The sequence below is a fragment of the Leifsonia virtsii genome (genome assembly GCF_030433675.1).
In the GTDB taxonomy this organism is placed as follows: domain Bacteria; phylum Actinomycetota; class Actinomycetes; order Actinomycetales; family Microbacteriaceae; genus Leifsonia; species Leifsonia virtsii.
The window spans coordinates 1-56,763 of record NZ_JAROCB010000007.1; the positions used below are offsets into that span (position 1 = coordinate 1).

At 71.2% G+C, this 56,763-nt stretch carries 54 protein-coding genes (1 of these 54 only partly in view); 31 read left to right on the top strand and 23 right to left on the bottom strand.

Annotated features, from left to right (window positions below; all coding sequences use genetic code 11):
• The first annotated feature begins 187 nt into the window (after positions 1–187).
• From P5G59_RS19835 to P5G59_RS19845, 3 genes are read left to right on the top strand one after another with little or no spacing between them, the layout of a single operon-like run.
• Positions 188–2,077 carry an ABC transporter ATP-binding protein gene (locus P5G59_RS19835; protein ID WP_301220752.1) on the top strand — a complete coding sequence of 630 codons (1,890 nt, stop codon included), beginning with the start codon at positions 188–190 and terminating at the stop codon, positions 2,075–2,077.
• A 29-nt stretch (positions 2,078–2,106) separates the two neighbouring features.
• Entirely contained in the window at positions 2,107–2,457 is a 351-nt protein-coding gene (locus P5G59_RS19840; protein WP_301220753.1) for a nuclear transport factor 2 family protein, read from the top strand.
• Positions 2,458–2,511: 54 nt separating this feature from the next.
• A complete protein-coding gene (locus tag P5G59_RS19845; protein WP_301220754.1) occupies positions 2,512–3,753 on the top strand; it encodes an Nramp family divalent metal transporter in 1,242 nt (413 codons plus the stop codon).
• An 84-nt stretch (positions 3,754–3,837) separates the two neighbouring features.
• On the opposite strand, the gene P5G59_RS19850 is transcribed toward P5G59_RS19845, so the two are convergent.
• Positions 3,838–4,509, bottom strand: a complete 672-nt coding sequence (locus tag P5G59_RS19850; RefSeq protein WP_301220755.1) for a metal-dependent transcriptional regulator — start codon at positions 4,507–4,509, stop codon at positions 3,838–3,840.
• A gap of 65 nt (positions 4,510–4,574) precedes the next feature.
• Here P5G59_RS19850 and P5G59_RS19855 point away from each other — a divergent pair, with 65 nt between their 5' ends.
• Genes P5G59_RS19855 through P5G59_RS19865 form a run of 3 tightly spaced genes read left to right on the top strand, consistent with a single transcriptional unit; the run spans position 4,575 to position 7,551 of the window.
• The gene (locus tag P5G59_RS19855; RefSeq protein WP_301220756.1) at positions 4,575–5,939 is read left to right on the top strand and encodes a cystathionine beta-synthase; all 1,365 of its coding nucleotides are present in this window, start codon (positions 4,575–4,577) and stop codon (positions 5,937–5,939) included.
• Positions 5,936–7,111, top strand: coding sequence for a cystathionine gamma-synthase (locus P5G59_RS19860; protein ID WP_301220842.1), 1,176 nt, complete (start codon positions 5,936–5,938; stop codon positions 7,109–7,111). Before P5G59_RS19855 ends, P5G59_RS19860 begins: the two co-directional genes overlap by 4 nt.
• Before the next feature lie 20 nt (positions 7,112–7,131).
• A complete protein-coding gene (locus P5G59_RS19865) occupies positions 7,132–7,551 on the top strand; it encodes a VOC family protein (protein WP_301220757.1) in 420 nt (139 codons plus the stop codon).
• Here P5G59_RS19865 and P5G59_RS19870 read toward each other — a convergent pair.
• Positions 7,538–8,362 (bottom strand): hypothetical protein, encoded by an 825-nt coding sequence (locus P5G59_RS19870; protein WP_301220758.1) that lies wholly within the window; start codon positions 8,360–8,362, stop codon positions 7,538–7,540. The genes P5G59_RS19865 and P5G59_RS19870 overlap by 14 nt on opposite strands.
• Positions 8,363–8,382: 20 nt before the next feature.
• Positions 8,383–8,652, bottom strand: coding sequence for a hypothetical protein (locus P5G59_RS19875; RefSeq protein WP_301220759.1), 270 nt, complete (start codon positions 8,650–8,652; stop codon positions 8,383–8,385).
• Between the two features lie 237 nt (positions 8,653–8,889).
• Between P5G59_RS19875 and P5G59_RS19880 the strand changes: the two genes are divergently transcribed.
• On the top strand, positions 8,890–10,002 hold the full coding sequence (locus P5G59_RS19880) for a glutamate--cysteine ligase (protein WP_301220760.1): 1,113 nt from the start codon (positions 8,890–8,892) through the stop codon (positions 10,000–10,002).
• A gap of 63 nt (positions 10,003–10,065) precedes the next feature.
• Positions 10,066–10,335 (top strand): hypothetical protein, encoded by a 270-nt coding sequence (locus tag P5G59_RS19885; protein WP_301220761.1) that lies wholly within the window; start codon positions 10,066–10,068, stop codon positions 10,333–10,335.
• Positions 10,336–10,358: 23 nt separating this feature from the next.
• On the opposite strand, the gene P5G59_RS19890 is transcribed toward P5G59_RS19885, so the two are convergent.
• From P5G59_RS19890 to P5G59_RS19905, 4 genes are all read right to left on the bottom strand, one after another.
• The gene (locus tag P5G59_RS19890; RefSeq protein WP_301220762.1) at positions 10,359–11,309 is read right to left on the bottom strand and encodes a helix-turn-helix transcriptional regulator; all 951 of its coding nucleotides are present in this window, start codon (positions 11,307–11,309) and stop codon (positions 10,359–10,361) included.
• A gap of 73 nt (positions 11,310–11,382) precedes the next feature.
• On the bottom strand, positions 11,383–11,589 hold the full coding sequence (locus P5G59_RS19895; protein ID WP_301220763.1) for a hypothetical protein: 207 nt from the start codon (positions 11,587–11,589) through the stop codon (positions 11,383–11,385).
• 79 nt (positions 11,590–11,668) lie between these two features.
• Positions 11,669–11,833 carry a hypothetical protein gene (locus P5G59_RS19900; RefSeq protein ID WP_301220764.1) on the bottom strand — a complete coding sequence of 55 codons (165 nt, stop codon included), beginning with the start codon at positions 11,831–11,833 and terminating at the stop codon, positions 11,669–11,671.
• Positions 11,834–11,912: 79 nt separating this feature from the next.
• Positions 11,913–13,499 (bottom strand): Na+/H+ antiporter, encoded by a 1,587-nt coding sequence (locus P5G59_RS19905; RefSeq protein WP_301220765.1) that lies wholly within the window; start codon positions 13,497–13,499, stop codon positions 11,913–11,915.
• Positions 13,500–13,592: 93 nt separating this feature from the next.
• Here P5G59_RS19905 and P5G59_RS19910 point away from each other — a divergent pair, with 93 nt between their 5' ends.
• The 3 genes from P5G59_RS19910 (at position 13,593) to P5G59_RS19920 (ending at position 17,499) form a co-directional block, all read left to right on the top strand.
• A complete protein-coding gene (locus P5G59_RS19910; protein ID WP_301220766.1) occupies positions 13,593–14,909 on the top strand; it encodes an APC family permease in 1,317 nt (438 codons plus the stop codon).
• Between the two features lie 148 nt (positions 14,910–15,057).
• On the top strand, positions 15,058–16,074 hold the full coding sequence (locus P5G59_RS19915) for a LacI family DNA-binding transcriptional regulator (RefSeq protein WP_301220767.1): 1,017 nt from the start codon (positions 15,058–15,060) through the stop codon (positions 16,072–16,074).
• Positions 16,075–16,107: 33 nt separating this feature from the next.
• On the top strand, positions 16,108–17,499 hold the full coding sequence (locus P5G59_RS19920) for an MFS transporter (RefSeq protein WP_301220768.1): 1,392 nt from the start codon (positions 16,108–16,110) through the stop codon (positions 17,497–17,499).
• Between the two features lie 4 nt (positions 17,500–17,503).
• Here the strand turns inward: P5G59_RS19920 and P5G59_RS19925 are convergent, their stop codons facing one another.
• The gene (locus P5G59_RS19925) at positions 17,504–18,199 is read right to left on the bottom strand and encodes a FadR/GntR family transcriptional regulator (protein ID WP_301220769.1); all 696 of its coding nucleotides are present in this window, start codon (positions 18,197–18,199) and stop codon (positions 17,504–17,506) included.
• 142 nt (positions 18,200–18,341) lie between these two features.
• Between P5G59_RS19925 and P5G59_RS19930 the strand changes: the two genes are divergently transcribed.
• Both P5G59_RS19930 and P5G59_RS19935 read left to right on the top strand, forming a co-directional pair.
• A complete protein-coding gene (locus P5G59_RS19930) occupies positions 18,342–19,757 on the top strand; it encodes a GntP family permease (protein ID WP_301220770.1) in 1,416 nt (471 codons plus the stop codon).
• Entirely contained in the window at positions 19,754–20,248 is a 495-nt protein-coding gene (locus P5G59_RS19935; protein ID WP_301220771.1) for a gluconokinase, read from the top strand. Before P5G59_RS19930 ends, P5G59_RS19935 begins: the two co-directional genes overlap by 4 nt.
• 100 nt (positions 20,249–20,348) lie before the next feature.
• Here P5G59_RS19935 and xylB read toward each other — a convergent pair whose 3' ends face one another.
• The 6 genes from xylB to P5G59_RS19965 form a co-directional block, all read right to left on the bottom strand.
• Positions 20,349–21,785 (bottom strand): xylulokinase, encoded by a 1,437-nt coding sequence (gene xylB / locus P5G59_RS19940; protein ID WP_301220772.1) that lies wholly within the window; start codon positions 21,783–21,785, stop codon positions 20,349–20,351.
• Between the two features lie 101 nt (positions 21,786–21,886).
• A complete protein-coding gene (gene xylA, locus P5G59_RS19945) occupies positions 21,887–23,077 on the bottom strand; it encodes a xylose isomerase (RefSeq protein ID WP_301220773.1) in 1,191 nt (396 codons plus the stop codon).
• Positions 23,078–23,156: 79 nt separating this feature from the next.
• A complete protein-coding gene (locus tag P5G59_RS19950) occupies positions 23,157–25,481 on the bottom strand; it encodes a beta-xylosidase/alpha-l-arabinosidase (protein WP_301220774.1) in 2,325 nt (774 codons plus the stop codon).
• A 29-nt stretch (positions 25,482–25,510) separates the two neighbouring features.
• A complete protein-coding gene (locus tag P5G59_RS19955) occupies positions 25,511–26,392 on the bottom strand; it encodes a carbohydrate ABC transporter permease (RefSeq protein ID WP_301220775.1) in 882 nt (293 codons plus the stop codon).
• A complete protein-coding gene (locus P5G59_RS19960; RefSeq protein WP_301220776.1) occupies positions 26,389–27,435 on the bottom strand; it encodes a carbohydrate ABC transporter permease in 1,047 nt (348 codons plus the stop codon). Before P5G59_RS19960 ends, P5G59_RS19955 begins: the two co-directional genes overlap by 4 nt.
• Before the next feature lie 11 nt (positions 27,436–27,446).
• A complete protein-coding gene (locus tag P5G59_RS19965; protein WP_301220777.1) occupies positions 27,447–28,736 on the bottom strand; it encodes an ABC transporter substrate-binding protein in 1,290 nt (429 codons plus the stop codon).
• 111 nt (positions 28,737–28,847) lie between these two features.
• Here P5G59_RS19965 and P5G59_RS19970 point away from each other — a divergent pair, with 111 nt between their 5' ends.
• A complete protein-coding gene (locus P5G59_RS19970; protein WP_301220778.1) occupies positions 28,848–29,846 on the top strand; it encodes a LacI family DNA-binding transcriptional regulator in 999 nt (332 codons plus the stop codon).
• Between the two features lie 77 nt (positions 29,847–29,923).
• On the opposite strand, the gene P5G59_RS19975 is transcribed toward P5G59_RS19970, so the two are convergent.
• Positions 29,924–30,901: an acetylxylan esterase gene (locus tag P5G59_RS19975; protein WP_301220779.1), complete on the bottom strand. Its 978-nt coding sequence runs from the start codon at positions 30,899–30,901 to the stop codon at positions 29,924–29,926.
• Between the two features lie 67 nt (positions 30,902–30,968).
• Here P5G59_RS19975 and P5G59_RS19980 point away from each other — a divergent pair, with 67 nt between their 5' ends.
• From P5G59_RS19980 to P5G59_RS20005, 6 genes are all read left to right on the top strand, one after another.
• The gene (locus tag P5G59_RS19980) at positions 30,969–31,973 is read left to right on the top strand and encodes a LacI family DNA-binding transcriptional regulator (protein ID WP_301220780.1); all 1,005 of its coding nucleotides are present in this window, start codon (positions 30,969–30,971) and stop codon (positions 31,971–31,973) included.
• 106 nt (positions 31,974–32,079) lie between these two features.
• Positions 32,080–33,267, top strand: coding sequence for a Gfo/Idh/MocA family protein (locus P5G59_RS19985; protein WP_301220781.1), 1,188 nt, complete (start codon positions 32,080–32,082; stop codon positions 33,265–33,267).
• Between the two features lie 121 nt (positions 33,268–33,388).
• Positions 33,389–34,081, top strand: coding sequence for a ThuA domain-containing protein (locus P5G59_RS19990; protein ID WP_301220782.1), 693 nt, complete (start codon positions 33,389–33,391; stop codon positions 34,079–34,081).
• Positions 34,066–35,163 (top strand): Gfo/Idh/MocA family protein, encoded by a 1,098-nt coding sequence (locus tag P5G59_RS19995; protein ID WP_301220783.1) that lies wholly within the window; start codon positions 34,066–34,068, stop codon positions 35,161–35,163. The genes P5G59_RS19990 and P5G59_RS19995 overlap by 16 nt, the downstream gene beginning before the upstream one ends.
• Positions 35,164–35,197: 34 nt before the next feature.
• Complete coding sequence (locus P5G59_RS20000; protein WP_301220784.1) at positions 35,198–36,400, top strand: ROK family transcriptional regulator; 1,203 nt, start codon at positions 35,198–35,200, stop codon at positions 36,398–36,400.
• Between the two features lie 843 nt (positions 36,401–37,243).
• Positions 37,244–37,450 carry a hypothetical protein gene (locus P5G59_RS20005; RefSeq protein ID WP_301220785.1) on the top strand — a complete coding sequence of 69 codons (207 nt, stop codon included), beginning with the start codon at positions 37,244–37,246 and terminating at the stop codon, positions 37,448–37,450.
• A gap of 50 nt (positions 37,451–37,500) precedes the next feature.
• Here the strand turns inward: P5G59_RS20005 and P5G59_RS20010 are convergent, their stop codons facing one another.
• Positions 37,501–38,235, bottom strand: a complete 735-nt coding sequence (locus P5G59_RS20010; RefSeq protein WP_301220786.1) for a hypothetical protein — start codon at positions 38,233–38,235, stop codon at positions 37,501–37,503.
• Between the two features lie 284 nt (positions 38,236–38,519).
• Here P5G59_RS20010 and P5G59_RS20015 point away from each other — a divergent pair, with 284 nt between their 5' ends.
• The 9 genes from P5G59_RS20015 to P5G59_RS20055 all read left to right on the top strand — a co-directional run bounded on the left by P5G59_RS20015 (position 38,520) and on the right by P5G59_RS20055 (position 50,185).
• Positions 38,520–38,762, top strand: coding sequence for a hypothetical protein (locus P5G59_RS20015; protein WP_301220787.1), 243 nt, complete (start codon positions 38,520–38,522; stop codon positions 38,760–38,762).
• A gap of 489 nt (positions 38,763–39,251) precedes the next feature.
• Positions 39,252–40,562 (top strand): ABC transporter substrate-binding protein, encoded by a 1,311-nt coding sequence (locus P5G59_RS20020; protein WP_301220788.1) that lies wholly within the window; start codon positions 39,252–39,254, stop codon positions 40,560–40,562.
• Between the two features lie 127 nt (positions 40,563–40,689).
• The gene (locus P5G59_RS20025; protein ID WP_301220789.1) at positions 40,690–41,658 is read left to right on the top strand and encodes a carbohydrate ABC transporter permease; all 969 of its coding nucleotides are present in this window, start codon (positions 40,690–40,692) and stop codon (positions 41,656–41,658) included.
• On the top strand, positions 41,658–42,554 hold the full coding sequence (locus P5G59_RS20030) for a carbohydrate ABC transporter permease (RefSeq protein WP_301220790.1): 897 nt from the start codon (positions 41,658–41,660) through the stop codon (positions 42,552–42,554). Before P5G59_RS20025 ends, P5G59_RS20030 begins: the two co-directional genes overlap by 1 nt.
• Positions 42,555–42,573: 19 nt before the next feature.
• On the top strand, positions 42,574–44,820 hold the full coding sequence (gene yicI / locus P5G59_RS20035; RefSeq protein ID WP_301220791.1) for an alpha-xylosidase: 2,247 nt from the start codon (positions 42,574–42,576) through the stop codon (positions 44,818–44,820).
• A gap of 97 nt (positions 44,821–44,917) precedes the next feature.
• Complete coding sequence (locus tag P5G59_RS20040) at positions 44,918–46,096, top strand: ROK family protein (protein WP_301220792.1); 1,179 nt, start codon at positions 44,918–44,920, stop codon at positions 46,094–46,096.
• 263 nt (positions 46,097–46,359) lie between these two features.
• Entirely contained in the window at positions 46,360–47,589 is a 1,230-nt protein-coding gene (locus tag P5G59_RS20045) for a multidrug effflux MFS transporter (RefSeq protein ID WP_301220793.1), read from the top strand.
• Between the two features lie 42 nt (positions 47,590–47,631).
• Positions 47,632–48,345 (top strand): phosphatase PAP2 family protein, encoded by a 714-nt coding sequence (locus P5G59_RS20050; protein ID WP_301220794.1) that lies wholly within the window; start codon positions 47,632–47,634, stop codon positions 48,343–48,345.
• Positions 48,346–48,355: 10 nt separating this feature from the next.
• Positions 48,356–50,185 (top strand): helicase HerA-like domain-containing protein, encoded by a 1,830-nt coding sequence (locus P5G59_RS20055; protein ID WP_301220795.1) that lies wholly within the window; start codon positions 48,356–48,358, stop codon positions 50,183–50,185.
• Here the strand turns inward: P5G59_RS20055 and P5G59_RS20060 are convergent.
• The 4 genes from P5G59_RS20060 to P5G59_RS20075 form a co-directional block, all read right to left on the bottom strand.
• Positions 50,182–51,027, bottom strand: a complete 846-nt coding sequence (locus tag P5G59_RS20060; RefSeq protein WP_301220796.1) for an aminoglycoside phosphotransferase family protein — start codon at positions 51,025–51,027, stop codon at positions 50,182–50,184. The genes P5G59_RS20055 and P5G59_RS20060 overlap by 4 nt on opposite strands.
• Positions 51,024–51,830, bottom strand: a complete 807-nt coding sequence (locus tag P5G59_RS20065; RefSeq protein ID WP_301220797.1) for an AraC family transcriptional regulator — start codon at positions 51,828–51,830, stop codon at positions 51,024–51,026. The genes P5G59_RS20060 and P5G59_RS20065 overlap by 4 nt, the downstream gene beginning before the upstream one ends.
• A 51-nt stretch (positions 51,831–51,881) precedes the next feature.
• Positions 51,882–52,448, bottom strand: coding sequence for a hypothetical protein (locus P5G59_RS20070; RefSeq protein WP_301220798.1), 567 nt, complete (start codon positions 52,446–52,448; stop codon positions 51,882–51,884).
• Positions 52,449–52,551: 103 nt separating this feature from the next.
• The gene (locus P5G59_RS20075; protein WP_301220799.1) at positions 52,552–53,001 is read right to left on the bottom strand and encodes an iron chaperone; all 450 of its coding nucleotides are present in this window, start codon (positions 52,999–53,001) and stop codon (positions 52,552–52,554) included.
• 102 nt (positions 53,002–53,103) lie between these two features.
• Between P5G59_RS20075 and P5G59_RS20080 the strand changes: the two genes are divergently transcribed.
• The gene (locus tag P5G59_RS20080) at positions 53,104–53,469 is read left to right on the top strand and encodes an META domain-containing protein (protein WP_301220800.1); all 366 of its coding nucleotides are present in this window, start codon (positions 53,104–53,106) and stop codon (positions 53,467–53,469) included.
• Between the two features lie 328 nt (positions 53,470–53,797).
• Here the strand turns inward: P5G59_RS20080 and P5G59_RS20085 are convergent, their stop codons facing one another.
• The 3 genes from P5G59_RS20085 to P5G59_RS20095 all read right to left on the bottom strand — a co-directional run bounded on the left by P5G59_RS20085 (position 53,798) and on the right by P5G59_RS20095 (position 56,610).
• On the bottom strand, positions 53,798–54,688 hold the full coding sequence (locus tag P5G59_RS20085; protein WP_301220801.1) for a ParA family protein: 891 nt from the start codon (positions 54,686–54,688) through the stop codon (positions 53,798–53,800).
• Between the two features lie 129 nt (positions 54,689–54,817).
• On the bottom strand, positions 54,818–55,510 hold the full coding sequence (locus P5G59_RS20090) for an ABC transporter ATP-binding protein (RefSeq protein WP_301220802.1): 693 nt from the start codon (positions 55,508–55,510) through the stop codon (positions 54,818–54,820).
• Positions 55,507–56,610 (bottom strand): FtsX-like permease family protein, encoded by a 1,104-nt coding sequence (locus P5G59_RS20095; RefSeq protein WP_301220843.1) that lies wholly within the window; start codon positions 56,608–56,610, stop codon positions 55,507–55,509. The genes P5G59_RS20090 and P5G59_RS20095 overlap by 4 nt, the downstream gene beginning before the upstream one ends.
• Before the next feature lie 148 nt (positions 56,611–56,758).
• On the opposite strand from P5G59_RS20095, the gene P5G59_RS20100 reads away from it, so the two are divergent.
• Positions 56,759–56,763, top strand: the 5' portion of a protein-coding gene (locus P5G59_RS20100) for a sensor histidine kinase (RefSeq protein WP_301220803.1). It continues 1,171 nt past the right edge of the window; the window shows 5 of its 1,176 coding nt (coding positions 1–5); it begins with the start codon at positions 56,759–56,761; its stop codon lies off the right edge, out of view.

A 56,763-nucleotide genomic window follows, 5' to 3' on the forward strand; every position in this document is an offset into this window, starting at 1 on the left:
CCGCCGCGATCGCGATGCACGCGTGGGTCACCCAGCACGTCCCCTTCCCGCCGCGCTAGCGATCGAGTTGCACGTCGGGGCCGCTATTCGGCCCGAATAGCGCCCACGACGTGCAACTCGGCGGGCGTTCTCCCAGCGCGTACGGGGACAGGAGGGGACGGTCGGTGGCGAGGCTTAGGCTGAAGCCATGAGCGGGATGCGTGGCATGGCGGCGGCCGGTGGTGGCGGCGGTCGCGGGCGCGTCAGCGGGGGCGATGCAGAGGCGCAGCGGGCGCTGAACGCGACCGCTCCGAAGATCCCGCACCTGTTCCGCCGCATCGTCGAGCTGTTCGCCTCCCACCGCGCCGCCATCGTCGTCACGATCGTGCTGGTGCTCGCGGGTGCGGCGCTCACGGTGATCCCGCCGCTGCTGACCGAGCGGGCGTTCGACCAGGGCCTGTTCCCGAAGAGCGGGTCGCCGAACCTGCCGGTGCTGGTGGAGATCGTCGTGCTCATGCTCGTCGTCTACGTCGTCTCCGCGCTGCTGGGCGTGTGGCAGACGTACCTCACCGCGTCGGTCGGCAACAAGGTCATGGGGGCGCTGCGCGTGCGGCTGTTCTCGCACCTGCAGTCGATGGAGCTGAGCTTCTTCACGCACACCAAGACGGGCATCATCCAGTCGCGCCTGCAGAACGACGTCGGCGGAGTCGCCAACGTCCTCACGAACACCATGTCGAGCATCCTCGGCAACACGGTCACGGTCATCGCCGCGCTCGTCGCCATGCTGCTGCTCAACTGGCAGCTGACGATCGTCGCGGTCGTGCTGATGCCCATCCTGGTGATCGCGCAGCGCCGCGTCGGCCAGGTCCGCGCCCGAATCGCCACCAAGACGCAGGAATCGCTGTCGGACATGACGGCGATCACGCAGGAGACGCTGAGCGTGTCCGGCATCCTGCTCTCGAAGAGCTTCAACCGGCAGGGCGCCGAGGTGGAGCGCTACTCGGACGAGAACGGCAACCAGATCCGGCTGCAGGTGTCGCAGGCGATGAGCGGCCAGTGGTTCTTCGCCATGGTGAACATCTTCCTGTCGTCCATCCCGGCGATCGTCTACCTGGTCTCCGGCTGGCTGATCGCGGGCGGGACGACGGACATCTCTGCCGGCACGATCGTCGCCTTCACCACCGTGCAGGCGAGGCTGCTCTTCCCCCTGCTCGCGCTGATGCGGGTCGCGCTCGACCTGCAGACCTCCGGCGCGCTGTTCGCCCGCATCTTCGAGTACCTCGACCTGAAGCCCGCGATCGCCGACCGGGCGGACGCCGTCCCGGTCGACCCGAGCCGCGAGCTCGGCCGGGTCGAGTTCGACCATGTCGTCTTCCGCTATCCGGACGCGCGCGATGGGGAGCGCAACACCCTCGACGACGTGTCGTTCGTCATCCGGCCCGGAGAGTTCGCGGCCTTCGTCGGGCCGAGCGGGGCGGGCAAGACGACCGTCTCCTACCTCATCCCACGGTTCTACGACGCGACGAGCGGCCACATCCGCTTCGGGGACACGGACGTGCGCGACCTGCAGCAGGAGTCGCTCGTGTCTCACATCGGCGTCGTCAGCCAGGAGACCTACCTGTTCCACGCGACCATCGCCGAGAACCTGCGCTACGCCCGACCGGACGCCACGGACGCGGAGGTCGAGGACGCGGCCAAGCGGGCGAACATCCATGAGACGATCGTCGGCTTCCCCGACGGGTACGCGACGGTGGTGGGGGAGCGCGGCTACCGGCTCTCGGGCGGCGAGAAGCAGCGCATCGCGATCGCGCGGGTGCTGCTGAAGGACCCGGAGGTGCTCATCCTCGACGAGGCCACGAGCGCGCTCGACACCATCTCGGAGCGGGTCGTGCAGCAGGCGCTCGACACCGCATCCAGCGGCCGCACGACCATCGCGATCGCCCACCGGCTGTCGACGATCGTCGCGGCCGACGTCATCTTCGTGATCGACCACGGCAAGGTGGTCGAGCGCGGAACGCACCGCGAGCTCCTTGAGCTCGGCGGTGTGTACTCGCGGCTGTACCGCGAGCAGACCGAGAGCGCAGTCGTCGAGGAGTGACGACCGCCCGAACATCAGAAGGAGACCCCGTGCCGACGATCACGGAACTGCTGTCCGCCAACCTGCACGAGGTCTTCGGCAACAGGGATGTCGCCTCCCGTCGCGCCGCGATCGAGCGCGTCTTCGCCGAGGACGTCGTGTTCGTCGATCCCGAGGGGGAGGTGCGGGGCTGGGACGGGCTCGAGGAGAAGGCCTCGAGCATCCTCGACGGAACACCGCCGTCGTTCGCCCTCGCCGAAGACGGACCCGCGTACCTCGGTCCGGACTCCGGCGCGCTGGCCTGGACCTTCGGCCCCGAGGGCGAGCCCGTGGCACGCGGCGTCGACCTCATCGAGGTGCGCGACGGCCGCATCCACACCCTCCGGACCTTCCTCGCCTGACGCCCTTCCCGACCGAGAGTTAGACTGGGCTAACTTTCGAGGTCGGAGGGGCTGATGAGCGTTGACGTGCGGGAGCGGGCACCGCGTGCGGCCCCTGCGCGGCTGCTCCTGCTGCTCGGTCCGGCGTTCGTCGCTGCGATCGCCTACGTCGACCCGGGCAACGTCGCCGCCAACCTGACCGCGGGCGCACGCTACGGCTACCTGCTGGTGTGGGTGCTGGTCGCGGCCAACGCGATCGCCGTCTTCGTGCAGTTCCAGTCCGCGAAGCTGGGCATCGTCACCGGCCGCAGCCTCCCCGAGCTGCTGGGCGAACGACTGGGGGCCACCAGCCGCCGCGCGTACTGGGTGCAGGCCGAGCTGGTCGCCGCAGCCACCGACATCGCCGAGGTCATCGGCGGCGCCATCGCGCTCAACCTGCTCTTCGGGCTCCCGCTGCCGCTCGGCGGCCTCATCGTCGGCGTGGTCGCGATCGGCATCCTCGCCATCCAGTCCCGGCGGGGGCAGCGTCCGTTCGAGGCGGTCATCCTGGGACTGCTCGCCGTGATCGCGGTCGGGTTCCTCGCCGGCCTCTTCGTCAGCCCGGTGAACTGGACCGAGGCCGCGGCCGGTCTGGTCCCGCGCTTCGACGGGGCCCCGACGGTGCTGCTGGCCGCGAGCATGCTCGGCGCCACGGTCATGCCGCACGCGATCTATCTGCACTCCGCTCTCGCGCGCGACCGCCACGGGGCGGGCGGGGGCCGCATCCGCATCCTGCTCAAGGCCACCCGGCTGGATGTGGTGCTCGCGCTCGTTCTCGCCGGCGCCGTCAACATCGCCATGCTCCTCGTGGCCGCCGCGTCGCTGCGCGGCGTGGCCGGGACGGACACGATCGCCGGCGCGCACGCCGCCATCTCGGCCGCGCTCGGCCCTGCCGTCGGCGTGATCTTCGCGATCGGGCTCCTGGCTTCGGGACTCGCCTCCACCTCGGTCGGAAGCTACGCCGGCGCGACCATCATGGGCGGCCTGCTGCGGCTGCGCGTGCCCCTGCTCACCCGCCGCATCGTCACGCTGGTGCCGGCCATCGTCATCCTCGCGCTCGGGGTCGACCCGACCTGGGCGCTGGTGCTGTCGCAGGTCTTCCTCAGCCTCGGCATCCCGTTCGCGATGATCCCGCTGCTGCGCCTCACCGGCTCCCGCGCTGTCATGGGCGAGCACGCCGACCGCGTCTGGGTGCGCATCGCCGGCGGCGCGGTCGCCGGTCTCGTTGTGCTGCTGAACCTGGCGCTGGTCGGCCTGACGGTCGCCGGCGCATCCTGATTCGCGAGTGCGGCCTCTCGTCACGATTGCGGGGCGGCGCGCAGGCGCAGTCGTGACAGGAGGCAGCAGTCACTTCGCGAGAGCTCAGCCGCTCGGGGCCACCCAGACGGCGGCGGCCGCCGTCGCGCCGAGGTCGACGGGATCGCCGTCCACCTCCACGGTGACGTCGCCCGCGAATGCGCGGTGCTCCTGAACGCGGATCGCCGTGTCGAGACCGATGCCGCGCTCGCCGAGGTAGCGCAGCACGGCGGGGTCGGCGTCCGAGATGCGCACCACCGTCACTTCGGCGCCCGGGGCGGCGTCGAGCAGCGGCACCGCCTCCGGCCGCCGGGGGGTGCCGTCGGCGGTGGGGATGGGGTCGCCGTGCGGGTCGCGCGAGGGGAAGCCGAGGCGGCGGTCGATGCGGGCGGCGAGCTCGTCCGAGACGGCATGCTCCAGCACCTCGGCCTCGTCGTGCACCTCGTCCCAGCCGTAGCCGAGCTCCTCCACCAGGAACGTCTCGATCAGCCGGTGGCGCCGCACCATGGCGACCGCGTGGCGGCGCCCCGCGTCGGTCAGCTCGACCCGGCCGTAGCGCTCGTGGGCGACCAGCCCCTGCTCGGCGAGGCGCCGGAGGCCGTCGGACACGGTGGCCGCGCGCACGCCCATCCGCTCCGACAGCTGCTTGACGGTCACGGGGACGTCCGACCATTCCTGCGCCGACCAGATGATCTTGAGGTAGTCCTGCGCGACGGGGGAGAGGTCGGACACCGGCATGAGGCGATTCTAGGCGTGACGTCACAGAGTCGTCCGGGCACGAACGCGCTGTTACGGTTGGTCGCGTGAAGTACGCAGAGACCATCATCGACTTGGTCGGCGACACCCCGCTCGTGAAGCTCAACAGGCTGACCGACGGGATCGCGGCGACGGTGCTCGTCAAACTCGAGTACCTGAACCCCGGAGGTTCGTCGAAGGACCGCATCGCCTCCCGCATCATCGACGCGGCGGAGAAGGAGGGGCTCCTGAAGCCCGGCGGCACCATCGTGGAACCGACGAGCGGCAACACCGGAGTCGGGCTCGCCCTGGTCGCGCAGCAGCGCGGCTACCGGTGCGTGTTCGTGCTCCCCGACAAGGTGGGGGAGGACAAGATCAACGTCCTCACCGCCTACGGGGCGGAGGTGGTGGTCACCCCGACCTCGGTGCCGCCCGAGCATCCCGACTCCTACTACTCGGTGTCGGACCGGCTCGCCGCCGAGATCCCCGGCGCCTTCAAGCCGAACCAGTACTTCAACCCGAACGGCCCGCGCAGCCACTACGAGACCACTGGTCCGGAGATCTGGCGCGACACCGACGGCCGCATCACCCACCTGGTCGCCGGCGTCGGCACCGGCGGCACCATCTCGGGCACCGGACGCTACCTCAAGGAGATCTCCGACGGCCGCGTCCGCATCGTCGGCGCCGACCCCGAGGGCTCCGTCTACTCCGGCGGCACCGGACGGCCGTACCTGGTCGAGGGCGTCGGCGAGGACTTCTGGCCGGGCGCCTACGACCCGAGCGTGGTCGACGAGGTGATCGCGGTGAGCGACGCCGAGGCGTTCCGGATGACGCGGCGCCTGGCGCGCGAGGAGGGCATCCTGGTCGGCGGGTCGAGCGGGATGGCCGTCGCGGCCGCCCTGCGCGCCGCGAAGGACCTGGGCCCGGACGACGTGGTGGTGGTGATCCTGCCGGACGGCGGTCGCGGCTACCTGGCGAAGATCTTCAACGACCGGTGGATGCAGTCCTACGGCTTCAGCGAGGTCCCCGACGAGTCCACGGTGCACGACATCGTGAAGACGAAGAGCGGCGCCCTCCCGGACCTGGTGCACACGCACCCGACCGAGACCGTGCGCGACGCCATCCAGACGATGAACCAGTACGGCGTCTCGCAGCTGGTCGTGCTGACGGCCGAGCCTCCGGTCGTCATGGGCGAGGTCGCCGGCGCGCTCGACGAGCGCTCGCTCGTGGACGCGGTGTTCAGCGGCCACGCCGAGATGAGCGACCCGGTCGGCAAGCACCTGGGCGAGCCGCTCGCCCTGATCGGCGTGAACGAGCCGGTGACGGCCGCCCGCGCCGCGCTCGCCACGACCAACGCGCTGCTGGTGACCGACGGCGGCAAGCCGGTCGCGGTGCTCACCCGGCAGGACCTCCTCAACTACTTCAGCGACTGAAACCCCGCGACACGAGAGAACGGCACATGACACACGGCTTCGCCACGCGCGCCATCCACGAGGGTCAGGAGTTCGACCCGACCACCGGCGCGATCATCCCGCCCATCTACCAGACGTCGACCTTCGTGCAGGACGGCATCGGGGGCTTGCGGAACGGTTACGAGTACGGCCGCTCGGGCAACCCGACGCGGGCCTCGCTCGAGACGCTGCTCGCCTCCCTCGAGGGCGGAGTGCGTGCGCTCTCCTTCGCCTCGGGACTGGCCGCCGAGGACGCGCTGTTGCGCGCAGCCCTGCGGCCGGGCGACCACATCGTGCTGGGCAACGACGCGTATGGCGGGACGCACCGGCTGATCGACCGCGTCCACAGCGAGTGGGGCATCCGGAACACGACCGTCGACCTGGCAGACCTGGACGCCGTGCGCGAGGCGCTCGCCGCCGACGGCACCCGGATGCTCTGGATCGAGACGCCGAGCAACCCGCTGATGAAGATCAGCGACATCGCCGCCCTGGTCGAGCTCGGCCACGCGGCAGGCGCGGTCGTCGTCGTGGACAACACGTTCGCGTCGCCCGCCCTGCAGCAGCCGCTGTCGTTCGGCGCCGACGTCGTGGTGCACTCGACCACGAAGTACCTCGGCGGACACTCCGACGTGATCGGCGGCGCCCTGGTGTTCGCCGACGAGGAGCTCGCCGCGAAGGCGCAGTTCCTGCAGTTCGCCGCGGGCGCCGTGTCGTCGCCGATGGACGCGTGGCTCACCGTGCGCGGCATCAAGACGCTGCAGGTGCGCCTCCGGCAGCACAGCGCCAATGCGCAGGCGATCGCGGAGGCCCTGGTCGGCCACGCCGGCGTCGAGCGCGTCTACTACCCGGGCCTGCCCGACCACCCCGGTCACGAGTTGGCCGCCCGGCAGATGAGCGGCTTCGGCGGCATGCTGTCGGTCGCGCTCGCCGGCGGAGCGGAGGCGGCTCGCCGGTTCGCGGAGTCGACCCGCGTCTTCCAGCTGGCCGAGTCGCTCGGCGGCGTGGAGTCGCTCATCGGCTACCCGAGCGAGATGACGCACGCGTCCGTCCGCGGGACCGCGCTGGAGGTCCCCGACAACATCGTGCGCCTCTCGGTCGGCATCGAGGACGTCGACGACCTGCTGGAGGACGTGGAGCAGGCGCTGCGTCGGTAGCCCGCGCTAGCGTCGGCTGCATGGACCAACGCATCAGCCTGATCACGCTCGGGGTCGCCGACCTGGCCCGCTCGCGCACGTTCTACGAGGAGGGGCTCGGCTGGCGGCCGGCGGACGCGCCGGAAGGCGTGGTCTTCTACCAGCTGCCCGGGATGGCGTTCGCGCTGTTCGGCCGCGACGACCTCGCGGAGGACGCGCGCACGCCGATCGACGGCACGTTCAGCGGTATCACGCTGGCGTGCAACCAGCGGTCGGAGGCCGACGTGGATGGCGTTCTCGCCGAGGCGGAGGTGGCGGGCGCGCGCATCCTGAAGCCCGCGGAGCGCGTGTTCTGGGGCGGCTACTCCGGCTACTTCGCCGACCCGGACGGGCACGTCTGGGAGGTCGCCTTCAACCCCGGCTGGCCGCTCGCCGACGACGGGACGCTCACGCTCGGCTGAGGGCGTCCCGCGCGACGGCGAGGCGGTCGGCGTAGGGGGCCAGCCGCGCCTTCTTCAGATTCTCGCGCGCGATCCAGCGCGCGTCGGGGTCGGTGGAGGTCGCCAGGCGTTCGAGCAGCGGCAGCCCTGCGGCCGGATCGGCTGCGGCGACGACGCTGACGGCGTAGCCGAGCGCCTGCCGCAGCACCCGCGGGTCGGCCGCCCTGCGTTCGCCTGAGGGCAGTGCGAGCAGGCGGTCGGCCGCCTGCTCGACGACCCGGACGGCCGCCTGGGCTGTGTCGCGATCGCGGAGCAGGGACGGCTCGGCGACGGCAGCGACGGCCGCACGGGCCGGGAGCATGCCGGAGACGAGCCAGAGGCGGACGAGGCGCATCCCGCGCTCGGGATCGGCGGCGAGCACACGCTGCAGGCCGGTTGCGGCGAGCTCCCGCACCCGCCAGCGCCGGTCGGAGGTCGCCGTGGTGAGGAGGGCCGCGGCGTCGTCGTCGGGGCGGACGGAGACGAGGGCGCCGACGCAGAGCGCCGCAACGGCCGCGAGGTACTCGCGGCGCGCCTCGGTCGCCGGCTCCGGCTCGCCCGGCTCCGCACCCCGGCCGGCCTGCAGCCACCGGTCGAGGAGGCGAAGGGCATCCCGGCGCCGGCCGTCGGGCGTGGCGGCCGCGCAGTCGGCGGTGCGGTGCGCCAGCTCAAGGTTGGCGCGCGGTCCGGGGAGGCGGCTGTCGCTCGCGAGGCGCTCCTCCAGGGCGGCGGGCCGGCCGTCGAGGGCGTCGAGCCAGAGGGACGCGAGCTCGCTGTCGGCGGTGCGGGCCATGCCGCGATGCTAGCCGCGGGTCACGCCCCGGCGGCACCTCCCTCTGCGGGGAAGACCCGCGTGCCGCGCTCGAAGAAGCGTGGAGGGGTCGTGTCCGTGCGGATGAGCCCGGCGCTGTGGAGGGCGCGCAGGCCCGCGAACAGGCCGGGCAGGCGCATCCCGTGCAGTTCGTCCATCGCGATGCCGGGCCGGGAGGTGATCAGCCGCAGCAGCTCGGCGCGGGCAGCGGCCCCGCCGCGCTCGGTCAGCAGCGCGGCGTCGAACGGGATGCGGGTGGTCGTGTCCCACATGTGGCCTCCTGGCGGTGCGGTCGCGGCGGCGGATCGTTGCGCAGCTGAGTCCGTTATATGCGGAGCCGGATCGCTGCACCAAGAGACCGAGCACGATACGACCGGAAATGTACCCCGACCTGCAAGAAATCACATCCGGGTGTACCCCGGACGGTCGCGGGCAGCGCGCCGGGTGCACGGGAGATTCACGGTGTACAGGGTATTTACGGCACGACGCCTGCCCCCGATAGTGGAAGGGTGAGGACTTTCGGGGTGGAGGAGGAGCTCCTCCTGGTCGACGCGCGGGGACTGGCGGCGCCGCTCGCCCCTGCGCTCCTCGCCGACGCCCCGCCGGTGGTCGACGGCCCCTCGGTGAGCGCCGAGTTCAACCAGGAGATGATCGAGACGCAGACGCGGCCGGTCCTCTCCACCAGCGAGCTGCTGCTCGACATCGTCGGCGGCCGCGAGCTCGCCGATTCCCTCGCGCAGAGGCACGGCGCCCGGGCGATCGCGGTCGCGATGTCGCCGATGCGTATGCGACCGCACGTCACCGACGATCCGCGTTACGCGAAGATGATCGAGCGGTACGGGCTGACGGCGCGCGGCACCCTCGTCTGCGGTTTCCACGTGCACGTCGGCATCGACTCGCGCGAGGAGGGCGTCGCCGTGCTCGACCGCATCCGCACGTGGCTGCCGACCCTGCTGGCCCTCAGCGCCAACTCGCCGTTCTTCGCCGGCGCCGACACCGGGCACGCAAGCTACCGCTTCGCGGCCTGGCACCAGTGGCAGAGCGCCGGCCCGACGGACGTCTTCGGCTCGGTGGAGGCCTACGACCGGTTCGAGCGCTTCCTCGTCGACACGGGCGTGATCCTCGATTCCGGGATGCTGTACCTCGATGCTCGCGTGTCGCACAAGGTCCCGACCGTGGAGATCCGCGTGGCCGACGTGTGCCTCGACGCCCGCGACGCCGCCGTCATCGCCGCTCTCGTCCGGGCGCTGGTCGATACCGCCGTCGCCGAGTGGCGCGCCGGCGTCCCTCCGGCGGCCGTCCCGTCGGCGGCCCTCCGCCTCGCCGAGTGGCAGGCGGCGCTCACCGGTGTGACCGGCTCGCTGCCGCATCCGGTGACCTGGCGCGAGGTCTCGGCGGTGGAGGCGGTGGAGGCGCTGCTCGACCATACGGCCGGAGCACTGGAGGCGAACGGCGACCTGGCCCTCGTCCGCCGGGGTGTCGCCCGCATCCACGCGGTCGGCGGTGGCGCGGGCCGGCAGCGCTCCGCGTTCGCGCGCCGCGGGCGCATGCGCGACGTCGTCGCGCTCGCCGTCGCGGCGACGCACGAGCAGTCGGAGGACGACGATCTGGTCGTCGCGTGACACACGGGTCGCCGTGGGTCATCCGGCCTTCCGCCCGACGGTGATCGCGCCTATTCTGCGGTCATGACGGACAGGGAGCTCGCCCACCAGCACGCCGTCTACACGTACGGCTCACTGCCGCTGACCCTGATGTACAGCCCCACCGCGACCGCGGCCTGGGAGGTGTACTACGGCGGCGAGTACCTCGGGCTGATCGAGGAGCTCCACAGCACGGGCGAGCTGTGGCCCGGGTTCGTCGCCCGGCTGCCGGGCGAGGAGGAGTCCGGCGAGGGCGTCACCGCGCAGGACTGGCGCGTCGCCGTCGAGCTGCTGGCCGCGCACGCGGGGCTCTGACCGGCGACGGCCCACGGGCGTGCTCAGCCGGCCAGGTCGAGTGTCCGCTGAGGAGCGTGCCCGAACCGCTCCACGTAGAGCCGGGCGAAAGTCGCCTCGTCCGGGAAGCCCCACCGCGAGGCCACGGAGGCGACGGTGGTGGTCGCGCCGTCACGCGGCTCCTGGAGGTCCCGGTGCGCGGCCGCGAGACGCACGCTGGCGAGGTACTGCAGCGGAGTGAACGGCAGGTGCATGTCGAAGGCGCGGACGAGCTCCGGCACCGAGGTCCCGACCGCGAGGGCGATGTCCTCCGGCGTGATGGGCAGCGAGGCGTGCTCGTCGATGAAGCTCAGCGCGTGCTTGAACGCCCGCCCGCGTGACGCGACGGTTGTCCGGCGCGCCTCGTGGTCGCCGGGCAGCGGGAAGGTCTCCAGCGTCGCGACCGCGAGCTGACGGTACAGCGAGGCACGCAGCAGCGGGCTGTCGAACGCGCCGACATCCACCTGCCGCCAGGCGTTGTCGTGCACCGCGCGCCAGTGACGTGCGGCGGCCGCCGACACCGGGACGGCGGAGAGGAACGACGCCTCCAGCCGGTCCTCGCCGAACAGGCCGCGGGCGGTCGTCGTCAGGGCCGCCGGGTCGAACGCGACGACCGTGACCGCGGCGTGGTCCATCGACCCCCGGGCCACCGCGGACGGCTGGAACAGCGCGGGCTCCGACGCGAGGTCGCCCTCCTCGTGCCCCGCCTGCCAGCGGTAGCGGCCTGAGGCCAGGCCCACGGCGAGGAACGGCAGCTCGAACGACAAGGAGAGGTCGCCGCCGAAGCGGTGCCGCCCCAGCAGAAGCCGCTCGTCGCCGCGCAGCTCCTCGCTGTAGCTGAGGCCGTCTTCGCGTACACCGGAGCCGAGGGAGACGTCGCCGTAGCTGCGGCGCAGGATCTCCTCCGCGGCATCCGGACCGGCGGCCTGGTCGCGGGTGTGGAAGGTGTCGGGCACAGCGCTCCTCGCCGGATGCGAGCTCACGGTGAAGCGCGGTCATCCCTGTCTGGAGTGTAAGCCACGCGCCCGGTCAGAACGCGAACTGCGACCACTCGGCTCGCTCGAGCGACACCTGCTCGCCGTGCTCGTCGACGATCCAGTGCTCGGGCGTGCAGGCCACGTAGGTGCACAACAGCGTCTGACTCGTCCAGCCGTCCGCCGAGTGGACCCACCGGACGAGATGCAGATCCTGGCCCGGCTTCGGGATGTTCCCGATCGATGCTTCGAATGTGGTCATGCTGCACCCTTCCCCCTTGTGCGGCCTTCCACGCCGACCTTATCGGGGTACAGCACCGGGGGACAAGGGTCCGGGGCGCTCAGTTCCCGTCGTCGTCCTCCAGCGGGTCGTACTCGTCGTGCTCGGGCTCGACGAAGCCGTCGGCGTCGTACGGCCCGACGTCGTCGCCTCCCTCGGCGATGGCGTCGACGTCGATCGGCTCGCCCGACGGCGTCTCCGGCCAGTTCTCCTTCGCGTCTGTCATGGCCGCTCCCTTCCTGGATGCCGGACTCCCGGATGCTCTGACGGCGATGGTAGACGGCCGCCCGCGCGCCGGATAGGGGTCACTCGCCGGGTTCGCGGCCGGTGAGCCGCACCTCCTCCACGTCGAGCCGGCGCTGCACATCCCGGAGCACGATGTCGTCGATCTCGCCCTCGTCGCGGAGCCGCACCACCTCTTCCCGCTTGCAGTGCAGGAGCGCGAGCCGCAGCTCGGTGTCCTGACGGCTGCGCTCGACGGCCTCCTCGCCGCCCTCGGACTCGTCCTCGGCCTCCAGCAGCTCCAGATGCTCCTCGAACTCGTTCTGGATGCGCTCGCTCACCTCCTCGTCCACGCCCAGCCGCCGGGCGAGCTCCGGCAGCTCGTCGAGCGCCGCCCGGGTCGCGCTGGTCTCGGCGAGCCGTCGCTCATGGCCGACCGCCTCGTCGGCCGGCAGCTTCGCCCAGCGCACCACCCCTGGCAGGATGAGCCCCTGCACGACGAGGGTCACGATGATGACGCCGGTCGTGACGAACACGATGAAGTCGCGATTCGGGAACGGGTGGCCGTTGTCGAGGGCCGCGGGCACCGCGAGTGCGGCTGCGAGCGAGACCGCGCCGCGGAAGCCGGAGAGGCTGCTGACCACCCTCCAGCGGCTGCTCATCCGTCTCGCCTTCTGCTGCGGGCGCCGGTCGAGCAGCCGGATCAGGAACACCGAGCCGAACTGGAAGGCGAACCGCACGGCCACGATCGTCACGGTGACCGCCACGATCGTGAGCAGGCCCATCCCGAGGTCGCGGGTTCCCGGCTCGGTGGTCGAGCGGGGGAGCTCGATGCCGACGAGCACGAACAGGCTGGCGTTGAGCAGGAAGGTCGAGAACGTCCAGAAGGCGTCGGACTGGCGCCGGCCCTCCGCGACGCCGATGCGCGGTCCGGCCTGGCTGATGATGAGGCCCGCGACGACGACCGCGAGCACTCCGGAGGCATGGATGAGCTCGGCTGCGAGGTAGGCGACGAACGGCGTCAGCAGCATGGCGATGTTCTGGGTGATCGCGTCGCGCAGCCGCCGCCGGGCGAGGATTGCGAGCCACGCGACGAGAGCGCCGACGGCCGCCGCGCCGAGGTACGCGATCAGGAACGTGACGGTGACGGCGCCGAGGCTGACGTCGGCGTCGCCGATCGTGAACCCGACCGCGAGCGACCAGAGCACGAGCGCCGTCCCGTCGTTCACCAGGCTCTCGGCGCGCAGGATCGTCACGTTGCGGCGCGGCAGCGAGTGCGTGAACGACACGACGGCGGTGGCGTCGGTCGGTGCGATCGCGGCTCCGAGCACCCACGCCGGTCCCCACGGCAGCCCCAGCGCGTGCGCCAGCACGGCGACGGCCGCGGCCGTCAGCACGACGAGGGCGGTGCTCATCAGGGCGATGCCGCGCAGGTTGCTCTTGATCTCGCGCAGGGAGGTGGTGAGGCTCTCCCAGTACAGGATCGCCGGAAGGAAGAGGAAGAGAACGACCTCCGGCGCGAGCTCGATGTCGCGGAACAGCGGCACGAGCCCCAGGAGCACGCCCATGCCGACGAGCAGCAGGGGTTGGGCGATCCCGGTCTTGCGGGCGATGACCTTGGTCAGCAGGGTGGTGACGCCGATGACGACGACGAGTTCGAGTCCGAGCAACAGACCTCCTTGCGGCCCATATTCCCGCGGCAGGGGGCGGCCGGGAACCCTCGGCGCGCATCCGGTGTCAGTGGTGTCCGCCACGATGGACCCATGACACAGCGCGGGCCATCGACCACGCACGCCCGCCTCCCGGAGCCCGAGCTCCCCGACCCGCGCGTGCCCGCGCAGCCGCACGGCCGGCTCGGCGTGGCGGGCGGCACGGCCCTCTACGTCGCGGCGGTGCTCGGCACGGGCATCCTCGTGCTCCCGGCACTCGCTGCAGCGGCCGCGGGTCCCGGTGCGATCGTGGCGGTCGCGGCGCTCGCGCTGATCTCGGTGCCGCTGGCGGCCACCTTCGCGGCCCTCGCCCGGCGGCATCCGGATGCGGGAGGCGTCGCGACGTTCGCACGCCGGGCGTTCGGGCCGGGAGCTGCGCGCGTGATCGGCTACTGGTTCTTCTTCGGCACACCGATCGGCGCCCCGATCGCGGCGCTGATGACCGCGCGCTATGTGGTCGCCGTGATCGGCGGCGACACTGCGACGACCGTCCTGATCGCGGTCGCCCTTATGGTCATCCCGGTGGTCGTGACGGCGTTCGGCGTGCGTTTCGCCGCGTCCGTGCAGCTCGTGCTCTCCGGCGCCCTCGTCGCGGTGCTGATCTTCGTCCTCGCGGCCGCCGCTCCGCACGCGCGGCCGGAGAATCTGCAGCCGCTGCTCCCGCACGGCTGGGCGGGCGTGGGGCTCGCGATGAGCCTGTACATCTGGGCGTTCGCCGGGTGGGAGGCCGTGGCCGGCATCGGGGGCGAGTTCCGCAACCCGCGGCGCGACATCCCGCGCGCCACCGCCCTGGCGCTCGTGATCGTGTCGGTCGCCTACCTGGCGATCCAGACGGTGACCGTCGTCGTGCTCGGAGAGGGCGCCGCATCGAGCGCCGTTCCGCTGCTCGACCTCGTGGAGGTGGCGACCGGCTCCGGGGGCGGGGTGGTCGTCGCCGTGATCGCGGCGATCGTGGTCACCGGCGTCTTCAACGCGTACCTCGCCGCCTTCAGCAAGCTCGGCGCCGCCATGGGACGCGACGGCGACCTCCCGGCATGGTTCGGCCGCGGCGTCGAGAACGGCGCGGTCGCGCGCCGCGGCCTGCTGCTCTCCGCCGTGGTCATGGCGCTCTACTCCGTCGTCGTGCTCGCGAGCGGCGACCTCCCGCCGTTCATCCTCGTGCACACCAGCATCGCCGCGGCGGTCTACGGCCTCGGCGTCGCGTCCGCTCTCCGGCTGCTGCCGCGCCGGTCGCTCGGCTGGTGGATGGCGCTGCTCTCGTGCGTGCTCGCCGCGGGTCTCCTCGTGCTGGCCGGCTGGCACCTGGTCTTCCCGGCCGGCGTCGCGCTCGTGGCGCTCGCCGTCGGCGCGCTGCAGCGCACGCGTCGCTGAGCGCTCCCTCCGCGACTGCTGCGCTTCGGAACGACTGCGGCCGCTCGCCGTGGCGCGCACGTTCCGAACCGCAGCAGTCGCGGTTGCGCGGGCGGGAGCGCGCATAATGGGGGCACCCGCGCGGGCCGCGGACGCAGGGAGGGGACGCGTGACCGAGCACCAGCGCGCCGCCAGCATGCGCGACGTCGCCGCCCTGGCGGGGGTGTCGCACCAGACGGTCTCGCGCGTCGTGAACGGGCATCCCAGCATCCGGGAGTCGACGCGGCAGCGGGTCCGCGCGGCGATGGACCAGCTGCACTACCGCCCCAACCGGGCCGCGCGAGCGCTCGTCACCGCCCGGTCGCGGACCATCGGAGTGCTCTCCACCTCGGCCGCCGCCCTCTACGGGCCCGTGTCGAGCATCAACGCGATCCAGGATGCCGGCCAGGCCGCCGGCTACTCGGTCGCGGTCGCCCAGCTGCCGGACCTGGGCGCCGACGCCATCTCCGCCGGGCTCGACCACCTGCTCGCGCAGTCGGTCGAGGGCATCGTGGTGATCGCGCCGCAGGAGGTGGTGCTCGACCGCCTGAGCAGCGCGCAGCTCGGCGTGCCCTACGTGACCCTGCTCGGCGGCCCCTCGGCCGTGCAGCGCGAGCTGACGGTGGACCAGGTGGCCGGCGCCCGCGCGGCCACGCGGCACCTCATCGGCCTGGGCCACACCAGGATCGTGCACCTCTCCGGGCCGCTCGAGTGGTTCGAGGCGGAGGCGCGCGTGCACGGCTACCGCGCCGAACTCGAGGAGGCCGGGCTGACGCCGGAGCCCGTCCTCGAGGGCGACTGGACCGCCGAGTCCGGCTACCGGCTCGGCCGGCGGGCGCTGGACCACGCGGGTGTGACCGCCGTCTTCGCCTCGAACGACCAGATGGCGCTCGGCCTCTACCACGCGGCCCGGGAGCGCGGCCTCGGCATCCCGGAGCAGCTGAGCGTCGTCGGCTTCGACGACATCCCGGAGGCCGCGCACTTCTGGCCTCCGCTGACGACCGTCCTGCAGGACTTCACCGACCTCGGCCGGCGCAGCGTCGAGAGCCTTGTCGCCGAGATCGAGGGGGGAGCGGAGGCGACGGCGGTGAGCCTCCAGCCGGAGCTCATCGTCCGCTCGTCCACTGCGCGTCCGCGCACGGCCTGACCGCCGTCGGCGGTCGGGCCTAGGCTGGCTGTCGTGAGCTCGCACGACCTGGACTCGGTGACCGCAGGCTCCGCACCCGGCGACGTCGCCCCTCCCGGCGGCGTGCTCGGTCCGCGCTTCCGCTGGACCAGCATCGGGATGTGCCTGCTGATCATGCTGGCCGCGTTCGAGGCGCTCGCGGTCACCACGATCATGCCCGAGGTGAGCCGGGAGCTCCACGGCGATGCGCTGTACGCGTTCGCCTTCGCGGGTCCGCTGGCCGTCAGCGTGGTCGGGATGGTGTCTGCGGGGGCATGGGCCGACCGCGGGAACCCGCGCAACCCTCTGATCACCTCCGTCGTGCTGTTCGCGGCCGGCCTCCTGATCGCCGGAACGGCCTCCACGATGCCGGTCTTCGTCGTCGGACGGCTGGTGCACGGCCTGGGCGGCGGCGCGCTGACCGTCGTGCTCTACGTGATCGTGGCGAGGGTCTACCCGCCGGTCCTGCACGCCCGGATCTTCGCCGGCTTCGCCGCGGCCTGGGTGATCCCGTCGCTGATCGGCCCCTTCATCGCCGGAGTGCTGGCCGAGACGGTCGGCTGGCGCTGGGTGTTCCTCGGCGTGGTCACGCTGGTCGCGCTGGCGATGCTCATGGTGGTCCCGGTGATGCGTGGAGCGCTCACGGCCCCGGAGGAGTCAACGCCCATCCGGGTCGGCCGCCTCCTCTGGGCGGTGCTTCTCGCGGTCGCGGTGCTCGCGCTGACGCTCGCCGCCGAGTCGTCGGGACCGGTGCAGTGGATCGTCCCGGTCGTGGCCGCCGTCGTCGCCGCGTTCGCGATCCGCCCGCTGATCCCGCGGGGCACGCTGCTGGCGCGGCCCGGCCTGCCCAGCGTCATCCTGATGCGCGCGCTCGTGGCGGGCACCTTCTTCGCGGCCGAGGTGTACGTGCCGCGCATCATGGTCACCGAGTACGGCTTGTCTGCGTCCATCGCGGGACTCGCGCTCACCGCCGCGGGTCTCACCTGGTCGGGGGCGTCGTGGTTGCAGGGGCGGTTCCCGTCGATCACCGACGTCGCCGCCGCCCGCTTCGGCGCACTGGGGCTGACCATCGCGCTCGCCTGCCTGATCTCGACCGCGGTGTGGCACCTCCATCCCGCGGTCGTCGTGGTCGGGTGGGCGTTCGCCGGCGGCGGGATGGGCATCCTGTACCCGCGCCTCGGCGTGCTCACGCTGAAGTACTCGACGCCCGAGAACCAGGGCTTCAACAGCTCCGCCCTCTCGATCTCGGACGCCACCGGCTCGGCGGTCGCGCTGGCGGCCAGCGCGATCGTGTTCTCGGCGCTGCGCCCGCTCGACGGCGGGTGGCCGTACGTCGGCGCCTTCGCCCTGACGGCGGTGCTGTGCGGGCTCGCCTGGGCGGTCGGCCCGCGGCTGGTGCGGCGGTAGAGCTCTACGCCCGTGCCACGCGCTGGACCGCGGCGTCAGCCTCCTCGACGATCGCGCGCATCGCCGCCTCGGCGGCCGCCGCGTCGCCTGCCCGCACCGCGGCGGCGACCTCCTCGTGCAGGCGGATCGCCTCCGGGTTGGCGTTGTGCGGCATGAGGTCGTGGGCGGTGCGGCCGTTGAGGGCCTCGGCCACCGCGCCGCTGAGGGCGGCGAACGTGGGATTGCCGGACGCCTCGAGCAGGATGCGGTGGAAGTCGCGGTCGTGCGCCAGATACTCGTCGTGGTCGGCGGAGCGCTGCGTCGCCGCCATGCCGACGATGGCGGCCGTGAGTTCGCCGCACTGCGCCGGCGTCGCGCGGGCGCTGGCGAGGCGGGCGGCGACCGGTTCGACCGCGAGGCGCAGCTCGCTGAGGTCGCCGAGCGCGGTCAGCCGGTCGGGACCGGCGAGCCGCCAGGCGAGCACGCGTGGGTCGAGAGCCTGCCAGGCGGTCGGCGGGGTGACGACCGTCCCGCGCCGGCGGCGCGCTTGCACGAGACCGAGCGACTCGAGTACGCGGATGCTCTCGCGCAGCACGGTGCGCGAGCTGCCGAGGCTCTCGGGCGTGAGCACCGTGCCGACCGGGATGTCGCCCGCGACGATCCGGGCCCCGAGCGACGCGATCGTCTGCTCGTGGCGGGAGCCGGGCGCTGGCTGGGTCACGCTTCATTATCCGCGGAGGGGACTCATCCGGTCAAAGCGGGCGATGTTCGGCGTAATGTCCGTATTGTCCGACATTGATTAGACACAAATCTGATTTATTCCTAGAGTGTTCGTGCCCCATCCGCACTGACCAAGGACGTTCATGCTCCACTCAACCCTCTCGCGCCTCGCGGCCGCCGCCGCTCCGGCACCCCACCCCACCGCCCCCGAGGGCCAGCTGATCATCGCCGCCGTCGCCGGCATCGCGGTGATCGTCGTCCTCATCACCTGGCTCAAGCTCCACCCGTTCCTCTCGCTGCTGCTCGGCTCGCTCGTCGCCGGGCTCGTCGGCGGCATGGCGGCGGACGCCGTGATCGCCAGCTTCATCACCGGCTTCGGCAACACCATGGGCAGCGTCGGTGTGCTCATCGGGCTCGGCGCGATGTACGGCAAGCTGCTGGCCGACTCCGGCGGCGCCGACCGCATCGTGGACACGCTCGTCTCGCGCACCAGCGCGCGGCTGCTGCCGTGGACGATGGGCGCGGTCGGCGCCATCATCGGCCTCCCGATGTTCTTCGAGGTGGGCCTCGTGCTGCTGATGCCGGTCATCATCCTGGTGACCCGCCGCTCCGGCCTGCCGCTGATGCGCATCGCGCTGCCCACCATCGCCGGCCTCTCGGCCATGCACGGTCTCGTCCCGCCGCACCCGGGTCCGCTGGTCGCCATCGGCGCCCTCGGTGCGAACCTGGGCCTGACGCTCGCGTTCGGCGTGCTGGTCGCCATCCCGACCATCGCGATCGCGGGTCCGCTGTTCAGCAAGCTCGCCGCGCGCTGGGTGCCGGTCGGCGTGCCCGACCTGTTCGTCGCCGACGAGAAGGAGATCGAGACCCGTCGCCGTCCGTCGTTCGCCGCGGCGCTCGTCAGCATCCTGCTGCCGGTCGTGCTCATGCTGGCCAAGGCTGTCGCCGACATCGTCTCGCCCAGCGCGGCGCCGGTGTGGAAGGTCGCACTCGACTTCCTCGGCACTCCCGTCATCGCTCTGACGATCGCGGTGCTGGCCGGGCTGTTCCTGCTCGGCGTCGGCGGCGGGATGGATCGCAAGGCCATCCAGAACAGCCTGAGCGCGTCCCTGCCGCCCATCGCGGGCATCATCTTCATCGTCGGCGCGGGCGGCGGCTTCAAGCAGGTGCTGGTGGACACCGGCATCGGCCAGGTCATCGCCGGCTGGGCGACCGGCGCCAGCGGCATCGTTGTGCTGCTGCTCGCCTGGACGGTGGCCGCGCTCATCCGCGTCGCCACCGGCTCAGCGACGGTCGCGACCGTGACCGCCGCCGGCATCCTGCTGCCGCTCACCGATCACCTGTCCACGCCGATGATCTCGCTGATGGTGCTGGCGATCGGCGCCGGCTCGGTGTTCCTCTCGCACGTCAACGACGCCGGGTTCTGGCTGGTGAAGGAGTATCTGGGGCTCGACATCCCGCAGACCCTCAAGAGCTGGACGGTGCTGGAGTGCCTGGTCTCGATCGTCGGGCTGGCGGGCGTGCTCGTCCTCAGCCTGTTCGTCGGCGGTCTCGGATGAGCGGCGGGCGCGCGGTCGTCGTGATGGGGGTGGCCGGCTGCGGCAAGTCGACCGTGGCGGCGCTGCTCGCCGAGCGGCTCGGCTGGGACCTCCTGGAGGGGGATGCGCTGCACCCCGTCGCGAACGTCGAACGGATGGGCGCGGGCATCCCGCTCACCGACGACGACCGTGCGCCCTGGCTCGCCGCCATCGCGGCCTGGATGGACGAGCGGCTGGCCGCCGGCCGGTCCGTCGTGGTGGCGTGCTCCGCGCTCGCCCGGCGGTACCGGGACGTGCTGCGGCGCGACGAGGTGACGTTCGTGCACCTGGACGGGACGCCGGAGCTGCTGGCCGAGCGTCTGGCCTCCCGAGAGCACCACTTCATGAAGGCGGGCATGCTGCAGAGCCAGCTCGCCACCCTGGAGCCCCTCACCCCCGACGAGCGCCACATCGTGCTAGACATCTCCGCCCCGCCCGCCACCCTGGCCGCCCAGGCCGCCGCAGCCCTCTGACCCCGTCCCTCCAAGCCAAGAGCTCCTGAGTTCTTCGACTCGCCACCGGCGAGTCGCTCGAAGAACTCAGGAGCTCTTGGCTTCGGAGTCGGCCCCGGGATCAGGGGCGGGCGGCGGCGTACTGGGTGCGGATGACGGGGCGGGTGTCGACGGGGAGGGTCGTCAGGGTCTCGACGGTCCACGCCGGGCGGGTGCCGGTGAGGGCCCACGCGGCCTGCACGGCGCCCCCGTCGGCGACGTACTCGCCCGGTGCGGGCACCTCGACCGGCGCGTCGAAGACCTGCGCGGCGACCTGGGCGACGGCCGGGTTCTGCGCGGCGCCGCCGATCAGCAGGATGCGCCGCTCCTTCACACCGACCGACCGCACCGCATCGAGGCCGTCCGCCAGCCCGCACAGCATCCCCTCGATCGCCGCCCGCGCCAGGTTGGCCGGCGTCGTCGAGGCCAGGGTCAGGCCGTGGATGCTGGCCTTCGCGTCCGGCAGGTTCGGCGTGCGCTCGCCCTCGAAGTAGGGCACGAGCACCACCCCGCCGGACCCGGGCTCGGCCGACAGCGCCAGCTCCGCCAGGCCGTCGTGGTCGACCGAGAACAGTCCGGCCACGGAGCCGAGCACGCGCGCCGCGTTGAGCGTCGCGATGAGCGGGAGGGAGACTCCGGATGCGTCCGCGAAGCCCGCGACGGTCCCGGACGCGTCGCTGACGGGACCGTCGGTGACGGCGAAGACCGTGCCGGAGGTCCCGATGGAGACGACCACGTCGCCCTCGGCGGCGCCGAGCCCGAGCGCGGCGCCCGCGTTGTCGCCTGCGCCGGGGCCGACGAGCACTCCGGAGGGTGTGCGGCCGGCGGCCTCGGCAGGTCCGAGCACGCGCGGCAGGACGACGGTGTCCGCGTCCGCGGCGCCGTTCCCCGCCTCTCGGCCGGGACGCCCGAGGGCGCGCTCGAACAGGTCGAGGTCGTACTCGCCGGTCGCTGCGCCCCAGTACGCGGTGCCGCTGGCGTCGGAGCGGTCGGTGGTCAGCGCCTCCAAGTCCGGGCCGAGCTCGCTCTCGCCGGCCGGGCCGTAGCCGCGCAGGCGCCAGGTCAGCCAGTCGTGGGGGAGCGCTACGGCGGCGACACGGGCGGCGTTCGCGGGCTCCGCATCCCGCAGCCAGCGCAGCTTGGTCGCGGTGAAGGACGCGACGGGGACGACGCCCACGCGCTCCGCGTAGGCCTCGGCGCCGACCTCGGCGATCAGGTCGCGGGCGGCCTGCGCCGAGCGGGTGTCGTTCCAGAGCAGGGCGTCGCGGATGACGCGGCCATCCGCATCCAGCACGACCATCCCGTGCTGCTGCCCGGCGATGGAGATCGCGTCGACGTCGTCGAGCCCGCCGGCGTCCACCAGCGCCTCCTGGAGCGCCGACCACCAGGCGGCGGGGTCGACCTCGGTCCCGTCCGGGTGGGCAGCGCGCCCGGAGCGCACCAGCCTGCCGGTCTCGGCGTCCCGCACGACGACCTTGCAACTCTGAGTCGACGAGTCGACTCCCGCGACCAACGTCACGTTCACTCCTTCATTGGGGTGCCGAAATGCACGTCGTGGTCGCTATCCGGGCGGAATAGCGACCACGACGTGCACCTCGAGGGATGGGATGGGGGCGGAGCTCAGCGCGCGCCGAGCAGGTGCTCCAGGGCGAGCTGCTGCAGACGGACGAAGCCGAAGCCCTTGCCGCCGAAGTACGACGACGGGTCGAAGTCCTCGTAGGCGCTGCGGTCGGCCAGCAGGTCGTCGTACGTCTCGCCCTCGCCGAGAGTGGGGCGCGACAGCTCGATCACGCGCGACGCCTCCAGCTGCTCCTGCACCTCGGGGTCGGCGCGGAACGCCTGCGCCCGCTCCTTGAGCAGCAGGTAGGTGCGCATGTTGGCCGCGGCCGAGTCCCACACGCCGGTGATGTCCTCGGTGCGCGACGGCTTGTAGTCGAAGTGGCGCGGGCCTTCGTAGGCCGGCCCACCGTCGGGGCCGCCGTTCTCCAGCAGGTCGACGAGGGCGAACGCGTTCTGCAGGTCGCCGTGGCCGAAGACCAGGTCCTGGTCGTACTTGATGCCGCGCTGCCCGTTGAGGTCGATGTGGTACAGCTTGCCGTGGTACAGCGCCTGGGCGATGCCGGCGGCGAAGTTGAGGCCCGCCATCTGCTCGTGGCCGACCTCGGGGTTGAGGCCGACGAGCTCCGGGCGCTCCAGCGAGTTGATGAACGCGAGCGCGTGACCGACGGTCGGCAGCAGGATGTCGCCGCGCGGCTCGTTCGGCTTCGGCTCGATGGCGAAGCGGATGTCGTAGCCCTTGTCGGTGACGTAGTCGCCGAGCAGGTTCACGGCCTCGCGGTAGCGCTCGAGGGCCGAGCGGATGTCCTTCGCGGCGTCGTACTCGGCGCCCTCACGGCCGCCCCACATGACGAAGGTCTTCGCGCCGAGCTCGGCGGCGAGGTCGAGGTTGCGGAGCACCTTGCGGAGCGCGAAGCGACGCACCGCGCGGTCGTTGGAGGTGAACCCGCCGTCCTTGAAGACGGGCGCCGAGAACAGGTTGGTGGTCACCATCGGGACGATGATGCCGGTGTCCTGCAGGGCCTGCTTGAGGCGGTCGATCTGCTTCTGGCGCTCCGCGTCGGTCGAGCCGAACGCGAACAGGTCGTCGTCGTGGAAGGTGAGGCCGTAGGCGCCGAGCTCGTCGAGCTTGTGCACCGCCTCGACCACGTCGAGCTGCGGGCGCGTCGGGCCGCCGAACGGGTCGGTGCCGTTGTAGCCGATGGTCCACAGTCCGAACGAGAACTTGTCGGCGCGGGTGGGGGTGAGGCTCATGGGGATTCCTTCAGCTTCGTCGATGATTTGTTGTTCCAATAAACTTATACAGGATGTGCGCCCGCGGCGCGACCCCGTCTCAGAGCGCGTCGGTGAAGACGGCACTCACGGTAGCCGCTTCGGCCGTCGACGTCACCAGCCGGGCGTCGGCGGGGGTGACCGCGTGCACGGCGCCGGTGATGGTCAAGTCGGCCGCGGTCTCGCGCTCGGCGCACGACGGCCCGACCCAGACCTCCACCGCGCCCGGCTCGACGATGCGGCGCATCTCGCGGTCCGAGAAGGCGAGCCGCGCGGTCGGCACGGAGAACCGCACCACGGTCTCCTCGCCGGGCTGCAGCTCCACCCGGTGGTAGCCGAGCAGCTGCGCGACCGGTCGGGTCACGCTGGCGTGCACATCCCGCGCGTACAGCTGGACGAGGTCGGTGCCCGCGCGCTCGCCGGTGTTCCGGATGCGCACGGTCGCCGTGAAGTCGTCGCCCGCCTCCACCTCCCGGTCGACGCTGAGCCCGGTGCGCTCGAACGACGTGTACGACAGACCGTGGCCGAACGGCAGCACCGGGGTGCTGTCGGCGCTGGTGATCTCGTTCGGGCCGCCGAGGATCGGGTGCAGGTACGAGTACGGCTGCGCTCCGGCGGAGCGGGGCAGCGACACCGGCAGGTGGCCGGAGGGGGAGACCCGGCCGGACAGCACGGCCGCGATGGCACGCCCGCCCTCCTCGCCGGGGAAGAACGCCTGCAGTACGGCGGCCGGGGCGGTGACGCCCTCGACGGCCCAGGAGATCGCGTACGGCCGGCCGGAGAGCACGACGAGCACGACCGGCGTTCCGGTGGCGACGACCCGCTCCACGAGCTCGCGCTGGATGCCCGGCAGCTCCAGGCTCTCCACATCGTTGCCCTCGCCGACCGTGCCGCGGCCGAACAGCCCGGCCCGGTCGCCGACGACGACCACGGCGACGTCGGCGGCGCTCGCCGCGTTCACGGCCGCCGGGATCCCGGAGCGGTCGTCGCCCTCGACGGCGCAGCCGCGCTCGTGCGCGACGGACGCCTCGGGGTACTCGGCGCGCACGGCCTCGAGAACCGACGGCAGCTCGAAGCCGAGCGGCACCTCTGGATGGTGGGCGAGCACGTGGTTGGCGAACGAGTAGCAGCCCATGAGGGCCTCCGGTGCGTCCGCGTTCGGTCCGAGCACCGCGATGCGCGAGGGAGCGCCGGCGAGGGGCAGCGTGCCGTCGTTGGTCAGCAGCACGAGCGACTCCTCGGCCAGCCGCAGCGCGACGTCGCGGTGCGCCGGGGTGTCGAGGTCGATCTCCGTCGGCGGCTCGTCGAAGGTCGCGTCGAGCAGGCCCAGCTCCTCCTTCTGCGCGAGCACGCGGAGCACGGAGCGGTCGATCAGCGCGATGTCGACGCCGCCTTCGCGGACCAGGTCGGCCAGCGGGCCGAGGAACGCGTCGCCGGTCGGCAGCTCGACGTCGATGCCCGCGGCGAGAGCCAGCGCCGCCGCCTCTCCGAGGTCGGCCGCCACGGCGTGCATCGTGTGCAGGAACGCGACGGAGAAGTAGTCGGAGACGACCGTCCCGTCGAAGCCCCACTCGTCGCGCAGGATGCCGGTCAGGTACGCGGGCGTTCCCGCCACCGGCTCGCCGTCGATCTCGGCGTACGAGTTCATCACCGACCGCACGCCCCCGTCCCGCACCGCCATCTCGAACGGCGGCAGGAGGGTGTCGCGCACCTCGCGCGGACCGGCGTGGACGGGCGCGTGGTTGCGGCCCGCCTGCGAGGCAGAGTAGCCGACGAAGTGCTTGAGCGTGGCGTGCACGCCCGCGCCCTGCAGGCCGCGGACGTACGCGGTGCCGAGCGTTCCGACGACGTACGGGTCCTCGGCGATGCACTCGTCGACGCGACCCCAGCGCGGGTCGCGGATGACATCCAGCACCGGGGCGAGGCCCTGGTGGATGCCCAGCTCGCGCATCGAGGCGCCGATCAGCCCGGCCATCTCCTCCACCAGTTCGGGGTCGAACGAGGCGCCCCACGCCAGCGGGGTCGGGAAGGTCGCCGCCTTCCATGCGGCGAGCCCGGTGAGGCACTCCTCGTGCACGAGCGCGGGGATGCCCAGCCGGGTCTCCTCCTTCAGCCGGCGCTGCTCCGACCACAGCCAGGCGGCGCGCGCGGCCGGCTCCACCGGGCGTGTGCCGTACACGCGGGTGAGCTGACCGAGGCCGTTGGCGGTGATCTCCTCGTACGCCCCCGGGTTGCCCATCTCGCCGGCCATCGGGGCGACGAGCTCGTCGCCCTTGTCGACCCAGAAGCCGACCAGCTGGGCGAGCTTCTCATCCAGGGTCATATCGGCGAGCAGGGCTCGGACGCGCTCGGAGGGCGCAGTCGGCCCCGTGGAGGTTTCGGTCATTCTCGATCTCACTTCTGATGGAGAGGGCGTCAGCCCTTGACGGCGCCGGTCAGGCCGCCGACGATGCGGCGCTCGAACAGGCTGAAGAACACCAGCGCCGGGATCATGGACAGCGAGGTGAAGGCGAGCACCTTCGCCGTGTCCTGGGAGTACTGCGACGAGAACGCCTGCACGCCGAGCGGCAGGGTGAACGTCGCGTCGTTGTTGAGGAGGAAGAGCGGCAGCAGGTAGCTGTTCCAGCTGGCGATGAACGCGAGGATGCCGACGGTGATGACGCCGGGCAGCGACAGCCGCAGCACCATCCGCCAGAAGAAGCCGAGCCGGCTGCAGCCGTCGATGAAGGCGGCCTCCTCGATCTCGTCCGGGATCGCCCGCAGGAACGGCACCAGGATGATGATCGTCGTCGGCAGGGCGAACGCGATCTGCGGCAGGATGACGCCGCCGAGCGAGTTCATCAGCCCGAGGTTGCGCACCACGATGTAGAGCGGCGTGATCGCGACGGTGATCGGGAACATCAGGCCCGCGGCGAACAGCGCGTACAGCACGCCGCGGCCGCGGAAGCGGTAGCGGGCGAGCACGTAGCTCGCCATCAGGCCGAGCGCGATGACGCCGATCGTGGTGACGACCGCCACGATGGTGGAGTTCGCCACCTCCTGCCAGAACGTGCTGCCGCTCAGCACATCCAGATAGTTGGCGGGGTTCCACGGGTTCGGGAAGCCGGCTGGGTCGACGGTGATCTGCGAGTTGGTGCGGAAGCCGCCGAGCACGATGTACGCGATCGGGGCGAGCATCAGCGCGATGACGACGAGCGCCACGAAGTAGATCACCGGGGAGCCCCAGGGGAGGCCTTTCTCCCGCTTGCGGGTCGCGGTGGGGAGCGTCGGCTCCGGGGTCGCGGTGAGGGTCGTCATCGTCCCTTCCTTTCTGCGCGCTGCGCCTTCCGGCTGTCGCCGGTGAGGGCGCCCGCGGTGTCGCGCCGGAGCACGAACCGCTGGTAGACGAGGGCCACGATGAGCGAGATCAGGAAGATCACGACGGCGACGGCGTTGCCGTAGCCGAAGTTGCCGGCGTTGCGGCCGTTCGCGACCATGTAGGTCGCCATGGTGGAGGTCCCGGCCGTCGACGCGACGTACTGGCCCCAGATGATGTAGACGAGGTCGAACAGCTGCAGTGCGCCGATGATCGACAGGAACGCCCAGATGCGGAGGGTCGGACCGAGCAGCGGCAGGGTGATGCGGCGCTGGATCTGCCAGTACGACGCACCGTCGAGCGCCGCCGCCTCGTACAGCTCCTCCGGGATGCCCTGGAGGCCGGCGAGGAAGAGGATGACGGCGAAGCCGACGTACTTCCAGGTCAGGATGCCCATCAGCGTCCAGATGGCGAGGCTCGGGTCGGAGAGCCAGTCGTGCACCGCCCAGTCGAGCCCGAGGTTCTTGAGCATGCCGTTCAGCGCGCCGTTGGTGGCGAGCATCAGGCTCCAGCCCGTTCCTACGACGACCTCGGCGATCACGTACGGCACGAAGATCAGGACGCGGATGATGGACTGGCCGCGCATCTTGCGGTTGAGCAGGAGCGCGAGCAGGATCGCGACCGGTCCCTGCAGCACCAGCGACATCACGACGATGAACGCATTGTGCGCCAGCGCCTGCTGGAACGCGGAGTCGGTCAGGATGGTGATGTAGTTCTGCAGGCCGACGAAGTCGGTCGGCGTCCCGTAGCCCGCCCAGCGGAAGAAGCCGTAGTAGGCCGCCATCACGACCGGGGCGATCACGAAGCCCAGGAAGACGACGACCGCAGGCCCTGCGAGCAGGAGGATCTCGAGCCGCCCGGACCAGCGGCCCTTGCGGGGGCGGCGCTGCCGCGACGGGGGCGACACGATCGCGTCGCCCCCGCCGTGCTGCGCGAGACCCGCGGCCGGCACGAGGCCGGTGGTGTTCTCGCGGATGTTCGTCACGTCGAACTACCTCAGCCCTTCTTCGCGGCGTCGTTGGCCGCCTGGATGAGCTGCTTCGGGTCGCTCTTGCCCGCCAGCATGTCGACGACCGCGACGTTCAGCGCGTTGCCGACGTTCTGGCCGAGCACGGTGTCGAGCCACTGGGAGACGTACGGGGCCTTGTTGTAGGCGGCCAGCACATCCTTCAGGTAGGGCTCGGTGACGACCTTCTGCGCCTCGGAGTTCACCGGCGGGGCGTTGAAGGCCTTGTAGTAGGCCTCCTGCTGGTCCGTCGTCGCTACGAAGTTGAGGAAGTCGACGCACTCCTTGGGAGCCTTGACCGAGCACGAGTAGCCGTCGACGCCGCCCATGATCGAGCCCGGCTCGCCCTTGCCGCCCGGGACCTCCGGGAACGGGTAGAAGCCGAGGTCGGGCAGGGGCTTCTGGTCGGGGGTCAGGGACGCGATCACGCCCGGGTCCCACGCGCCCATGAGCTCCATGGCGGCCTTGTGGTTGGCGACGAGGCCGGCCGAGCTGCCCGCGCCCTGCTGGGCGGAGGTGGTCAGGAAGCCGTCGTTGAAGGGCTTCGTGTCGGCGAACTTCTGCAGGTCCTCCGCGGCCTTCAGCCAGCAGCCGTCCGAGAACGACTTCGAGTCGGCCGTCTTCTCCATGGTGGAGCCGGCGCACTCGCGCAGCGCGAACCAGTAGAACCAGTGCGCGGCGGGCCAGGCGTCCTTCGCGCCGAGCGCGATCGGGGCGACCCCGGTCGCCTTCAGCTTCGTGACGTCGCCGTTCAGGTCGTCGATCGTCTTCGGAGCCTCGGTGATGCCGGCGGCCTTGAACAGGTCCTGGCTGTAGAACAGACCGCCCGGGAGCACGGCGATGGGCATTGCCCAGACCTTGTCCTGGTAGGTCTCGGCCTTGAAGGAGCCCTCGGAGATGTTCTTCTTGGTCTCGGACGACACCTTGTCGGTGATGTCCATGAGCTGACCCGCGTTGACCATCGCCGCCATCTTGCCGCCGCCTCGCTGCAGGAAGATGTCGGGGGCGTCGCCGGAGTTCAGCGCGGTCTGGAGCTTTCCGTCGAGATCCTCGTTCTGGATGGCCTGGATCTTGATGGTGACGTTGGGGTTCGCCTTCTCGAATGCGGCGACGGCGTTCTTCCAGAACTCCTGGCCGGGGCCGGTGGTGGAGTTCTGCCAGAGGGTCATGCTGACCTTGCCGTTGCTGCTGGAGCTGTCGGAGCCGCCGCTACAGCCGCTGAGGGCGAGCGCGCCGGCCATCACGACGGCGGCCCCGGTGAGGAGCTTGGTGCCTTTCATGTGATTCCAACCTGTTCTCTTCGTTGAGGTGGGGACGCTCGGAAGTGTCGCAAGCGCCTTGGGCGGTGTCAAACGTTTTCGAAAACCTTTTCTACTGTATGCTCGACCGCCATGGGACGGCGTCCGACGATCAACGACGTGGCCGAGGCGGCCGGCGTCTCGGTCGCCACCGTGTCCAAGGCGGTCAACGGCCGCTACGGGGTCGCGGTGGAGACCGTGGAGCGCGTGCTGCAGGTCGTGCAGGAGCTCGGGTACGAGTCCAGCCTGGTCGCCTCAAGCATGCGCTCGCGCCGCACAGGGGTGATCGGCGTGCTGGTCGCCGACTTCGAGCCGTTCTCCGCCGAGATCCTGAAGGGCGTCGGCGCGGCCCTGCACGACTCGCGCTACGACCTGCTCGCCTACAGCGGCTCCCGGCAGCCGTCGAGCGAGGGATGGGAGCGCCGCTCGCTCAGCCGGCTCAGCGGGACGCTCATCGACGGCGTCATCATGGTGACCCCGACGGTCGTGAACGCGAACGCCGAGGTGCCCATCGTCGCGATCGACCCGCACACCGGCCGGGCCGACGTGCCGACCGTGGAGTCGGACAGCTTCGGCGGCGCGCGCAACGCCACCGCCGCCTTGATCGCGCTGGGCCACCGCCGGATCGCGTTCGTCGCCGGCCGCCCCGACCTGCGCTCCTCCAACCTGCGCGACGCCGGCTACCGGCGCGCGCTGGGCGAGGCCGGCATCCCGTTCGACCCGTCGCTGGTCGCGGTCGGCCGCTTCGAGCACGACACCGTCCGCGGGGTCGCGCTGCCGCTGCTGAGCCGTCCGGACCGGCCGACGGCGGTGTTCGCCGCCAACGACATCTCGGCGATCGCGGTGATCGAGGTCGCGGCGGAGCTCGGCCTCGACGTGCCGCGCGACCTCAGCGTGATCGGCTTCGACGACATCCCGGAGGCGTCGCAGTTCAGCCCGCCGCTGACCACCGTGCGGCAGCCGATGCAGGGACTCGGAGCGGCGGCAGCCGACCTGCTGATCTCGCTGATGAACGGCGAGACGCCGGAGCGCATCCACCTGCGCCTGCCGACCCGCCTCGTCCGCCGCGCCACCACCGCCCCGCCCGCCTGACCCGCACGGCGAGATTCGTGCCGAATGTGCGGAATGCGCGCGGTATAGCGCACATTCGGCACGAATCGCGAGACGGGTCAGCGGGCGAAGCGCGCGGCGAGCCAGGCCGCCTGCGTACGGAAGTGGAGGGCGCCGCCGCCCTCGTGGTCGTTGAACGGGTAGACCTCGATGGCGCGGTCCTCCGCGGCGAGGTGGTTGTAGGCCGCGAAGGTCGTCGACGGCGGCACGATCGTGTCCATCAGCGCCACCGAGAACAGCGAGGGCGCGTGGATGCGACGGGCGAAGTTCACGCCGTCGAAGTACGACACCGCCCGGAAGACGTCGGCGACCTCGTCCCGGTGCACCGACAGGTACGTGGCGAGCTCCTGGTACGGCCCGCCGACGGCGACCTCCGCACCGCGGCGGAACGCGCACAGGAACGCGACGTCCGGCAGCACCGCCGCCACGGCGTCGCCCGACAGCGCTGCCGCCGCCAGCGCGATGCCGCCACCCTGGCTGCCGCCCGCCACGGCCACGCGGGACGCGTCCACGAACGGCAGAGCGCGGGTCGCGTCGATGGCGCGCACGGCGTCCGTGAACACGCGGCGGTAGTAGTAGGTCTCCGGCGAGTGGATGCCGCGGGTCATCACGCCCGGTGTCGCCGGCCCCGAGCCGTGCGGGTCGGGGGTGTCTCCGCCGGAGCCCCAGCCGCTGCCCTGCCCGCGCGTGTCGACGAAGACGTGCACGTAACCCGCCAGCGCCCACGACACGTTCTCGCCGGCGAGTCCGCGGCCGCCGCCGTAGCCCTGGTACTGCACGACCGCGGGCAGCGGCCCGTCGGCGTTCAGCGGACGCGACACCCACGCCCGGATCGGCTCGCCGCCGAATCCGGGGAACACCAGGTCGTCGATCTGCAGCTGCGTGACCGGTGTGTCCGCCGGGGTCAGTTCGGGCACGCCGCCGGCCTCCCGGGCGGACGCGATGGTCCGCTCCCAGAAGGCGTCGAAGTCGGCGGGTTCCTGAACGTCCGGGCGGTAGGCCAGCAGTTCGTCGTGGGTGAGGTCGCTGAGCGGCATCGGTCTCGCTTTCGGAGGGGGTTTCGTTCGCGGGGGAGCGTGGGCGTCATTGTGGCACAGTGGCTGCATGCCCGCTCCCACCCGTCCGACGCTGGACGCGATCGCGCGCGAGGCGTCCGTGTCGCTGTCCACGGTGTCCAAGGTGCTGAACGGGCGGCCGGGCGTGTCGGCCGCGACCCGGCGTCGCGTGGAGGAACTGCTGCACGACTCCGGCTATGCCCGGCGCGGTGTGGATGCCGAGCGCGGCGAGACCGTCGAGCTCGTGATCGAGAATCTGGCGAGCGAGTGGTCCGTCGCCGTGATCCGCGGGGTGGAGCGGGTGAGCCGCGAGAACGGGCTCGCCCTGACGCTCTCGACGATAGGCGACTACCACGCTGTCGGCGATGAGCTGATCACCGGCGTCCTGCGCAGGAAGCCGGTGGCGATCGTGCTGCAGTTCTCGAACCTGACCGCCGACCACCGCCGCCAGCTGCGCACGCGGAACATCCCGTTCGTGGTCGTGGACCCGGCGGGCGATCCCCCGCCCGACGTGCCGGCCATCGGCGCGACCAACTGGGCGGGCGGCGTCGCCGCGACCCGGCACCTGCTCGCGCTCGGCCACACCAGGATCGCCGCGATCGGCGGCCCCGCAGACCTGCTCTGCTCCCGTGCTCGCCTCGCCGGCTACGAGTCGGCCCTGGGGGAGGCGGGCGTCCGCATCCCGGGCCGGGCGCGCGCCGCGGGGTTCTCGCGGGCCGACGGCGAACGCGAGGGCAGGAGGCTGCTCGCGGGCCCCGACCGCCCCACCGCGATCGTGTGCGGCAACGACATGCAGGCGCTCGGCGTCTGCGACGCCGCGTTCGCGCTCGGGCTCGACGTCCCGAGCGACGTCTCGGTCGTCGGGTTCGACGACGCGCCGTCCGCGTCGTGGGCGCGTCCGCCGCTGACGACGGTGCGGCAGCCGTTGCAGGAGATGGCAGAGGAGGCGACCCGCCTGGCGCTGCGCCTGCGTGCGGGGGAGGTCGAGAACACCCGGCTGGAGCTGGCGACCACCCTGGTCGAGCGCGGCTCGACCGCACCGCCGCCCGCCTGACGAAAGTTTTCCAACCTCGTCCCGAAACTTGCCCGCCCTCGGCGGCGCGAACTAGCGTCGCCACGGGATCGACGCAAGACCGATCGACGCACGACGGAGGGCGAGGATGACCGACGACAAGCCGCGGCTGCGGGTCGCGATGATCGGCTACGGGTTCATGGGCGCGGCCCACTCGCAGGGCTGGCGCACCGCGCCCCGCTTCTTCGATCTGCCGTACGAGCCGGAGCTCGCGGTCATCGTCGGGCGCGACGCCGCCCGGGTCGAGGAGGCGCGGGTCCGCTTCGGCTGGCAGCGGGCCGAGACCGACTGGCGCGCCGTCGTCGGCGATCCGGACATCGACGTGATCGACATCTGCACGCCCGGCGACAGCCACGCCGAGATCGCGATCGCCGCGCTCGAGGCCGGGAAGCACGTGCTCTGCGAGAAGCCGCTCGCCAACACCGTCGACGAGGCCGAGGCGATGACCGTCGTCGCCGAGCGGGCCGCGGAGCTCGGCGTCCGCTCGATGGTCGGCTTCAGCTACCGCCGCGTCCCGGCGATCGGGCTGGCGCGCACGCTGGTTCAGGACGGCCGGCTCGGCGGGATCCGCCAGGTGCGCGCCCTCTACCTCCAGGACTGGCTGCGCGACGAGGACGGCCCGATGACCTGGCGGCTCGACAAGACGCTCGCCGGTTCCGGCTCGCTCGGCGACATCGGCGCGCACGCCGTCGACCTCGTCGAGCACCTGACCGGCTCGCGGCTGACCGGCGTCTCGGGAACGCTCGCCACCTTTGTGGAGGAGCGCCCGCTGCTCGCGGAAGGCGTCGGGCTCTCGGGCACCGCCTCCGCTGAGCGCGGCGGGGTCACGGTCGACGACGCCGCCTGGTTCACCGCGCGGCTAGCGGGCGGCGCGGCGGACGGTGCGATCGGCGGCTTCGAGGCCACCCGCTACGCGACGGGACGCAAGAACGCCTTGCGCATCGAACTGAGCGGTTCCCGCGGCGCCATCGCGTTCGACCTGGAGCGGATGAACGAGCTCGAGTTCTACGACGCGACCGCGCCGGCCGGGGAGCAGGGCTTCACGCGGATCATCGCGACCGAGCCGGAGCACCCGTACATGGCGAACTGGTGGCCGACCGGGCACGCCATCGGCTACGAGCACGCGTTCAGCCACGAGGTGGTCGACTTCGTCACCGCGATCGCCGCGGGCGCCGACCCCGAGCCGTCCTTCGCCGACGGCCTCCACATCCAGCGCGTCCTGGACGCCGTCGAGCGCAGCGCCGCCGCCTCCTCCGCCTGGACCCCGATCCCCTGACCCGACCCCCCAACCCAGCCATCAGTTCCTGAGTTCTTCGAGCGACACGCCGTCGCGAACACGAAGAACTCCGGAGGCGATGGCGACGAACGTGAGCGACGTGAGCAACCGGAAGGAAAGCATGAGCAGGCAGGCAGTGATGGTGCGCGGGGGATGGGACGGGCACATGCCCGTGGAGACGACGGACCTGTTCCGCCCGTTCCTGCGCGACAACGGGTTCGACGTGCGCGTCGAGGAGGGCACCGCCGTCTACGCCGACGAGGACTACATGGCGACGGTCGACCTCATCGTGCAGGTCAACACCATGAACACGATCGAGGACGCCGAGTTCCGCGGCCTCCAGAAGGCCGTCCTGAACGGCGCAGGCATGGCCGGCTGGCACGGCGGCATCGCCGACTCGTACCGCAACAACGCCGACTACCTGCACATGATCGGCGGCCAGTTCGCCCACCACGCGGGCAAGGACCCGGCGGAGCGCGTCGGCGAGCAGTCCGACAACTACATCCCGTACACCGTGCACATCACCGAGTACGGCAAGACGCATCCCATCACGGCCGGCATCGACGACTTCGACCTCGTCACCGAGCAGTACTGGGTGCTGAGCGACGAGTACAACGACGTTCTCGCCACGACCACCCAGGAGGTGCGACCGTGGGACGCGTGGAACCGTCCGGTCACCGCCCCGGCGATCTGGACCCGCCAGTGGGGGAAGGGCCGCATCTTCGTCTCGGCTCCCGGCCACCGGCTGGAGATCGTCGAGAGCCAGCCCGTTCGTACCATCATCGAGAGGGGAATGCTGTGGGCCGCCCGCTGAACATCGGAGTCGTCGGGGTCGGCGTCATCAGCCGCCAGTACTTCGAGCACTTCCCGCAGCTGCCGAACCTGCGGCTGACGGCCGTCGCCGACCTGGATCTGGACCGCGCGTCCGCGGTGGCCGCCGAGCAGGGCGTCGTCGCCCTCTCCGTCGACGACCTCATCACCGACGAGCGGGTGGATGCGGTGCTCAACCTGACCATCCCGCAGGCCCACGCCGAGGTCGCCCTGCGCGCGCTCGCCGCGGGCAAGCACGTGTACGGCGAGAAGCCGCTCGCGCTCTCGACCGCGGAGGCGGTTCCCGTGCTGCAGCATGCGGCCGAGCGCGGTCTGCGGGTCGGCTGCGCGCCCGACACCGTGCTCGGGACGGGCGTGCAGACCGCCCGCGCCCTGCTCGACGACGGACGGATCGGCGACCCGGTGGCCGCCGCCGTCGCGTGGAGCGCGCCCGGCCACGAGCTGTGGCATCCCGCCCCCGCGTTCTACTACCAGCCCGGAGGCGGGCCGCTGTTCGACATGGGGCCGTACTACCTGACCAGCCTGGTGCAGTTCTTCGGCCCGGTCGTCCGCGTCTCCGGCGCCACCGGCCGGTCGACCCGGGAGCGTCGGGTCGCGACGGGCCCGCTCGCCGGCTCCACCATCCCGGTGGACGTGGACACGCACGTCACCGCGATCCTGGAGCACGCCTCCGGCGTCATCTCGACCGTGACCGTGTCGTTCGAGGTGTGGGCGACGCAGACGCCGAAGTTCGAGGTGTACGGCACAGCGGGCACGATCGCCGTGCCCGACCCGAACATGTTCTCGGACACCGTGCACCTCGCGACGGCCGACGACCGGGAGTTCCGGGAGGTCGCCCCGTTGGCAGGTTATGCGGACGCCGGCCGCGGCTACGGCCTGGCCGATCTGGCGCGCGCGATCGAGACGGACCGGCCGCACCGGGCCTCGGGCGAGGTGGCCTTCCACGTGCTCGAGATCATGGAGTCCGTGATCCGTGCGGGGTCGACGCACGCCGTCGTCGAGCTGACGTCCACGGTGGAGCGACCGGCGCCGGTGCCCGCAGGGGCGCGTCCCGAGACGTGGTGACGCCCGCCCTCACGACGCACGTTATGGTCATTCCATGACCGCATCCGACCTGAGCACGGTGCGCCCGTCGTCGGGCGGAGCCACGGATGCGCTGCGCCGCAGCAACCTGGCGACCGTGCTCGGACTGGTGCACCGCGATGGCGCTCTGTCGCGCAGCGACCTGACCCGCCTGACCGGGCTGAACCGGTCGACGGTGGGTGATCTGGTCGCCGAGCTGGCCGGCCTCGGGCTGGTCGAGGTCGACGAGGCGCCCGGTGGCGGCCGGGCCGGGCGGCCGAGTCCCGTCGTCCGCGCGAGCGACGGGGTCGCGGCGATCGCGGTGAACCCCGAGGTGGATGCGGTCATCGTCGGACTCGTCGCGCTCGGCGGCCGCGTGCTGAAGCGGGTCCGGGTGGAGACGGCCTCGGCCCGCTCCGCGGCGGAGACCGTCACGCTGGCGTCGGCCGGGATCGCGGGCATGCTCGCGGGGGAGACCGGCATCCGTGTCGCCGGCATCGGCGTGGCCGTTCCCGGGCAGGTGCGGCTGTCGGACGGCATGGTGCGAGAGGCGACCCACTTCGGCTGGGTGGACGAGCCGCTCGCCGCGATGCTGTCGCAGGCGACCGGCCATCGTGCGTGGGCGGCGAACGCCGCCGTGCTGGGCCTGCGCGCCGAGAGCGCCTTCGGCGCCGGCCGCGGGGTCGACGACCTGGTGTACATGATCGGCGGCGCCTCGGGCATCGGCGGCGGCGCGGTCGGCGGAGGTCGGCTGCTGACCGGCGCGGCGGGGTACGCGGGGGAGTTCGGCCACACGCTGGTGCGCACCGACGGCCGGCACTGCTCCTGCGGGTCGTACGGCTGCCTGGAGGCCGAGGTCACCCAGGAGGAGCTGCTGGCCTCGGTCGGTCTCGCCTCCGCCGACGCGTCCGCCCTCGCCGACCGCCTGGAGGCGACGGGCGACGCCGACGCGTTGGCGGTGATCGAGCGGGACTACCGGATGCTGCAGATCGCGGCCAGGAACGCCGTGAACGTGTTCAACCCGTCGCTGCTGGTGCTCGGCGGGTTCCTGGCCGCGCTCTACCGCGGCGCCCGGGCCCACGGAGCTGAAGACCTGCTCGCCGAGGTGGTCCACTCGTCCCGCGAGGGGGTCGTCGTGGCGGAGGCGGCGCTCGGCACCGACCAGCTGCTCATCGGCGCGGCCGAGCTGGTCTTCTCCGAGCTGATCGCCGACCCGGCGCGCGCTCTCGCCGCCGCCTGACCTGGACCGAGTAGCAACGGCGCCTGAGGGGCGTCTCACTTCCGCCGACGCAGAGGCCAGACAGTTCCACACCGTCGTCGTATTCGAACGTTGAGCAGCATATTCGCCAAGGCCGACGGAAGCGCCTTGGGCTGCGTCGTACGCGCTTTCCCGGCCGCACCGCCAGGAGGCGAGCGGATTATGGCGCGGTTCGCACTGCGGCCAAAGCCCTCGTTGACGAAGCACACGCCCTCGCGCTGTTGACCTACTCGGCTCCGCGAAGCACTTGGCGTGGTCGCAGAAGGGATAGAGCTCTCACGAGAGTCTCTACGGTGTTGGCGTACCAGCGCGAGGTGTCAGCCCGTCTCGCCGTGCTTGTCGGCGCGTGCGTAGCGGTCTTTGGAATATAGTGCGTCCATCTCGCATCAGGCGTGACTTGGCGCGAAGAAGGTCGCCACGCGCCCACTTCGCAAACATCTCGCGAGTGTCCATATGGAACGCCAGCATTGCTGAGATGTTTGCGGCGCTGTTCGACCCCGTCGGGTCACCCTCCAAAACCGCGTATCGCAGTCGGTCCGTTCGCCGCTCGATCCAATATGACATCGCCAGAGCAGAGCCGTCTACCAGCTGGAGGGACACCGGAGGAACCGGACGCTTGACACTTGGCCGCGATGCGACGATCTCGATCACAACCTGCTCGAGGTCCGCGACCACATGCTCCGCCCACGGCTGTCGCGCTCTTGCAAGGGAGTCCTTCGTCTTCCAGAAACGGCCGATCCAGGCGCCTGCAAACCCCCCAAGGAGCGCGAAGACGCCCGCTATCAACGCATCCCACATGACCCGAATCCTACTGGGGAGCTGTCGGTGACCCTGCTCAGCATCAACCGACGACAACATCAGGAGCATTCGTGTCCGCCGCTCGGCGACGAGCGCCTTGGGCATTTCGACGACGCTGTCTGCGCAAGCTGCCTGCGGCAGGCGGCCGAGAACGGACTCATCCCCGACTGCTTCGCTACGAAGTTCGACGAGACTCTCGCCTCTACGTCGATGTATTGGCGGGATGCCGCCTAGTCGAGTCGCGCCATCAGCGCGCGGCCTACGTATGCCTTTATGGCACGGCCCTACTTGGTGAGTGCTTGTTGGACGATCGGAACTGCTGCCACGATCCCGGCGAGTGCGGCCGCGTCGTAAACGGCCCCACGAGTAGCACTCACGATCTTCTTGACGACGTCCATGAACACCTGGGCCTTGTCGGCCTCGCCCACGACGCTCAGCTGGGCGGCGATCGCAATTAGCGCCCCGTTTAGTTGGTCGATCGTTGCCTTCAGCGCCTCCGCGTCGAGCGGGCCGTCGAAGGAAAGCGCGGTAGTCAGCGCGTCTACGAGCGTCATTACGTAAGCCCGCTCCGTGTTTGGAACCGCAGAGAGCTCCTCGTCTAGGAGCTCTTGCGCCTGCGCCAGGCTGACTCGCAATTCCTCGCGCTGGGTCGAGGACAGGGCCGGAGAGTCGCCCATGAGATCGAGCACGAGCCCGAAACCCGAGAGCATGGACAGCGCGGCTGAGTCAATTGCGGCCGAACTGCCGTTGAGCCCATTTCCCCAAGGTATGGAATACGAGAACACCGCGCGATACCAAGCCGGTACGGCAGCCCGGAATTCCTCCACGTTGCGGTTCTGGGCGTCTAGGGCGGCAATCGCTCGTTCGATCTCCTGCACAAGATTGACGGCGTGAGCCTGCTTCTGCCAGAAGGGCAGGTCTCCCTGGTGTTCTCCGCCACGGGCGGTCACCGGCGTGTTCCCATTGGAGACATGCCAGCCACTGAGCAAGGCCGCCAACTCCTGCGCTGGATTCGTCATGAGGCGATGCTACTGAACCCGAGGCCCGCGCTCACGCTGAGCAGGCAGGAGACCCACTCGAAGTGATCGATCGTGCCGGATCGACCGGTCGGCGACGAATGTGCGTACAGATCGCGGGGGCCCTTGCGGCTGGGAAGCCCCAACGCGGTCGCCAGAGGTATCCAGCGTCCGCGGCAAGGGCGAAGCGCGCACTTGGAGATGCGTGATTGGACGCCGGCGAAGCTTCGGCGCAAGTCCGGCCGTGGCCGCCGGCGAGGAAGTTGCCGACCGTGTACGCTCCGGCCATGCCCAACTCGAATTACGACGTCGCCTATCGCGGTGAAGTCTACGTCGCAACTTACTCTGACGCCCAGCGCCTTATGCGTCTACAAACGGAGGTGCTCACCGGAGAAGCGCAGCCTCAGGAGTTCACCTTTCGTGAGGGCGGCGTCGAGTGGGAAGTGGCGCGCGAGGTCACTGTGGAGCTTGGAAGCGGTGACGAGCCGCAGGTCACGCCACAGGAGGTGTACCGTGACGACCAGGCCTGATCAACTTCGATAAGTCCCGCTCACGAGACCACCGGAGCTATTCTGTGGCGTTGAGGTCTTCGGGCGGGAGGTCTCCTCGAACCTCAGGTCGAGGAGTCGAGTGCAGGTTGCAGTGAGCTCGAGCGCAGTGGACTCGCGTTCGCCACGTGTATGTGCGAAAACGCTGGCGCATCTCAGCGACCACCTAGTACTTCGATGCGTTGCTCCCACCAGCGGCGTGGCTATTCGTTCGCCTGGAAACGGCGTAAGAGGCGCGCCTGAGTCTTAGTACGTACCCAAGCGGACGTACTGCGGACCGGCCATCTACCTGACGCGGCGATTGTTGTTGCCGAAAACTAACCTTCTCGCCGCTCAAACATGCGGTTCTGCATTGAAAAACAAACTTGCAATCCGCTCCGGCGTCACTTATGTTGTGTTCGTCAACAAAATGCATCGGAGTGGCTGCGAGACCTGCAGACGCGCGTCCACTCCACTACAAGGAGGTAACAGATGCGCAAGAAGCACCTCGCGATCGGCGCCGTCCTGGCCGCCGGTGCGCTGATGCTGGCCGGATGCTCCGGCTCGTCGGGATCGTCGGACGACAGCACCGACGGCAAGGGCAAGACGCTCACCCTGTGGCACTACGAAGGCGAAGACTCCGCCATGGGCAAGGCCTGGAACGAGGCCATCAAGGAGTTCGAGTCCGAGACCGGCGCCAAGGTCAAGTTCGAGGCGAAGGCCTTCGAGCAGATCCGCTCCACCGCCTCGCAGGTGCTCAACTCCAACCAGGCGCCCGACATCCTCGAGTACAACAAGGGCAACGCCACCGCCGGCCTCCTCGCCAGCCAGGGCCTGCTCACCAACCTCGACGACGCCGTGAAGAAGTACGGCTGGGACAAGAAGCTCTCCTCCAGCCTCCAGACCACCGCCAAGTACGACGACAAGGGCATCATGGGCTCCGGTTCCTGGTACGGTGTCCCGAACTACGGCGAGTACGTCGAGGTCTACTACAACAAGGACATGTTCGCGAAGTACGGCGTCGAGGTCCCGAAGACCTTCGACGACCTGGTCAAGGCGATGCAGACCTTCAAGGACAACGGCGTCACCCCGCTCGCGGAGTCCGCCGCCGAGTACCCGCTCGGCCAGCTCTGGTACCAGCTCGCGCTCACCAAGGCCGACCGCAAGTGGGTCGACGACTACCAGCTCTACAAGGGCAAGGTGAACTGGCAGGGCAGCGAGCTCTCCTACGCCACCAAGACCGTGGACGACTGGGTGCAGAAGGGCTACATCTCCAAGGACGCGTCGGGCCTCAAGGCCGAGGACGCGGGCACCTCGTTCATCGCTGGCAAGTACCCGATCTTCTTCTCCGGCAGCTGGTGGTACGGCCGGTTCCAGACCGAGATCAAGGACTACCAGTGGGGCACCTTCCTGTTCCCCGGCGCGAAGCTGTCGCCCGGGTCGGCCGGAAACATGTGGGTCATCCCGGAGAACGCCAAGAACAAGGGCCTCGCGGAGAAGTTCATCGACATCACGATGACGCCGAAGATCCAGGCGATGATCGGCAACAACGGCGGCGTCCCCGTGGCGGCGAAGACCAGCGACATCACCGACGAGAAGTCGAAGGAGCTGATCGCGAACTTCAACACGCTCACCGGTGAGGACGGCATCGCCTTCTACCCCGACTGGCCCACGCCGACCTTCTACGACCAGCTGAACGCCGGCCTGCAGGAGCTTATCAACGGCACGAAGGATCCGGCCGCCGTCAACAAGGAACTCGGCTCCGAGTACCAGGACGGCGTCGACCAGATCACCAACCAGTAACCCCACCCCCTTCATCCCTCCCCACCATCGCTTCCTCGAAAAGTCCGGCTCGGCACGGCGTGTCGGCGGATTAACCGAGGAAGCGATGGTGGGGGGAGGGGTGGAGGACGTGAGAAGGAGAGAACGCATGGTCGACGTGAGCGTGCGCGCGCCGGGACGGCGCAAGCAGCAGCGACCGGGCAGTGAGGCGCTGGTGCCCGGCCGCGGGCACGGACGGTTCTGGTGGTACCTGCTGCCGGGGTTCGTGCTGCTGACGGTCATCGTGCTGGTGCCGCTGGTGTGGAACATCTACCTCAGCTTCACCAGCTACCGCGGCATCCGCCCGCCGAAGTTCATCGGCGTGAACAACTGGGTCCGGCTGTTCGGCGACGACAAGTTCTGGACCTCGTTCGGCAATTCGATCGCCATGGTCGTCGCGATGGTGGTGATCCCGACCGTGGTCGGCCTCATCCTCGCGGCCATGCTGTTCGACCTGATCGGCAAGAAGTTCGGCGGCAGGATCGCCAGCTTCCTCCGCGCCACCTACTACCTGCCGCAGATCCTGCCCGTGGTCATCGCCGCGATCGTCATCGGCTGGATCCTGCGGCCCGACAACGGCGCGCTCAACACCATGCTCGAGACGGTCGGCCTCGGCCAGTTCGCGCACAACTGGCTGGGCAGCCCGGACACGGCGCTGCTGTCGATCATGGCGGTCATGGTCTGGGTGCAGATCGGCTACCCGGTCGTCATCTTCATGGCCGCGCTGCAGCGGGTCGACCCCGAGCTGTACGAGGCGGCGGAGCTGGACGGGGCCAACTGGTTCCAGCGGTTCCGCTCGATCACCGTGTCCATCATCCGGCCGGAGATCTTCGTCGTCACCCTGACCTGCACGATCGCCGCGCTCAAGGTGTTCGGCCCGGTCTACACGTTGACCCGCGGCGGCCCCGGCAACTCGACCATGGTGCCGAGCGTCTACTCGTACAGCGAGTTCTTCCAGAGCCAGCAGGTGGGATACGGCGCCACGATCGCGACCGCGCTGACCGTCGTCATCGTCGCCGTGTCCATCCTCTTCATCGTCGCCCAGAACCGTGCAGAGCGCAGGGAGAACCAGATCTGATGTCGACCACCCTCGAACGTCCGCGCGCCGACGCGCGCCAGGAGGCGCCCCGGCGGCTGAAGCGGCAGAAGCCGCGCAAGACCGCGACCGACTGGGTCATCCTGGTCGTCGCGATCGTCATCGGGGTCGCGATCGCGTTCCCGTTCCTGCTCATCCTGCTGAACTCGTTCAAGAGCCCGGCGGACTACAACTCGGGCGGCCCGCTCCAGCTGCCGACCTCGTTCTACACGGACGGGATCGTGAACTTCTGGAACCGGGTGAACTTCCCCGAGAAGCTGTGGAACTCGTTCTTCATCGCCGGAATGGTCGCGATCCTGTCGGTCGTGCTGTCGGTGCTGAACGCGTACGCCCTCGGCATCGGCCGGGTGAAGGCGCGGACGTGGATCATCGTCCTCTTCCTGCTCGCGAACATGCTCCCGCAGGAGGCGCTGCTCTACCCGCTCTACTTCATGTTCAAGCAGGTCGGGCTCTACGACAACGTGTGGGCCGTCATCATCATCTTCACGGTGATCCAGAGCGCCTTCGGCACCTACCTCCTGTCGAGCGTCTACGGCACCTTCCCGAAGGAGGTGCTGGAGGCCGCGTCGCTCGACGGCGCCGGCCGCTGGCGGATCCTGTGGCGGGTCGTCGTGCCGATCTCGCGGCCCACCCTGAGCGTGCTGCTCATCTTCTTCTTCATCTGGACGTGGAACGAGTTCCTGATCCCGCTCACCTTCCTGGTGTCGAACGACAACCAGACGGTGCCCGTGGCGATCAGCGTGCTGCAGGGCGACCGGCTGATGGATGTGACCACCACGTCCGCGTCGGCGCTGCTCGGCCTCATCCCCACGCTCATCTTCTTCCTCATCTTCCAGCGCACCCTGACCCGCGGCATCACCGCCGGCGCGGTCAAGTAACCGAAAGCACCCCTCCCGCATGAAGTTCACCGATGGTTTCTGGATGCTGCGCGACGGCGTCACGCCGGTCTACGCCCAGGAGGCGTACGACGTGACAGCCGGCGACGGCACCCTGACGATCACCGCGCCAGGCAAGGTCATCGAGCGCCGTGGCGACACCCTCAACCGCCCGACCCTGACGGTCACGCTGAGCTCGCCGCTTCCCGGCATCGTCGGCGTGCGCGTCGAGCACTGGCAGGGCGTCCGCCCGCAGCGCGGCTTCGACCTGCACGTCGAGGAGGGCCATGCGGAGGTCTCGGTCGACGACAAGGCCGGCGTGCTCACCACCGGCGGCCTGACCGCCACCGTGAAGCGCGGCGCCCCCTGGTCGCTGGCCTTCTCGGCCGGCGACCGCGTCCTGACCTCGAGCGGGCACAAGTCGCTCGGCCACATGACCGTGGAGGGCGAGGGCACCTTCGTGCACGAGCAGCTGGCACTGGGCGTCGGCGAGCTCGTCTACGGCCTGGGGGAGCGCTTCGGCCCGCTGGTGAAGAACGGCCAGGTCGTCGACGTCTGGAACGCCGACGGCGGAACGTCCAGTGAGCAGGCGTACAAGAACATCCCGTTCTACCTGACCAACCGCGGCTACGGCGTGCTCGTGAACCACCCCGGCCATGTCTCGTACGAGGTCGGGTCGGAGTCGGTCGAGCGCGTCCAGTTCTCGGTGCCGGGCGAGAGCCTGGAGTACTTCCTGATCTACGGCCCGACGCCGAAGGAGATCCTGGAGCGCTACACCGCGCTGACCGGGCGCCCGGCGTCGGTGCCGGCCTGGTCGTACGGGCTGTGGCTGTCGACCAGCTTCACGACCGCGTACGACGAGGAGACGGTCACCTCGTTCATCGACGGCATGGCCGAGCGCGACCTGCCGCTGTCCGTGTTCCACTTCGACTGCTTCTGGATGCGCGAGTTCAACTGGTGCGACTTCGAGTGGGACCCGCGCACCTTCCCCGACCCGGAGGGGATGCTCGCCCGCCTGCACGACAAGGACCTCCGCGTCTGCGTCTGGCTGAACCCGTACATCGGGCAGCGCTCCCCGCTGTTCGCGGAGGCGGCGGCCGCCGGGTATCTCGTCAAGCGCCCCAACGGCGACGTCTGGCAGTGGGACCTCTGGCAGGCCGGGATGGGCCTGGTCGACTTCACCAACCCGGACGCCACTCGCTGGTACCAGGACAAGCTGCGCGGACTCGTCGCCCAGGGCGTCGACTGCTTCAAGACCGACTTCGGCGAGCGCATCCCGCTCGAGGTCGAGTACTTCGACGGCTCGTCGCCCGAGCGCATGCACAACTACTACACGCAGCTCTACAACGAGGCGGTGTTCGAGGTGCTGCAGGAGGCGCGCGGCGAGGGCGAGGCGGTGCTGTTCGCCCGCTCGGCGACCACCGGCGGCCAGCAGCTGCCGGTGCACTGGGGCGGCGACAACACCTCCAGCTACGAGTCGATGGCCGAGACGCTGCGCGGCGGACTGTCGCTCGCGTTCAGCGGATTCGGGTTCTGGAGCCACGACATCGGCGGCTTCGAGGGCACGCCCGACCCCGGTGTGTTCAAGCGCTGGACCGCGTTCGGCCTGCTCTCGAGCCACTCCCGGCTGCACGGCAGCGACTCGTACCGGGTGCCGTGGGCGTTCGACGAGGAGGCGGTGGAGGTCACCCGCCGCTTCACGAAGCTGAAGCTGCGGCTCATGCCGTACCTGTTCGCCGCAGGGCACGAGGCGCACACCGCGGGCACCCCGGTCATGCGGCCGATGCAGCTGGAGTTCGCCGGCGACCCGGCGGTCGACCACCTCGACCGGCAGTACATGCTCGGCGCGGACCTCCTGGTCGCGCCGGTCTTCTCGCCCGATCGGGTGGAGTTCTACCTGCCCGAGGGCGTCTGGACCGAGTTCTTCTCCGGCCGCCGGGTCGAGGGCGGCCGCTGGCTGCGCGAGACGCACGGGTTCGACAGCCTCCCGCTGTACGTCCGGGAGGGTGCGGTGCTGCCGCTCGGCGCGCGCGACGACCGGCCCGACTACGACTACCGCGACGGCCTGACGCTGGCGGTCTACCCGGGACCGGACGGAGATCGGCAGGTGTCCGTGACGACGCCCTCCGGCGAGACCGCGGAGTACACCGTGACCCGCCGGGACGGTGTGCTGACCGCGACGGGTCCGGCCGGGCATCCCTTCACGCTGCGTGATGCGGCGACCGGCCGCACCGCGGAGGCGGAGTCGGGGACGGCGACCCTCGGCTGAGCCAGGGCCGGGCCGACGGCCCGGCCGCACGGTGGCGCGGGTGCTCGCCTGGCGCCCGCGCCACCGTGCCCAGTACGACGGTAGGGTTACGGGGAAAATGAACGGCAGGGCGACGGGGACGAACCTCGACACGGTGCGGCGGCACAACCTCTCCACCGTGCTCGGGATCGTGCACCGGGAGGGCCCGCTGGCACGCTCGGCGCTCACCCAGGCGACCGGGCTGAACCGCTCAACGGTCGGAGCCCTGGTCGGCGAGCTGGCCGAGCTCGGCCTGGTGCAGGAGCGGGAGCCGGAGCTGAGCAACCGCGTCGGGCGTCCGTCGCCGGTGGTCGCGGCCGACGGCCGGGTGGTCGCCATCGCCGTCAACCCGGAGATCGACGCCGTGACGGTGGGCGTCGTCGGGCTCGACGCCGTCGTGCACCGCCGGGTGCGGTATCCGATCGGCCACATCCCGAGCGCCGCCGAGGCCGTCGCCGTGGCGGGCGCGGTGATCGACGGGCTGCGGCCGTCGCTCGGCGACGCGACGCGCGTGACCGGCATCGGCGTCGCCGTCCCCGGCCTCGTGCGCGAGGACGACGGGGTCGTGCGGCTGGCGCCGCACCTGCAGTGGCGCGAGGAGCCGTTCGCCGCCGAGCTCTCCGCCGCTACCGGCTACCCGGTGCTCGCCGCGAACGACGCCAGTCTCGGCGCGAACGCGGAACGCCTGTTCGGCGCCGGCCGCGGTGCGAGCGACCTGGTCTACGTCAACGGAGGCGCCTCCGGCATCGGCGCGGGCGTCATCGTCAGCGGCGCGCCGCTCACCGGGATCAGCGGGTACGCCGGCGAGCTCGGTCACACCCTCGTGAACTCGGCGGGCGTGCGCTGCCACTGCGGCGCGATCGGCTGCCTGGAGACCGAGGTCAGCCAGAGCGCCCTGCTGCGGGTGCTCGGGATGGACGCCGCCGACGCCGACGAGCTGGAGCGGGCGCTGTCCGCCGCCGTCGCGGCAGGCGACGAGGCCGTGATCGCGGAGGTCGAGCGGCAGACCGGGTTCCTCGCGACCGCCCTGCGCACGGCGACGAACGTCTTCGACCCGCAGCTGATCGTGCTCGGCGGTTTCCTCGGCGCGCTGCACGGCCTCGACCCGGAGCGGCTGCCGCGCCTGGTGGGGGAGCAGGCACTCGCCGCGAGCGCCGAGCGGCTCTCGATCGTCCGCTCGGAACTCGGGTCCGACATCCTGATGATCGGCGCCGCGGAGCTGGCCTTCCGCCCGCTGCTGGCCGACCCTGCGGGCTGAGCGCCGCGACTGCGGTCGCCTGGAACGACCGCGCCTGCGCGAGCGCCCGCAGACGTGACGGGAGGACTCATTCGCTTTTCGAATGAGGTCATGCGCACGTTCACATTTTCGTTGCCGCGGGTATAGCATTGGTCGTACCCGGCCAATCGAATCGATTCGATCGAGACGGTCCTCCAGCACCGCGGATCCCGCGGTGCTGTTCTCATGCGTCCGACGGCGGGCGCGGCCTCCTCCTCCCACCTTCGACCCGTCAAGGACGTCTCGTGACCACCGTCGTGCATCCCGGGGACTCGCTCTCCGGCCGCCAGCGCCTCGCCTACATCCTCATCCTGGGCGCGCTGACCGCACTGGGCCCGTTCACCATCGACACCTATCTGCCGGCGCTGCCGACGCTGCAGAACGACTTCGGCGTCTCGACCGCCGCCATCCAGCTGACCCTGACCGCCACGACCATCGGGTTCGGCGTCGGGCAGCTGCTGGTCGGTCCGTGGTCCGACAAGATCGGCCGCCGCACCCCGCTCATGGTCGCGACGGCCGTGCACATCCTCGCCTGTCTCGCCGCCGCTATCGCCCCGAACGTCGAGCTGCTCGGCGTCGCGCGCGCCCTGCAGGGCATCGGCGCGGCGGCCGGCGGTGTCGTCGCGATGGCGATGGTGCGCGACCTGTTCGGCGGACGCCCGCTGGTGCGGATGCTCAGCCGCCTCGCTCTGGTCAACGGGCTCGCGCCGGTGCTGGCTCCCGTGATCGGATCCTGGCTGCTGCTCGTGATGCCGTGGCGCGGCATCTTCGTGGTGCTCGCGGTCTACGGCCTGTTCGTGGTCACCTGCGTCGCCCTCTGGATCGTGGAGACCCTGCCCAAGGCGCGTCGCCGCGACGCCGGCCACGCCACGGTCGGGCAGCGGTACCGGTCCGTGCTCAGCGACCGCGTGTTCGTCGGCATCGCGATCGTCGGCGCCGCGAACTTCACCGGACTGTTCTCGTACCTGTCGTCGAGCTCGTTCATCTTCCAGGAGATCTACAAGTTCAACGCCCAGGAGTACGGCCTGCTGTTCGCGGTGAACTCCATCGGCATCATCATCGGCGTTCAGTCGGCGTCGCGGCTGACGAAGTACGTCGGCCCGCAGTGGATCCTGGCCTGCTCGACCGTCGTGATGTTCCTCGCCTCGGTGACGATCGTGGTGCTCGACCAGGCGCACGTCGGGCTGTGGGGCACGGCCATCCCGCTCTGGTTCTTCATCGCGGCGTGCGGCTTCGGCTTCCCGTGCGTTCAGGTGCTGGCGCTCAACGGCCACGGGCACGAGGCCGGGACGGCGGCGAGCCTGCTCGGCGCGCTCAACTTCGGCACCGCGGGCATCGTCTCGCCGATCGTCGGCATCCTCGGCGTCGGAAGCGCGGCGCCGATGGGAGCGGTCATGGCGATCTGCGCTCTCGTCTCGATCGCGTCGCTCTGGCTCGTGGTGCGGCCGCGGACGGTTCCCGAACTCGCCCACTGACGCCGCTAGGCGACACATGCCGCTCCGGGTACGGTGGCGGGCATGACCGTGCAGCACAGCGACCCGCCGAAGCCCGACGCCGAGGGCCACGACGTCGCCAAAGCCGCCCAGGTCACCCGGCGCTGGCCGGTGGTCGCGGGATCGGTCGCGGTCGCCCTCGTCGTCGGGCTCGGCATCATCATCGCGCTGCGACCGAAGCTGCCGTTCGAGCTCGACACCGAGTGGATGGGCGAGATCGTCGAGCACCGCTCGCCGTTCTGGCTGGGCCCTGCCCTGTTCTTCAACTACGCCGGCGGCGGCATCGTCGGCTCGGTCGTAGTTCCCGTCGTGATCGTCCTGCTGCTGCTGGCCTTCCGTAGGCCGTGGGGCGCCGGCTACTTCGCGATCGCGAGCGCGGTCTCGGTGATCTGCGTCCAGATCCTGAAGCACACCGTCGACCGGGCACGGCCGACCGAGATCCTCGTCCATGCCGACACGGGTTCATTCCCGTCCGGGCATACGGCGAACGCGGCGACCATGGTGGTCGTGCTCGGCATCCTCTTCCCGCGGGTCTGGGTCTGGTGCCTCGGCGTGGTGTGGGCCGTGCTGATGGCGGTCAGCCGCACCTACCTCGGGGCGCACTGGATCAGCGACACCGTCGGCGGTCTGCTGCTCGGCGCCGCCGTGGCCGTCATCGTGTGGACGCCCCTGGCGCACAAGCTCGCGCTGGAGGCGACCCGGCCGCATCCCTTCTTCCTGGCGCACCGCCGCCAGTAGAGTGTGCCGCATGAGCGACGCGGACGCGGTGGCGAAGGCGCAGGCGGAGGCCGAGGCGGCGGCGCAGGAGGCCGAGCGGCTGCAGGCGGAGGCGGCGGAGGCCGTGCGGCGGGCTCAGGAGGCGTCGGCCGCAGCGGAGGCGGCGCGTGCGGCCGCCACAGCCCCGCCGACCGTGCCCGATCCGGCATCCGGCCCGCTCGACGCCGCCGGCGTCGACGCCGTCCGCTCCGGGTACGCGTTCGACGGAAGCGTGCTCGAGCTGGGTGCGCTGGTGAACGGCGACGCCCGGCCCGACGTGCCGGTCCGCATCCCAATCGCCATGACCAACCGCCACGGCCTGGTCGCCGGCGCGACGGGAACCGGCAAGACGAAGACGCTGCAGGTACTCGCCGAGCAGCTCTCCGCGGCCGGAGTCCCGGTCTTCGCGGCCGACATCAAAGGCGACCTGTCGGGGATCGCGACGCCCGGCGAGCCGAACGACAAGCTGCTGGAGCGCAACCGGGGCATCGGACAGGACTGGGCACCGCGGGCCGCCACCACCGAGTTCTTCTCGCTCGGCGGGGTGGGACGTGGCGTCCCGCTGCGTGCGACCGTCGCCGGGTTCGGGCCGCTCCTGCTGTCGAAGGTGCTCGGCCTCAACGCGACGCAGGAGTCGAGCCTCGGCCTGGTCTTCCACTACGCAGAGCAGGCCGGCCTGCCGCTCCTCGACCTCGCCGACCTGCGTGCGGTGCTCACGTATCTCACCAGCGACGACGGCAAGGAGGAGCTCGCCGGACTGGGCGGGCTCTCCAGCGCCACCGTCGGCGTCATCCTGCGCGAGCTCATCGCCTTCGCCGACCAGGGCGCGGACGCGTTCTTCGGCGAGCCCGAGATCGACACCGCCGAGTTCCTGCGCGTCGCCCCCGACGGGACCGGCGTGGTCAGCCTGCTGGAGGTCCCGGGCGTGCAGGACAAGCCCGCCGTGTTCTCCACCTTCCTGATGTGGCTGCTCGCGGACCTGTTCAACGACCTTCCGGAGGTCGGCGACCTCGACAAGCCGAAGCTGGTGTTCTTCTTCGACGAGGCGCACCTGCTGTTCCGGGACGCGTCGAAGGACTTCCTGGCGTCCATCACGCAGACCGTCCGTCTCATCCGCTCGAAGGGCGTCGGCATCTTCTTCGTCACCCAGACGCCGAAGGACGTTCCGTCGGACGTGCTCGCCCAGCTCGGCTCGCGCGTGCAGCACCAGCTGCGAGCCTTCACCCCCGACGACGCGAAGGCGCTCAAGGCGACGGTCTCGACCTATCCGACCTCCGGCTACGACCTGGCGCAGGTGCTGCAGTCGCTCGGCACCGGCGAGGCGGTCGTCACCGTGATGAACGAGAAGGGTGCGCCGACCCCGGTCGCGTGGACGCGGCTGCGCGCCCCCCAGGGCTCCATGTCGCCGACCCCGGACGACCGGGTGGAGGCGATCGTCGCCGCCTCGCCGCTGCAGCAGAAGTACGGCACGCCGCTCGACCGCGACTCGGCGAGGGAGATGCTCGGCCGGAAGCTCGACGCGGCAGCGGCGGCCGCCGCACAGGCGGAGACGGAGGCGGCCGCGGCGAAGACGGCCGAGCAGGCACGCAAGGAGGCGGAGGCGCAGGCCAAGGCGGACGCGAAGGCGCGTGAGGCCGCCGACCGGGCCGCTCAGAAGGAGTACGAGCGCATCCTGCGGCAGACCACGCCGCGCCAGACGACCCGGCGCAGCTCCTCGCGGAGCGACAAGACCGTGCTGGAGCAGGTGCTGGGCTCGAAGGCGACGCGCGACATCCTGGGCAGCGTGGTCGAGGGCATCTTCGGGACGCGGCGCCGGCGTTAGCGCCCGCCCGCGTCCTGCCCGAGCAGCGCCCGGGCTCGCCGGGCGACACCGCGGGCAGCGGTCGGGTCGCCGCCGTCGGCCTCCGACCACGCCGCGGAGAGCGCGCCCCAGGCCAGCGCCCAGCACAGGATGCGGCGCTCACCCATCCCGGTCTCCGACGCGATCACGCCGACCGCCCGCTCGAGCCGTCCCGGCGCCAGCGCGACCCCGGCGTCCGGGTTGCAGAGCACGTTCGCCACGTCGAACCCGGGGTCGCCGTGCAGCGGTTTCGGGTCGATCGCCAGCCAGCCGCGCTCGCCGCCGTCGAGAACGTTGCCGTGGTGGAGGTCGCCGTGGAGCACGACGTCACCCGCCGGGTGCGCGAGCAGGTCGAGCGCCGTCGCCCGGGCCTCCGCGAGGAGGTCATCGTCGTGCTCGCGGTCGATCAGGTCGCGGAACCAGTGGCGCAGAGGGAAGAGCCCGGCCGGCCGGGGCGGCGTTCCGGCGGCGTGCAGGCGCAGCCCGGTCCGGCAGAGCGTGCGGGTCGCCTCGTCGTCGCCGTCGGGCCCGCCGCGCGCGAGCGCCGCCAGATCGCGCGGGCCGTCGGCCCGCTCCAGCAGCTGCACGTCATCCTCGGCCATGAGCACGCGCACCGCCCCCTCGCCGTGCCACCAGGCGAGCACGTCGCCGCCCACGCGCTCCTCGTGGGAGACGGCACGCTTGAGGAACAGCCGCTGCTCGCCCCGGCGGACCGGCTGCAGCACGCTGGACGGGGTCGCGAACGCGTCGCCGTCCGGCCGCAGGCTCCAGCGCTCGCGCCAGGGCGCGAGGACCGCATCGTTGTCGCGTGCGTCGCCGCTCATCTCCGGACCGCCGCCGAGTAGGCGCCGGGAGTGGAGCCGACGACCGCCTTGAACTCACGGCTGAAGTGAGCCTGGTCGGCGTACCCGAGCGCGGCGGCGAGGTCGGCGAGCGGCGGCGGCTCCTCCGAGCGCAGCGCCGCCGCGGCCTCCTGCAGCCGGTAGCGCTGGATGAGCCACTTGGGCCCGAAGCCGATGTGGCCGGCGACCAGACGCTGGAGGTGCCGCACGCCCAGCCCGAACCGTTCCGCCAGCTGCTCGACCCGGAGCAGGTCGCGGTCGTCCTCGACGGCCGTGACGATCCGGTCGACCAAGCGGGCGTCGTCGTCCGGCTCGGGGAGGGTGCCGAGCCACGCCTCGAAGGCGGCGACCGCCGCGTCGTCGTCACCACGGGCCATCCCGCCGCGGACCTCCTCGGCCAGCCCGCCCGTGCCGTCGACCCGGAGGCGGGGGAGAGGGAGCGCGGACGGCAGGCCGCGGAGCGAGGCCCCGGCCCAGCCGCGCGCGACGCCGGGGTGCAGCAGCACGCCGAACGCCCATCCCGAACCCTCCAGGGTGCGCGTGCTGAGACCGCGGTGCGCGCGGAACAGCGCAGCACCCTCCGGCTCGACGACGAGGTTCGCGGTCGGGTACTCGAGCACGTCCTGCCGGATGCTCGTGCCGGCCGGCAGCTCCCACCGCGGCAGCCAGTAGTGGCGCACGAAGAGTGCCGCCCGGTCGCCGGGGAACAGCCGCGCGATCCGCACGGGCGCCCCCGGTGTGAGCAGCCCCTTGCTTCGCGGCTCGACGTCGGTGCGCGCGGTCACGCTGTCATCCTGGCACGGACGGACGACACCGCGCGGGCGGTTCGGCGACGGTCAGCGGGCGAAGCGGACGCGCTCGAACCAGTACAGCAGCCGCGGCCACGTCTGCCGCAGCTGGGCTGGCGTCATCGGCTCGGCGGGACGGGTGACCGGGACGTCGAGCTCCTCGGCGACGCGCTCCATGTCCTCCGACGACCAGAACTGGCCGCGCATGCGGATGAGGAGCCGCCCTTCCGCCGAGGCGACGAACAGCTGGGGCAGGACGTCGAGGGTGCTGCCCTCGTACACCTTCACCATGATGACGGCGCCGGGTTCCCCAGGGGCCACGCGCACCGTGCGGCCGAAGAAGCCGCGCTCCCGCACACCGGCCGGCCCCACGACGATGGTCGTGTTGAGGAACGATGCCACTCCCGTGATCGTCAGCGCGATCACGATCAGGTGCGCGACGAGCACGAAGGGCCAGCAGCCGACCGGGATGGTCAGCCAGTAGAGCACCGCGAAGACGGGCGTCGTCAGGGCCAGGACCGCCACGATGCCCCGGAGGAACAGGTGGCGGTGCGGGCGCAGGATGGTCTCGCGGGTGGATCCCGCGTCCCTGTGCACCCCGGTCTGCTCGTTCACTCCATGAGCCTCTATGAATCGGAGCGCTCCCGGTAGCGGCATTTTGGGGGACACCCATGCGGGGGGTGGAGCGCCGGACGGCGACCCACCCCGTGCGCCCTCGTCAGCCGGCGGCCTTCTTCACGAGCTCCCGGATGCGCTCCTCGTCCTCCGCCGTCAGGTCGACGATCGCGAAGGCGACCGGCCACAGGGTGCCGTCATCCAGCTGCGCGGGGTCGTTGAAGCCGAGAGTGGAGTACCGGGTCTTGAACTTCGACGACGGCTGGAAGAAGCAGAACGTCTTGCCGCCGATGGCGTACGCCGGCTGCCCGTACCAGGTCTTCGGCCAGACGTCGGGCACGGTCTCGGTCACGATGGCGTGGACGCGCTCGGCCAGCCGCTTGTCGTGGTCGGGCAGCTCGGCGATCTTGTCGAGGACGTCCTGCGTGTCCTCCTCGCGCGTCGCCTTGCCGCGGCGGGCGCCTTTGACCTCCTTGGAGCGCTCCTTCATGGCGGCGCGCTCCTCGTCGGTGAAGGCGGCGGACGTGGATGTGGTCTCGGTGGTCTTCGTCATGCCTCCGACCGTAGAGGGTCGGACGCGGGTGGCGCTTCTCCGAAACTGCTCTCCTCACGACGGGGCTGGCCGTAGCGTGCGTGGCCCACTACGGTCGAGCCCATGACAAGCCGATCGGCTCGCGGCGTCCTCACAGCCGCTGTGGTGGTGGCGCTCCTCGCGCTCACCGGATGCACGTCCTCCGATTCCCCGTTCGTCGGCGACTGGGGCACGGTCGCCTCGGGACAGCCGTCTCTCACCATCTCGTCCGACGGCTCCTTCTCCGGGAGCGACGGCTGCAACCCGGTGGAGGGGAAGGGCTCGATGTCGGGAGACACCTTCACCTTCGGCCCGTTCGCCTCCATCACCAAGGCATGCCCCGGCGTCACGCCGTGGCTGAACCTGGCCGACACCGCGAAGGTCGACGGCGGCAAGCTCGTCGTCTACCGGACGGGCGGGAAGCAGGTCGGTTCGCTCGACCGCCGCTAGAGACCTTCCGCGACCGCGGCGGCTGCGTGCAGCCAGGCGCGGCGGGTGCGCGGCGCCAGCGACTCGAACGAGAGCCGGCCGCCGTGCATCTCCGGATCGAACGGGATGGTGACCGCCCGTCGGGCGAGCGGCTCGAAGCCTTTGGCGACGCGTCCGACCTCCGAGGCCGGCCCGGTGCGCTCGGACTGCGACACGATCACGACCGCCTCGCGCGCCAGCCGGGCCGAGTGCGCGTCCCGCTGCAGCAAGGCCTCCAGGAGCAGAGCGCCCGCCTCCGCATGCTCGCCGAGCGCGGTGGTGGCGATGACGAGCTGGTCTGTGTGGTCGATCATCCGGAGCCAGCGCTCGGCCGACTCGTCGTTGCCGCTGTCGATGATGACCAGCCGGTAGAACTTCGTGGCGACGGTGTGGAGGCGGTCGAAGTCGGCGCTGGAGATGCGCTGCTCGGTGGCGAGCATCGTCGGGTTCGAGCGGAGCACGTCGTACTTGTCGGCGTTTGGTGGTGCACGTAATGGCCGATGTCGGCCGTGCGGGCGCCGGCCGACATCAGGGTGTCGGTCGCCGGCAGCAGCGACTGCACGGTGGCGTCGTGGTCGTCCTTCTCGGTGCGCCAGCCGAGCGTGCCGCGGGTCTCGTTGTTGTCCCAGGCGAGCACGCCGGAACCGCCGTTGCGCGCGAACACCGCCGACAGGAGGGCCGTCGTCGGCGTCTTGTTGGCTCCGCCCTTGCCGTTCACGATCGCGATGGTGCGGGGTCCGGCCCAGTGGCGGCTCACCGCATCCAGCTCCGCCCGCTCCCGGAGCTCGGCGGCGGAGGGCGCGAGCGGCATCCCGGCCCGGGCGAGGGCACCGCGGAGGCCCTGCTTCGCGCGGTCGGGGCGGGGCCGTTCGACGTACAGGAACGACTCGCGGGCGGGCGCGTCGGCGGAGGGGATGGGCTCGGGGGCGTCGATGGAACCGACCGAGAGGGCCTCCTCGTCGCCGATGCTGCCGTCGGGCTGGACGGCGAGCAGCCAGTCGCCCTCCTCGTCGGAGACGGTGAGCCGCACCGGGCGGCCGGCGGCGGCCGCCAGCTCGCCCACGCGGCCGAAGACGGCCTCGCGCAGGCGCTGCGTGCTGTCCTCGGCGAAGCTCTCGTGCACGCCGTCGCCGGTCAGCTCGCCGGTCGCGTCCGGCGAGAGCCGCGCGCTCAGGTGCGGCGATGAGGTCAGGTCGATCACGGTGGTTCCTTCCGCGGTCCGTGCGCGGAGACGGCACAGACCGACATCGGACGGTAGACGCGTTCCATGCCCCGGTCCAGCGTCGCCCAGGCGTTTGCCAGGTGCCGACGCGCGCTCAGCGAACACCGGTCACGGCACCCGCGCCGCCTCGGGCACCTCCGCCCTGCCGTCGACCATCGTGACCAGCTCGTCCAGGGCTCCGCGGTGCACGAGGTCGTGCGTCACCAGCAGGGTCGCGGTGCCGCGGTCGCGGCTGAGGTCGTGGATGAGCTGCATGATCGCGGCGCCGCGCTCCTGGTCGAGCGCGCTGGTGGGCTCGTCGACGAGCAGCACGGACGGCTCGTGCACCAGGGCGCGGGCGATCGCCACGCGCTGGCGCTGGCCGCCGGAGAGCTGAGCGGGGCGCTTGCCGGCGTGCGCGGCGAGGCCGACCGCGTCCAAGAGCTCGTCGGCGCGTCGCCCCACCTCCTTGCGCCTGTCGCGCCGGCCGCCGAGCTCGGCCATGACGAGCAGCTGCTCGCGGGCGGTCAGAGCGGGCAGGAGGTTCGACTGCTGGAAGACGATGCCGATGCGGTCGCGGCGCAGGGCCGTCGCCTCGCGTCGGGTCAGGCCGGCGGCATCCACGTCGTCGATGAGGACGCGGCCGGAGTCCGGCCGGATCAGCGTCGCCGCGACGGCGAGCAGGGAGGACTTGCCGGAGCCGGACGGCCCGGTGATCCCGGTCACGACGCCCGGTCGGGCGGTGAGGGAGACGCGGTCGACCGCGGTGATGCGCGCGTCTCCGTCCGGGAAGGTGAGGGTGACGTCGTCGAGGGTGATCATCGGTTGCTCCCGAGTGCGGTGAGGGGGTCTGCGGAGGTGACGGTGCGGAGCGCGACGGCCGCGCCGGCGAGGCCCAGCAGCGCCATGGCGGCGGCGGGAAGGGCGGTGGTGAGGGGGCTGAGCAGGAACGGCAGCGCGCCGCCGGCCAGGAGTCCGAGCCCGACGACCGCGGCCATCCCGACGCCGATGCCGACGACCAGCACGACCAGGGCCTGGCCGAGCGCATCCCGGACCAGGGCGCCCGTGGATGCGCCGAGCGCCTTGAGCACGGCGATGTCGGCGGAGCGCTGCATCGTCCACACGGTGAAGAACGCGCCGACGACCAGGGCGGAGACGCCGAACAGCAGCGCGATCATCAGGCCGAGCGACCCGATCTCCGACGTGAAGGTCTCCAGCGCGGTCAGGCTCAGCAGCGCCGGGTTCGCGACCGTTCCGGTGGCGGAGGCGACGGCGTCCCAGTCGGGGGAGCCGCTCACGGCGAGCACGGTCGGCTCGCCGCTGCCGCCCAGGCGGCTGTCGGCGGCGGCCCAGGCGGACGGGGTCAGTGCGACGACAGGGGTGTGGCTGTACCAGAGGTCGCCGCCGACCGTGCCGACCCGATAGCTGGTGCCGGCGATGGACACGTGGCCGCCCACTCCGACCCCCAGGTCTTTCGCAGCGCCGGCCGACAGGCCGATCTCGCCGTCGCGTCGCGGGGCGAGGTCGGTGACGGCGGAGGCCGGAGCGTCGTCCGGCATCCCGAACAGCGCGACACCGACCGAGGTCGCGTCGCCGGACGCGGTGCCGCCGGACGTGGCGCGGGAGGCACGTCCCTGCGCGATGCCGATGGCGGTGGCTTCGTGCACGCCGTCGGCGTGCCGCCACGCCGAGACGGTCTCGGGCGACAGGGTCGACTCCGAGAACGACGGCCGCTCGCCGCTCGAGGTCTGCAGCACGAGCCGGTCGCCCGGCAGGTTCAGGACGGCCGAGACGTTCTGCGCGGCGAGCCCGCCGGCGAGGCCGGCCAAGAAGCCGACGAGGAGGGTGATGAGGGCGACGACCGCGCCGATCAGGAGGAACCGGCCACGGGCGTGCCGGAGGTCGCGCCAGGCGACGAACACGTTGGTCCTTTCCGGGCCGCGGACCCTCCGCGACGCCTTCTCCAGCCTTCCGTCGGGCGCGCGGCCGGTCATCGCCAGCCGGATGGGTCCTGCGATCGAACTTTCGGTTGATCCGCTCCGGCCGCGCATTTCGTATCCTGAGGACGACATGCC

Coding starts and splice junctions, on each gene's coding strand:
- P5G59_RS19965 (WP_301220777.1), bottom strand. CDS start 28,736: ATGAAAGGCACCAAGCTCCTCACCGGGGCCGCCGTCGTGATGGCCGGC.
- P5G59_RS19900 (WP_301220764.1), bottom strand. CDS start 11,833: ATGACAGACGCGAAGGAGAACTGGCCGGAGACGCCGTCGGGCGAGCCG.
- P5G59_RS19955 (WP_301220775.1), bottom strand. CDS start 26,392: ATGACGACCCTCACCGCGACCCCGGAGCCGACGCTCCCCACCGCGACC.
- P5G59_RS20040 (WP_301220792.1), top strand. CDS start 44,918: ATGAACGGCAGGGCGACGGGGACGAACCTCGACACGGTGCGGCGGCAC.
- P5G59_RS20080 (WP_301220800.1), top strand. CDS start 53,104: ATGACAAGCCGATCGGCTCGCGGCGTCCTCACAGCCGCTGTGGTGGTG.
- P5G59_RS19975 (WP_301220779.1), bottom strand. CDS start 30,901: ATGCCGCTCAGCGACCTCACCCACGACGAACTGCTGGCCTACCGCCCG.
- P5G59_RS19875 (WP_301220759.1), bottom strand. CDS start 8,652: ATGTGGGACACGACCACCCGCATCCCGTTCGACGCCGCGCTGCTGACC.
- P5G59_RS20030 (WP_301220790.1), top strand. CDS start 41,658: ATGTCGACCACCCTCGAACGTCCGCGCGCCGACGCGCGCCAGGAGGCG.
- P5G59_RS19910 (WP_301220766.1), top strand. CDS start 13,593: ATGACACAGCGCGGGCCATCGACCACGCACGCCCGCCTCCCGGAGCCC.
- P5G59_RS19930 (WP_301220770.1), top strand. CDS start 18,342: ATGCTCCACTCAACCCTCTCGCGCCTCGCGGCCGCCGCCGCTCCGGCA.
- P5G59_RS20010 (WP_301220786.1), bottom strand. CDS start 38,235: ATGACGAATCCAGCGCAGGAGTTGGCGGCCTTGCTCAGTGGCTGGCAT.
- P5G59_RS19895 (WP_301220763.1), bottom strand. CDS start 11,589: ATGACCACATTCGAAGCATCGATCGGGAACATCCCGAAGCCGGGCCAG.
- P5G59_RS20075 (WP_301220799.1), bottom strand. CDS start 53,001: ATGACGAAGACCACCGAGACCACATCCACGTCCGCCGCCTTCACCGAC.
- P5G59_RS19970 (WP_301220778.1), top strand. CDS start 28,848: ATGGGACGGCGTCCGACGATCAACGACGTGGCCGAGGCGGCCGGCGTC.
- P5G59_RS19865 (WP_301220757.1), top strand. CDS start 7,132: ATGGACCAACGCATCAGCCTGATCACGCTCGGGGTCGCCGACCTGGCC.
- P5G59_RS20060 (WP_301220796.1), bottom strand. CDS start 51,027: ATGAGCGGCGACGCACGCGACAACGATGCGGTCCTCGCGCCCTGGCGC.
- P5G59_RS19885 (WP_301220761.1), top strand. CDS start 10,066: ATGACGGACAGGGAGCTCGCCCACCAGCACGCCGTCTACACGTACGGC.
- P5G59_RS20000 (WP_301220784.1), top strand. CDS start 35,198: ATGACCGCATCCGACCTGAGCACGGTGCGCCCGTCGTCGGGCGGAGCC.
- P5G59_RS20025 (WP_301220789.1), top strand. CDS start 40,690: ATGGTCGACGTGAGCGTGCGCGCGCCGGGACGGCGCAAGCAGCAGCGA.
- P5G59_RS19980 (WP_301220780.1), top strand. CDS start 30,969: ATGCCCGCTCCCACCCGTCCGACGCTGGACGCGATCGCGCGCGAGGCG.
- P5G59_RS19845 (WP_301220754.1), top strand. CDS start 2,512: ATGAGCGTTGACGTGCGGGAGCGGGCACCGCGTGCGGCCCCTGCGCGG.
- P5G59_RS20090 (WP_301220802.1), bottom strand. CDS start 55,510: ATGATCACCCTCGACGACGTCACCCTCACCTTCCCGGACGGAGACGCG.
- P5G59_RS19850 (WP_301220755.1), bottom strand. CDS start 4,509: ATGCCGGTGTCCGACCTCTCCCCCGTCGCGCAGGACTACCTCAAGATC.
- P5G59_RS20015 (WP_301220787.1), top strand. CDS start 38,520: ATGCCCAACTCGAATTACGACGTCGCCTATCGCGGTGAAGTCTACGTC.
- P5G59_RS19950 (WP_301220774.1), bottom strand. CDS start 25,481: ATGACCGAAACCTCCACGGGGCCGACTGCGCCCTCCGAGCGCGTCCGA.
- P5G59_RS20050 (WP_301220794.1), top strand. CDS start 47,632: ATGACCGTGCAGCACAGCGACCCGCCGAAGCCCGACGCCGAGGGCCAC.
- P5G59_RS20020 (WP_301220788.1), top strand. CDS start 39,252: ATGCGCAAGAAGCACCTCGCGATCGGCGCCGTCCTGGCCGCCGGTGCG.
- P5G59_RS19870 (WP_301220758.1), bottom strand. CDS start 8,362: ATGGCCCGCACCGCCGACAGCGAGCTCGCGTCCCTCTGGCTCGACGCC.
- P5G59_RS19990 (WP_301220782.1), top strand. CDS start 33,389: ATGAGCAGGCAGGCAGTGATGGTGCGCGGGGGATGGGACGGGCACATG.
- P5G59_RS20055 (WP_301220795.1), top strand. CDS start 48,356: ATGAGCGACGCGGACGCGGTGGCGAAGGCGCAGGCGGAGGCCGAGGCG.
- P5G59_RS19835 (WP_301220752.1), top strand. CDS start 188: ATGAGCGGGATGCGTGGCATGGCGGCGGCCGGTGGTGGCGGCGGTCGC.
- xylA (WP_301220773.1), bottom strand. CDS start 23,077: ATGAGCCTCACCCCCACCCGCGCCGACAAGTTCTCGTTCGGACTGTGG.
- yicI (WP_301220791.1), top strand. CDS start 42,574: ATGAAGTTCACCGATGGTTTCTGGATGCTGCGCGACGGCGTCACGCCG.
- P5G59_RS19935 (WP_301220771.1), top strand. CDS start 19,754: ATGAGCGGCGGGCGCGCGGTCGTCGTGATGGGGGTGGCCGGCTGCGGC.
- P5G59_RS19985 (WP_301220781.1), top strand. CDS start 32,080: ATGACCGACGACAAGCCGCGGCTGCGGGTCGCGATGATCGGCTACGGG.